General features: G+C 63.4%; 55 protein-coding genes, 1 tRNA gene and 1 pseudogene (1 of these 57 cut by a window edge). 38 read left to right on the forward strand and 19 right to left on the reverse strand.

What is annotated here, in order from left to right:
• A partial coding sequence (locus tag FB481_RS07220) for a transposase (RefSeq protein ID WP_147175684.1) occupies nt 1-149 on the reverse strand: 149 nt, incomplete at its 3' end.
• A 577-nt stretch (nt 150-726) separates the two neighbouring features.
• On the opposite strand from FB481_RS07220, the gene FB481_RS07225 reads away from it, so the two are divergent.
• The 5 genes from FB481_RS07225 to FB481_RS07245 all read left to right on the forward strand — a co-directional run bounded on the left by FB481_RS07225 (nt 727) and on the right by FB481_RS07245 (nt 2,614).
• Entirely contained in the window at nt 727-978 is a 252-nt protein-coding gene (locus FB481_RS07225) for a DUF1652 domain-containing protein (protein ID WP_093504581.1), read from the forward strand.
• Nucleotides 979-1,058: 80 nt separating this feature from the next.
• Nucleotides 1,059-1,310, forward strand: coding sequence for a hypothetical protein (locus FB481_RS07230; RefSeq protein WP_093504583.1), 252 nt, complete (start codon nt 1,059-1,061; stop codon nt 1,308-1,310).
• Between the two features lie 93 nt (nt 1,311-1,403).
• A complete protein-coding gene (locus FB481_RS07235) occupies nt 1,404-1,739 on the forward strand; it encodes a YqjD family protein (RefSeq protein WP_013791518.1) in 336 nt (111 codons plus the stop codon).
• 143 nt (nt 1,740-1,882) lie between these two features.
• Nucleotides 1,883-1,969: transfer RNA gene (locus FB481_RS07240), tRNA-Leu, on the forward strand.
• 75 nt (nt 1,970-2,044) lie between these two features.
• The gene (locus tag FB481_RS07245; RefSeq protein WP_147175686.1) at nt 2,045-2,614 is read left to right on the forward strand and encodes a GNAT family N-acetyltransferase; all 570 of its coding nucleotides are present in this window, start codon (nt 2,045-2,047) and stop codon (nt 2,612-2,614) included.
• 31 nt (nt 2,615-2,645) lie between these two features.
• On the opposite strand, the gene FB481_RS07250 is transcribed toward FB481_RS07245, so the two are convergent.
• On the reverse strand, nt 2,646-3,434 hold the full coding sequence (locus FB481_RS07250) for an outer membrane protein OmpK (RefSeq protein WP_147175688.1): 789 nt from the start codon (nt 3,432-3,434) through the stop codon (nt 2,646-2,648).
• A 247-nt stretch (nt 3,435-3,681) separates the two neighbouring features.
• Nucleotides 3,682-3,933 (reverse strand): hypothetical protein, encoded by a 252-nt coding sequence (locus tag FB481_RS07255; protein ID WP_147175690.1) that lies wholly within the window; start codon nt 3,931-3,933, stop codon nt 3,682-3,684.
• 147 nt (nt 3,934-4,080) lie between these two features.
• Between FB481_RS07255 and galU (FB481_RS07260) the strand changes: the two genes are divergently transcribed.
• Nucleotides 4,081-4,917, forward strand: coding sequence for a UTP--glucose-1-phosphate uridylyltransferase GalU (gene galU / locus FB481_RS07260; RefSeq protein ID WP_075930180.1), 837 nt, complete (start codon nt 4,081-4,083; stop codon nt 4,915-4,917).
• 76 nt (nt 4,918-4,993) lie between these two features.
• Here the strand turns inward: galU (FB481_RS07260) and FB481_RS07265 are convergent, their stop codons facing one another.
• Complete coding sequence (locus tag FB481_RS07265) at nt 4,994-5,416, reverse strand: VOC family protein (RefSeq protein WP_147175692.1); 423 nt, start codon at nt 5,414-5,416, stop codon at nt 4,994-4,996.
• Nucleotides 5,417-5,533: 117 nt separating this feature from the next.
• Here FB481_RS07265 and gorA point away from each other — a divergent pair, with 117 nt between their 5' ends.
• The 3 genes from gorA to FB481_RS07280 are packed head-to-tail and all read left to right on the forward strand — an operon-like array spanning nt 5,534 to nt 8,960.
• Entirely contained in the window at nt 5,534-6,889 is a 1,356-nt protein-coding gene (gene gorA / locus FB481_RS07270; protein ID WP_147175693.1) for a glutathione-disulfide reductase, read from the forward strand.
• 7 nt (nt 6,890-6,896) lie between these two features.
• A complete protein-coding gene (locus FB481_RS07275; protein WP_147175695.1) occupies nt 6,897-7,520 on the forward strand; it encodes a trimeric intracellular cation channel family protein in 624 nt (207 codons plus the stop codon).
• Between the two features lie 60 nt (nt 7,521-7,580).
• On the forward strand, nt 7,581-8,960 hold the full coding sequence (locus tag FB481_RS07280; RefSeq protein WP_093504599.1) for an FAD-binding protein: 1,380 nt from the start codon (nt 7,581-7,583) through the stop codon (nt 8,958-8,960).
• Here FB481_RS07280 and tcyN read toward each other — a convergent pair whose 3' ends face one another.
• The 4 genes from tcyN to FB481_RS07300 all read right to left on the reverse strand — a co-directional run bounded on the left by tcyN (nt 8,961) and on the right by FB481_RS07300 (nt 12,298).
• Nucleotides 8,961-9,722 carry an L-cystine ABC transporter ATP-binding protein TcyN gene (gene tcyN / locus FB481_RS07285; RefSeq protein ID WP_093505102.1) on the reverse strand — a complete coding sequence of 254 codons (762 nt, stop codon included), beginning with the start codon at nt 9,720-9,722 and terminating at the stop codon, nt 8,961-8,963.
• An 11-nt stretch (nt 9,723-9,733) separates the two neighbouring features.
• Entirely contained in the window at nt 9,734-10,402 is a 669-nt protein-coding gene (gene tcyL, locus FB481_RS07290; RefSeq protein WP_147175697.1) for a cystine ABC transporter permease, read from the reverse strand.
• The gene (gene tcyJ, locus FB481_RS07295) at nt 10,399-11,196 is read right to left on the reverse strand and encodes a cystine ABC transporter substrate-binding protein (RefSeq protein WP_147175699.1); all 798 of its coding nucleotides are present in this window, start codon (nt 11,194-11,196) and stop codon (nt 10,399-10,401) included. Before tcyJ ends, tcyL begins: the two co-directional genes overlap by 4 nt.
• Nucleotides 11,197-11,299: 103 nt before the next feature.
• A complete protein-coding gene (locus tag FB481_RS07300; protein WP_075933665.1) occupies nt 11,300-12,298 on the reverse strand; it encodes a D-cysteine desulfhydrase in 999 nt (332 codons plus the stop codon).
• A gap of 218 nt (nt 12,299-12,516) precedes the next feature.
• On the opposite strand from FB481_RS07300, the gene FB481_RS07305 reads away from it, so the two are divergent.
• The 6 genes from FB481_RS07305 (at nt 12,517) to FB481_RS07330 (ending at nt 18,587) form a co-directional block, all read left to right on the forward strand.
• Complete coding sequence (locus FB481_RS07305; RefSeq protein ID WP_147175701.1) at nt 12,517-13,296, forward strand: MetQ/NlpA family ABC transporter substrate-binding protein; 780 nt, start codon at nt 12,517-12,519, stop codon at nt 13,294-13,296.
• A 400-nt stretch (nt 13,297-13,696) separates the two neighbouring features.
• Nucleotides 13,697-14,590 carry a TauD/TfdA family dioxygenase gene (locus FB481_RS07310; RefSeq protein ID WP_093504609.1) on the forward strand — a complete coding sequence of 298 codons (894 nt, stop codon included), beginning with the start codon at nt 13,697-13,699 and terminating at the stop codon, nt 14,588-14,590.
• Nucleotides 14,591-14,641: 51 nt separating this feature from the next.
• Nucleotides 14,642-15,685: an ABC transporter substrate-binding protein gene (locus FB481_RS07315; protein WP_147175703.1), complete on the forward strand. Its 1,044-nt coding sequence runs from the start codon at nt 14,642-14,644 to the stop codon at nt 15,683-15,685.
• Nucleotides 15,686-15,691: 6 nt separating this feature from the next.
• Entirely contained in the window at nt 15,692-16,555 is an 864-nt protein-coding gene (locus FB481_RS07320; protein WP_093504613.1) for an ABC transporter ATP-binding protein, read from the forward strand.
• A 12-nt stretch (nt 16,556-16,567) separates the two neighbouring features.
• Entirely contained in the window at nt 16,568-17,434 is an 867-nt protein-coding gene (locus tag FB481_RS07325) for an ABC transporter permease (RefSeq protein WP_093504615.1), read from the forward strand.
• Nucleotides 17,435-17,570: 136 nt separating this feature from the next.
• Complete coding sequence (locus tag FB481_RS07330) at nt 17,571-18,587, forward strand: ABC transporter substrate-binding protein (RefSeq protein ID WP_147175705.1); 1,017 nt, start codon at nt 17,571-17,573, stop codon at nt 18,585-18,587.
• A gap of 42 nt (nt 18,588-18,629) precedes the next feature.
• On the opposite strand, the pseudogene FB481_RS07335 reads toward FB481_RS07330, so the two are convergent.
• Together FB481_RS07335 and FB481_RS07340 are read right to left on the reverse strand one after the other, a co-directional pair.
• Nucleotides 18,630-18,799, reverse strand: a pseudogene (locus FB481_RS07335) (XRE family transcriptional regulator); the annotation flags it as partial.
• A complete protein-coding gene (locus FB481_RS07340) occupies nt 18,800-19,696 on the reverse strand; it encodes a formate/nitrite transporter family protein (RefSeq protein ID WP_093504619.1) in 897 nt (298 codons plus the stop codon).
• 257 nt (nt 19,697-19,953) lie between these two features.
• Between FB481_RS07340 and cysP the strand changes: the two genes are divergently transcribed.
• The 3 genes from cysP (at nt 19,954) to cysW (ending at nt 22,914) form a co-directional block, all read left to right on the forward strand.
• Nucleotides 19,954-20,967 carry a thiosulfate ABC transporter substrate-binding protein CysP gene (cysP, locus tag FB481_RS07345; RefSeq protein WP_093504621.1) on the forward strand — a complete coding sequence of 338 codons (1,014 nt, stop codon included), beginning with the start codon at nt 19,954-19,956 and terminating at the stop codon, nt 20,965-20,967.
• A 271-nt stretch (nt 20,968-21,238) separates the two neighbouring features.
• On the forward strand, nt 21,239-22,087 hold the full coding sequence (gene cysT, locus FB481_RS07350; RefSeq protein ID WP_093504623.1) for a sulfate ABC transporter permease subunit CysT: 849 nt from the start codon (nt 21,239-21,241) through the stop codon (nt 22,085-22,087).
• Entirely contained in the window at nt 22,084-22,914 is an 831-nt protein-coding gene (gene cysW / locus FB481_RS07355; protein WP_147175707.1) for a sulfate ABC transporter permease subunit CysW, read from the forward strand. The genes cysT and cysW overlap by 4 nt, the downstream gene beginning before the upstream one ends.
• On the opposite strand, the gene ubiM is transcribed toward cysW, so the two are convergent.
• Together ubiM and FB481_RS07365 are read right to left on the reverse strand one after the other, a co-directional pair.
• Nucleotides 22,915-24,090, reverse strand: coding sequence for a 5-demethoxyubiquinol-8 5-hydroxylase UbiM (gene ubiM, locus FB481_RS07360; protein ID WP_147175709.1), 1,176 nt, complete (start codon nt 24,088-24,090; stop codon nt 22,915-22,917).
• Nucleotides 24,091-24,175: 85 nt separating this feature from the next.
• Nucleotides 24,176-24,613: a hypothetical protein gene (locus FB481_RS07365; protein WP_147175710.1), complete on the reverse strand. Its 438-nt coding sequence runs from the start codon at nt 24,611-24,613 to the stop codon at nt 24,176-24,178.
• A 163-nt stretch (nt 24,614-24,776) separates the two neighbouring features.
• Between FB481_RS07365 and FB481_RS07370 the strand changes: the two genes are divergently transcribed.
• The 3 genes from FB481_RS07370 (at nt 24,777) to FB481_RS07380 (ending at nt 26,955) form a co-directional block, all read left to right on the forward strand.
• Complete coding sequence (locus tag FB481_RS07370) at nt 24,777-25,277, forward strand: CinA family protein (RefSeq protein WP_013791494.1); 501 nt, start codon at nt 24,777-24,779, stop codon at nt 25,275-25,277.
• Nucleotides 25,278-25,326: 49 nt separating this feature from the next.
• Entirely contained in the window at nt 25,327-26,163 is an 837-nt protein-coding gene (gene galU, locus FB481_RS07375; protein WP_093504631.1) for a UTP--glucose-1-phosphate uridylyltransferase GalU, read from the forward strand.
• Between the two features lie 255 nt (nt 26,164-26,418).
• Complete coding sequence (locus FB481_RS07380; RefSeq protein ID WP_147175711.1) at nt 26,419-26,955, forward strand: sterol desaturase family protein; 537 nt, start codon at nt 26,419-26,421, stop codon at nt 26,953-26,955.
• Here the strand turns inward: FB481_RS07380 and crtB are convergent.
• From crtB to fni, 5 genes are read right to left on the reverse strand one after another with little or no spacing between them, the layout of a single operon-like run.
• A complete protein-coding gene (crtB, locus tag FB481_RS07385) occupies nt 26,837-27,835 on the reverse strand; it encodes a 15-cis-phytoene synthase CrtB (RefSeq protein WP_147175713.1) in 999 nt (332 codons plus the stop codon). The two genes, FB481_RS07380 and crtB, sit on opposite strands and share 119 nt — an antisense overlap.
• Nucleotides 27,832-29,322 carry a phytoene desaturase gene (locus tag FB481_RS07390; RefSeq protein ID WP_093504635.1) on the reverse strand — a complete coding sequence of 497 codons (1,491 nt, stop codon included), beginning with the start codon at nt 29,320-29,322 and terminating at the stop codon, nt 27,832-27,834. Before FB481_RS07390 ends, crtB begins: the two co-directional genes overlap by 4 nt.
• Complete coding sequence (gene crtY / locus FB481_RS07395; protein ID WP_147175715.1) at nt 29,319-30,485, reverse strand: lycopene beta-cyclase CrtY; 1,167 nt, start codon at nt 30,483-30,485, stop codon at nt 29,319-29,321. Before crtY ends, FB481_RS07390 begins: the two co-directional genes overlap by 4 nt.
• Complete coding sequence (locus FB481_RS07400; protein WP_147175716.1) at nt 30,482-31,753, reverse strand: glycosyltransferase; 1,272 nt, start codon at nt 31,751-31,753, stop codon at nt 30,482-30,484. The genes crtY and FB481_RS07400 overlap by 4 nt, the downstream gene beginning before the upstream one ends.
• A complete protein-coding gene (gene fni / locus FB481_RS07405) occupies nt 31,750-32,787 on the reverse strand; it encodes a type 2 isopentenyl-diphosphate Delta-isomerase (protein WP_147175718.1) in 1,038 nt (345 codons plus the stop codon). Before fni ends, FB481_RS07400 begins: the two co-directional genes overlap by 4 nt.
• 256 nt (nt 32,788-33,043) lie before the next feature.
• On the opposite strand from fni, the gene FB481_RS07410 reads away from it, so the two are divergent.
• Complete coding sequence (locus tag FB481_RS07410) at nt 33,044-33,931, forward strand: polyprenyl synthetase family protein (RefSeq protein ID WP_147175720.1); 888 nt, start codon at nt 33,044-33,046, stop codon at nt 33,929-33,931.
• Here FB481_RS07410 and FB481_RS07415 read toward each other — a convergent pair whose 3' ends face one another.
• Nucleotides 33,932-34,393: a hypothetical protein gene (locus tag FB481_RS07415; protein WP_093504645.1), complete on the reverse strand. Its 462-nt coding sequence runs from the start codon at nt 34,391-34,393 to the stop codon at nt 33,932-33,934.
• A 206-nt stretch (nt 34,394-34,599) separates the two neighbouring features.
• On the opposite strand from FB481_RS07415, the gene FB481_RS07420 reads away from it, so the two are divergent.
• The 16 genes from FB481_RS07420 to FB481_RS07495 all read left to right on the forward strand — a co-directional run bounded on the left by FB481_RS07420 (nt 34,600) and on the right by FB481_RS07495 (nt 54,230).
• A complete protein-coding gene (locus tag FB481_RS07420; RefSeq protein WP_147175722.1) occupies nt 34,600-35,112 on the forward strand; it encodes a sigma-70 family RNA polymerase sigma factor in 513 nt (170 codons plus the stop codon).
• Entirely contained in the window at nt 35,106-36,050 is a 945-nt protein-coding gene (locus tag FB481_RS07425; RefSeq protein WP_147175724.1) for a FecR domain-containing protein, read from the forward strand. Before FB481_RS07420 ends, FB481_RS07425 begins: the two co-directional genes overlap by 7 nt.
• Before the next feature lie 65 nt (nt 36,051-36,115).
• The gene (locus FB481_RS07430) at nt 36,116-38,560 is read left to right on the forward strand and encodes a TonB-dependent receptor (protein ID WP_147175726.1); all 2,445 of its coding nucleotides are present in this window, start codon (nt 36,116-36,118) and stop codon (nt 38,558-38,560) included.
• A 211-nt stretch (nt 38,561-38,771) separates the two neighbouring features.
• Nucleotides 38,772-40,157, forward strand: a complete 1,386-nt coding sequence (locus FB481_RS07435) for a diaminobutyrate--2-oxoglutarate transaminase (RefSeq protein WP_147175727.1) — start codon at nt 38,772-38,774, stop codon at nt 40,155-40,157.
• A gap of 85 nt (nt 40,158-40,242) precedes the next feature.
• The gene (locus FB481_RS07440) at nt 40,243-42,003 is read left to right on the forward strand and encodes an IucA/IucC family siderophore biosynthesis protein (protein WP_178109853.1); all 1,761 of its coding nucleotides are present in this window, start codon (nt 40,243-40,245) and stop codon (nt 42,001-42,003) included.
• Nucleotides 41,996-43,195 carry a type III PLP-dependent enzyme gene (locus FB481_RS07445; RefSeq protein ID WP_093504655.1) on the forward strand — a complete coding sequence of 400 codons (1,200 nt, stop codon included), beginning with the start codon at nt 41,996-41,998 and terminating at the stop codon, nt 43,193-43,195. Before FB481_RS07440 ends, FB481_RS07445 begins: the two co-directional genes overlap by 8 nt.
• Nucleotides 43,195-44,622: a DHA2 family efflux MFS transporter permease subunit gene (locus FB481_RS07450; RefSeq protein ID WP_093504657.1), complete on the forward strand. Its 1,428-nt coding sequence runs from the start codon at nt 43,195-43,197 to the stop codon at nt 44,620-44,622. The genes FB481_RS07445 and FB481_RS07450 overlap by 1 nt, the downstream gene beginning before the upstream one ends.
• An 11-nt stretch (nt 44,623-44,633) precedes the next feature.
• Nucleotides 44,634-46,499, forward strand: coding sequence for an IucA/IucC family siderophore biosynthesis protein (locus FB481_RS07455; RefSeq protein ID WP_093504659.1), 1,866 nt, complete (start codon nt 44,634-44,636; stop codon nt 46,497-46,499).
• Entirely contained in the window at nt 46,493-47,266 is a 774-nt protein-coding gene (locus FB481_RS07460; RefSeq protein WP_093504661.1) for an HpcH/HpaI aldolase/citrate lyase family protein, read from the forward strand. Before FB481_RS07455 ends, FB481_RS07460 begins: the two co-directional genes overlap by 7 nt.
• 4 nt (nt 47,267-47,270) lie before the next feature.
• Complete coding sequence (locus FB481_RS07465) at nt 47,271-49,142, forward strand: IucA/IucC family siderophore biosynthesis protein (protein WP_147175731.1); 1,872 nt, start codon at nt 47,271-47,273, stop codon at nt 49,140-49,142.
• Entirely contained in the window at nt 49,132-50,043 is a 912-nt protein-coding gene (locus FB481_RS07470; RefSeq protein ID WP_147175733.1) for an ABC transporter substrate-binding protein, read from the forward strand. Before FB481_RS07465 ends, FB481_RS07470 begins: the two co-directional genes overlap by 11 nt.
• The gene (locus tag FB481_RS07475) at nt 50,040-51,029 is read left to right on the forward strand and encodes an iron ABC transporter permease (protein WP_147175735.1); all 990 of its coding nucleotides are present in this window, start codon (nt 50,040-50,042) and stop codon (nt 51,027-51,029) included. The genes FB481_RS07470 and FB481_RS07475 overlap by 4 nt, the downstream gene beginning before the upstream one ends.
• The gene (locus FB481_RS07480; RefSeq protein WP_147175737.1) at nt 51,022-52,053 is read left to right on the forward strand and encodes an iron chelate uptake ABC transporter family permease subunit; all 1,032 of its coding nucleotides are present in this window, start codon (nt 51,022-51,024) and stop codon (nt 52,051-52,053) included. The genes FB481_RS07475 and FB481_RS07480 overlap by 8 nt, the downstream gene beginning before the upstream one ends.
• A gap of 10 nt (nt 52,054-52,063) precedes the next feature.
• Nucleotides 52,064-52,855, forward strand: a complete 792-nt coding sequence (locus tag FB481_RS07485; RefSeq protein WP_013791471.1) for an ABC transporter ATP-binding protein — start codon at nt 52,064-52,066, stop codon at nt 52,853-52,855.
• Nucleotides 52,852-53,622: an IucA/IucC family C-terminal-domain containing protein gene (locus FB481_RS07490; protein WP_093504671.1), complete on the forward strand. Its 771-nt coding sequence runs from the start codon at nt 52,852-52,854 to the stop codon at nt 53,620-53,622. Before FB481_RS07485 ends, FB481_RS07490 begins: the two co-directional genes overlap by 4 nt.
• Entirely contained in the window at nt 53,619-54,230 is a 612-nt protein-coding gene (locus tag FB481_RS07495; RefSeq protein WP_093504674.1) for an RraA family protein, read from the forward strand. The genes FB481_RS07490 and FB481_RS07495 overlap by 4 nt, the downstream gene beginning before the upstream one ends.
• A gap of 128 nt (nt 54,231-54,358) precedes the next feature.
• Here FB481_RS07495 and FB481_RS07500 read toward each other — a convergent pair whose 3' ends face one another.
• On the reverse strand, nt 54,359-55,372 hold the 3' portion of the coding sequence (locus FB481_RS07500; RefSeq protein WP_093504676.1) for an N-acetylmuramoyl-L-alanine amidase. The gene runs 195 nt beyond the window's last position; the window shows 1,014 of its 1,209 coding nt (coding positions 196-1,209); its start codon lies off the right edge, out of view; the stop codon is at nt 54,359-54,361.

Raw genomic sequence — 55,372 nt, forward strand, 5'->3', positions numbered from 1 at the left:
CGCCAGGCGGCACCGGAGCAGAGAATCCAGAAGATTCCGTTGAGCAACAGACGATCATCACTGCGCGGCCGGCCCATCTTCTGTTCCGGGGAAACGAGATCCTTGATCAACTCCCAGGCTGCATCGGGGAGTTCGTAGCGCTTTGCCATGCGGGCCTCCAGCCAATCATGGCGGCAATTCTACCCGCACCGACTTTTCGTACAGAACCTAGGGCGTTGTGCCCAAGGTACGATCGGGCCGCTGGCGGTAAAAAAGTTTCTCCTAGTGCACTTTCCACGTGGCGTTCCTCGTCCAGCGTTGGATTTCCGTGCGTGAGTGCGTCGCCTGATGTTCGGCTGGTGGTTAATTTGCAGGCGCCAGCTGAGATTGAGTTGGCAGTTCCCGGTCAGCCCGCGCTTGGTCAGCATGGCAGAGGAGTCGACCTTGAGTAGGCGACTACACAGCCTTGTCTGACGTCACTTGGCATTCCCATCGTTTCCATCACCAATTAGGGTATGCGTTCAGGGCCTGAGACCTTCTGTGCCATGGTTCATATCGTCGATTATCAGCAGCCCGGAATGGGCGCTGAACGGTGTGAGAGGGTGGCGCAGTGGGTTCACAGCAGCTCGCTACTGGTAATTCACGCTCAGCTATGGCCAACCGATGGACGGGACAACATGTCTCATGCTGGTTTTTGTGAGCCAGCTAGACTCCATTCGTCATCAATGTGAGGAAGGAGTATTCAGGATGATGTCCGTTCTCGAGCAGCGTCACATAGTCGAGTGTGCCTTTCTGCCGTTGGCATGCAGTTGCTACATCGATGGCAATGAGTCGGTGACCATTCAGATCAGGGACCCGGTCACCGCCCAGGTCTACCTCAATGTCACCGGCATTTCCCGCGCCGAGCTGTCCACGTCACGGCAGATTTCGCAATTGGTCATGCAGCTTCGACAGGATCTGCGCACGCTCAATTCCGGCACCGCCGAGCAGCGGGCCTGAGCAATTGGTCAAGACTGGTGGAACTGTCGACTCATCTGGGCGGCCTCAGTTAGCAACACCGAACTGAGGAGGGCGAGGATATGGACGGCGGAAAATTCGATGGCTACGATCTCGAGCGTTTCAATGCACTGCTGGCTCAGGAGCTCGGCCTGACGGAGGACGAGCTGCAGACCTGGATGCAGGAAGAACGCGAGCGGGTAGACGAAAATGGTCAGTTGATCGGGCATGCAGTCACCTTCCGGTCGGACATGCCCTTTGATCTGCGTGCACGGGTGCGCGGCATGGCAGGCGACTATGTGGCCCATACCGGTATTATTCCGCTCGATGCCTGAGTGCGTGAGCTGGATTAAGGGTAAAAAGCCTGAACTCTGCCGTTTGGCTGTGCCTCCTAGATAGTGTCAATCACTGTTATGGAGCACTTGCCAATGGCACGTAAAACTTCGCTTGAAAGCGGCCTGGATCAGTTTCAACAGGAAAGCGCCAAGGAACTGAAGAAACTTCTCGACCAAGCCAGCAAAGCACTGGGCGATGCCGAGTCGTTTTCCGGCGACAAGGCTCATGAGGCTCGTGAGAAAGTGATCGCGTTGCTGAACGAGGCCAAAGGCACCATCACTGACAAGGGGCGTGAGGCTGTAGAGCTGGGCCGTGAAACCATCGGCAATGCTCAGGACCGTATCGAAAGCAATCCTTGGACCTCGGTCGCCGTTGCCTCCGGTTTCGGTCTGCTGATTGGTCTGCTAGTGGGTCGCAGCAGCAAGTAACTGCTTGCACAGACCGTATCAAGCATCGGCAAGCTTGCCGTAAGAACCTCGTAGATCACTGATTTACGAGGTTTTTTATTGCATGCTTTAAAGTTGCGGCGCTGCGTGGGGGCGTATATAGTCCTGCCCTCGCATATTTCGCCGCCCCGATGGTGAAATTGGTAAACACAGCAGACTTAAAATCTGCCGGCCGCAAGGCCTTGCCGGTTCGATTCCGGCTCGGGGCACCATTTCAAGCGTCGGCTCATGCGAAGCCCACGCATCTTTATCTCCTCATACGCACTATGCGGTGCAAGCAGTGAAGCATGGATAGCTCGACTACCGCATTTCCCGAATTCTCGTTTGCTGGCTACAGATTGCGGCGCATTCTCCCGGGTGATATCGAGCAGGTTTACGCGGGTTTATCGCATCCGCAGGTCATCGCCCATTACGGTGTTTCCTATTCGAGCCTGGCCGCTGCTGGCGAGCAGATGCAGTGGTACGAGCAGTTGTTGGCAGACGAAGCGGGCATCTGGTGGGGGCTGGCGAATAATCGGAATGTGCTGATTGGCGCCTGTGGCTTCAATGATTGGAGTCATGAGCATCAGGGCATTGAGATGGGTTATTGGCTGCTGCCGGATCACTGGCAGCGTGGTCTTATGCAGCAGGCCTTGCCGCACATTCTTCGCCACGCTCTGGTGGTCATGAATGTGCACCGCATCCACCTTGATATCGAGCCGGAGAACGTGGCGAGCTGGCGACTGGCCGAGAAGCTGGGCTTCAGCTTTGAGGGCACATTGCGCGATGTCGAATATAAGGACGGTCGCTATTTGAGCCTTCATCAATACAGCCTACTGGCCACCGATCAGGCCGCTCGGGTATTGCTGGAAGGCTGACCGCCGCAACGGCGACGGCCAGCTCGGCGCATCAGAAGTGCGCCTTGACCAGCAGGCTGATGGCGCTCTGGTTGGTGCCACCGAGCACGTCATCACCGAGCGGGCTGTCGTTGTCGATGCCGTACTTATTTTTCCAGTAGTCGTATTCGACGCCTACGTAGAATTTCTGCCCCCAACCCATGGCCTTGGCCAGGTCATATTTGATCTGCGGGTTGATGTGCAGGTTGGCGTGGTAGCTGTCGTCGTTGTCCACCACCCAGTCGATGAAGCCGTCGATCACCAGGTCGGAGCGGCCGACCGGGATGGTATAGCTCCACACCGGAGTGATCTGCCACACGTTGCGGCCGTCGCGCTTGCCGTCCGGGCGGCGCAGGTAGGTGTTGAGCTGGAAGTAGTCGAAGCCGGGTATGGCCAGATCCACTGCCGGGCCCAGCAGGTAGGCGTCGACATCGTCCTCGCCGAATTCGTAGGTGGCGGACAGCAGCACATCCTTGACTGGCCCGAACGACAGGTCGGCACCGCTGAGTTTGCCGAATGACAAGCGCGGGCTGATTTCACCGTAGAAGGTGTGGCCGTCACCGGCACCGTTGGTGGCGTCGGTGTTGTACTTGATGCCGTCGACGAACAGGAACAGGTCACCGAAGCTCCAGCCGCTGGCGTGCTCGAAGGTCAGCGTCTGCTGGCGTGGCGGATCGATCTTGAAGTCGATGCCGTTGAGGTAGGTCAGGCTGTTGTCCTGCCACAGCAGGAGATCGGCCATGGCCTGAGCAGGCGCCAGCAGGCTGCCCGCCAGCAACAGGGAGGTTGCGGTGTGTTTCATCGAGAGGTGTTCCGGCAAGTGTTGAATAGTCGCTACGCAGCGCCGCTGCGCAAAGCCGCCCTGGCTATCCGAGGCATTGGCGCAGGCAGGCGAGGGCTCTGCAATGGCCATCCCGGCTGCGCGCGGCGCGGGAGTTTACAGGATTTGCCGGTATCCGATACGGCGCCTCTCGGTCTGGCCGCAGAAACAGCTGCGCCGCTGCCCCTTGAAGGGGAAGCGGCGCAGGTTGAATGGTATTCGGGGCGGATCAGACGTCGAGTTGCTTGGCCGTCTCGACACCCGATGAGCTGAGTTTGATGGGATAGTGGATGGACAGCTCGCCGTCCGTTTCGGAAAGGTTGCCATCGTGGATCAGGCCGCCTTTGTGAAGGTGCCTCAGCACGTCCACGACCGCGTACTCGCCGCGGAAATTGTCCAGTACCTCTTTGCCCAGGCCTGCCGGATGCGCGTGCAGCAGACGAGTGAGAACTTCTTTCTTCAGGTCATTGTCGATGGACATGCGAACCTCGCGTTGCGGTGGGTTTCACCTGTTGTGACTGCCCGCCGCCGCAAACGTTTGAGCTGTTTGCATTGCTCCCGTTGTAAGCCTTGCGCGTCCTGCTAGACTGCTGCGGCGTCGATAACCCTCTCTCATTCAGGGACTTCCATGATCAAAAAATGCTTGTTTCCTGCCGCTGGCTACGGCACTCGTTTTCTCCCGGCAACCAAGGCCATGCCCAAGGAAATGCTGCCAATCGTGAACAAGCCGTTGATCCAATACGGTGTGGAGGAAGCGCTGTCCGCCGGCCTTACCGAAATCGCCATGGTGACCGGTCGTGGCAAGCGTTCGCTGGAAGATCATTTCGACATCAGTTACGAGCTGGAAGAGCAGATCCGCAACACCGACAAGGAAAAGTACCTGGTCGGTATCCGTCGCCTGATCGACAACTGCACCTTTTCCTACACCCGCCAGGTGGAAATGAAAGGCCTGGGCCACGCCATTCTCAGCGGCCGTCCGTTGATCGGTGACGAGCCGTTCGCCGTTGTCCTGGCCGATGACCTGTGCCTGAACCTGGAAGGCGACAGCGTGCTGACCCAGATGGTCAAGCTGTACAACCAGTTCCGCTGCTCGATCGTGGCGGTGCAGGAGGTGCCGATGGACGAGATCCACAAGTACGGCGTGATTGCCGGCGAGATGATCCGCGACGACATCTTCCGCGTGAACAGCATGGTCGAGAAGCCCAAGGCCGAAGATGCGCCGTCCAACCTGGCGATCATCGGCCGCTACATCCTGACCCCGGACATCTTCGAGTTGATCGAGAAGACCGAGCCGGGCAAAGGTGGTGAGATCCAGATCACCGATGCGCTGATGAAGCAGGCCCAGGACGGTTGTGTGCTGGCGTACAAATTCAAGGGCCAGCGCTTCGATTGCGGTGGCGCCGAGGGTTACATCGAGGCGACCAACTTCTGCTTCGAGAATCTCTACAAGACCGGCAAAGGCTGAGCCTCGCCAGCCACGTGCTTGGAAAAACCGCCTTCGGGCGGTTTTTTTATGCCTGCGGTAGTTAACCAGGGCCAGTTCAGCTGGCGTTGATTGGCGTCGCACCGGGGCCAAGCGGCTGGCCATAGCTGAACTCGACCTGATGGCCTGCCGGATCGCGGACGCCGCAGTAATAGCCCACCGGGTAAGGCTGGTCGCGTTGCGCCCAGAGCAGGCATCCGGCGGCTTCGGCCTTGGCGACCACCGCGTCGACCTCATCACGGCTCTGCAGGGCAAAGCCGAAGTGGCTGTAATCGCCAGGCGCCAATCGGCGAGGCTCGCCACCGGGCATGATGACGAAGATGAATTCGCTCTCACGTCCCGGCTCGGCCATCCACACGATCTGCGAACCCTTGCCAGGGCGGCGGTGGATGACCCGCATGCCGCAGAAATCTTCGTAGAAGCTGATGCAGGCCTGCAGGTCCGGTACGTGCAGGGCAAGATGGGTGAGAATCGGGCGCATGGTCTGGTTCCTCCTCTCGGCTCTAGACCCAATGTGGCGGTGACAAGTTTGCCCCATGTGCCAGGCGGGCAGGGCGCTGCGTTTACGGTATGCTCTGCGTCTGTTCAGGAGGCTTCTATGACCTACGATTTCGATCTGTTTGTAATCGGTGCCGGCTCCGGCGGTGTACGTGCGGCACGCTTCGCGGCGGGCTACGGCGCCCGGGTGGCCGTGGCGGAAAGCCGTTACCTGGGCGGTACCTGCGTCAACGTTGGCTGCGTGCCTAAAAAGCTGCTGGTCTATGGGGCGCAATTCGCCGATGAGTTCGAACACGCCGAAGGTTTCGGCTGGACGCCCGGCCAGGCCAGCTTCAGCTGGCCGACGCTGATCGCCAACAAGAACCGCGAGATCGAACGCCTAAACGGCATCTACCGCAAACTGCTGGTGGGCAGTGGCGTCACCCTGGTCGAGGGCCATGCGCGCCTGCTCGACGAGCATCGGGTGGAAGTCGACGGCAAGATTTACAGCGCCGAGCGTATCCTCATCGCAACCGGCGGCTGGCCCCATGTTCCCGAGATCCCGGGCCATGAGCATGCGATCAACTCAAACCAGGCGTTTTTCCTGGAAGAGCTGCCCAGGCGCATCCTGGTGGTCGGCGGTGGCTACATCGCGGTGGAGTTCGCCTCGATCTTCAACGGTCTTGGCGCGCAGACTTCGCTCTTGTACCGCGGCGATTTGTTCCTGCGTGGCTTCGACAAATCCCTGCGTACCCACCTACATGAAGAGCTCGGCAAGCGCGGCCTGGACGTGCAGTTCAACACCGACATCGCACGCATCGACAAGCAGGCCGACGGCAGCCTCAAGGCGACGCTCAAGGATGGCCGTACGCTGGAAGCCGACTGCATCTTCTACGCCACCGGTCGCCGCCCAATGCTCGACAACCTGGGCCTGGAAAATACCTCGGTCAGCCTGGACGACAAGGGTTACATCGAGGTCGATGACGAGTACCAAACCCGCGCACCGTCGATTCTGGCCATCGGTGACGTGATCGGTCGCGTGCAGCTCACCCCCGTGGCGCTGGCCGAAGGCATGGCGGTGGCACGGCGCCTGTTCAAACCGGAGGAATACCGCAAGGTCGATTACCGGATGATCCCAACGGCGGTGTTCAGCCTGCCGAACATCGGCACCGTGGGCCTTTCTGAGGAGCAGGCGCGTGAAGCAGGGCACGAGGTGAAGATCTTCGAGAGCCGCTTCCGGCCGATGAAGCTGACCCTGACCGAGAGCGACGAGCGCACGCTGATGAAGCTGGTGGTCGACGCCAAGACCGATCGCGTGCTGGGCTGCCACATGGTCGGGCCCGATGCCGGCGAAATCGTCCAGGGCCTGGCGGTCGCGCTCAGGGCTGGGGCGACCAAGCAGGTATTCGATGAAACCATCGGTGTGCACCCCAGCGCGGCCGAAGAGTTCGTGACCTTGCGTACGCCGGTGAACTGACTTGTCGATGAACCAGCTGTTCTATTTCGCGGATCTGTTCGGGGTGGCGGTGTTCGCCATCACCGGCGCGCTGATGGCTGGACGCAAGTCCATGGACCTGTTCGGCGTGCTGGTCATCGCCATCATTACCGCCCTGGGCGGCGGCACCCTGCGCGACGTGATTTTGGGTAACCACCCGGTCAGCTGGATTCGCAACGACACCTACATCCTGGTGGCTACCCTTGCGGCGCTGGGCACGGTGATCTGGGTGCGCATGACCCGGCCGATCCATGAAAAGGGCTTGCTGATCGCTGACGCGTTCGGGCTGGCCGTGTTCACCGTGATCGGCACCGAGGTCGCGCTGCAGTACGCGATGCCCTCCAGCACGGCGGTGATCATGGGCATCATGACCGGCGTCGCCGGCGGTGTGATGCGCGACGTGATCTGCAACGAGATCCCGCTGATCTTCAAGAAGGAGATCTACGCCACCGCCTGCCTGGCCGGCGCGGTGACCTTCGTGCTGCTGCGCATGTTGCAAACCCCGCACTGGCTGGATACCGGCGTGGCCATGCTGGTGGTACTGGGCATTCGCCTGGCCGCGATCCGCTGGCGGTTTTCGCTGCCGCGATTCCACTTGCTGGACCGCGACTGAAACCTATCGCCTGAGCGTTGCTCGTTTTCGCAATCCACACTGCTCACCAAGGATGGTTCGATGCGCCGCTTGCTCCTGTGTCTTTGTCTGATCTGCTCCAACATCACCGCTCAGGAGGTGGTCAATGACGTGAGCGGTCTCAACCCTGTGGCGGTGGCACGAGTGGTCGTGCCGCGTAGCGAGCAGGATGTCATTGATGCGCTGCGCAGTCACGTGGGCCCCGTCAGCATTGGCGGCGGGCGTTACAGCATGGGAGGACAGACCGCTGCAGACGGCGCGCTGCAGCTGGACATGCGCGGTCTCGACCAGGTGCTGGCGTTCTCTGCCGAGCGCCGCGAGATTCGAGTACAGAGCGGGATCACCTGGCGCGCGATACTCGAATACATCGACCAATACGACCTGTCGCCGCAAGTCATGCAGTCCTACGCCAACTTCACGGTGGGCGGCTCGTTATCGGTCAACGTGCACGGCCGCTATGTGGGTGAGGGGGCCATCGCGGGTTCGGTAAAGGCCATCCGTGTGGTCCTTGCCGACGGCCACGTTGTGGATGCCACCCCGAGCAAGAATGCTGCGCTGTTTCATGGCGTGATCGGTGGCTACGGCGGTCTGGGGGTCATAGTCGAGGCCACGCTGGGTCTGGTCGAGAACACCCGAATTGCCCGGGAAAGTCAGGTCATGGCGCTGCAGGACTATCAGCCGTGGTTCTACCGCGAGATAGCTTCCCAGCCCGATCTGGTGATGCACAACGGCATTCTCTATCCCGATGATTTTTCCACAGTACGCGCGGTTTCCTATCGGCGTACAGAAGCTGCGCTGACCGAACCAGACCGACTTAGCCCACGACAGCAGGGCAGCCATCTGCAGCGCGCGGGGATTCGCCTGAGCAGCTCGCCATCGGGCATCAAACTGCGCGAGGCGGCGCTCGATCCGTTGCTGTTTCGCAGCCCTAAGGTGCAATGGCGCAACCACGAGGCCAGTCTTGACGTCAGCGAGCTGGAGCCGATATCCGGGACGAATTTCAGCTATGTGCTGCAGGAGTATTTCGTGCCGCCAGCACAGCTGGAACGCTTTATCGGCGAGTTGGCGCGTCTGACTCATAAGCATCAGGCGACGCTAATCAACGTCTCCATTCGCCACGCCAAGGCCGATACGGATACCTTGCTGAGTTGGGCGCCCGAGGAAGTTTTCGCGTTGGTACTCTATTACCGGCAAGGCACATCTGACACAGATCGGCAGAGAGCAGCGGCCTGGACGCAGGAGTTGATTGCCGCCGCCTTACGCTGTGGAGGGCGGCATTACTTGCCTTATCAGATCCATGCTAGTCGCGAACAATTTCTCCAGGCTTATCCCAAAGCGCCCCAGTACTTTGCACTCAAGCGCGAGTTGGATCCTACCTACCGGTTTCGCAACCGTTTATGGGATGCCTACTACCGACCTTGATCAGCGACGTGCGGGCTCGTTACCGAGAAACTTGCTGAGAAACTGCTGGGTGCGAGCCTGCTTGGGTGCGCTGAACAGTTCGCGGGCGTCGCCCTGTTCGACGATCACGCCGCCGTCGATAAAGATGGCTCGGTTGGCCACGTCACGGGCGAAGCTCATCTCGTGGGTGACGATCACCAGGGTGCGATTCTCTTCGGCCAGTGCGCGGATGGTCGCCAGTACTTCGCCGACCAGCTCCGGGTCCAGCGCCGAGGTGGGTTCGTCGAACAGGATCACGTCCGGCTCCATCGCCAACGCCCGGGCGATGGCCACGCGCTGTTGCTGGCCGCCGGACAGGCGCTTGGGGTAGGCGTCTTCCTTGCCGGCCAGGCCGACCTTGGCCAGCAGTTGCCGACCAAGGCCGGCGGCCTTGTCGCGCGGCTGCTTCCTGACCACCACCGGGCCTTCGATTACGTTCTCCAGGGCGCTGCGGTGAGGAAACAGGTTGAAGTTCTGGAACACGAAACCCACGTGTTGGCGCAGCTTGCGGATCAGCCCCTGTTGCTGGCCGATCGGCTTGCCAGCATCGATTTCGATGTCGCCGACGCGGATGCTGCCGCCATCGGGCGTTTCCAGCAGGTTGAGGCAGCGCAGCAGGGTGGTCTTGCCCGAGCCGCTGGGGCCGATGATGGCGACGACCTCGCCGGGAGCGATATCCAGGTCGATACCCTTGAGTACGCTCTGGCCCTTGAAGGATTTGCTCAGGTTGCGAACGGTGATCATGCTCGAAGCCATCAGTTGTCCGCCTCGTGACGGTTGACACGTGCTTCCAGGCGGTTCTGCAGGTGGGCGAGCAGGCTGGAGAGCATCCAGTAGATCACCGTTGCCGCCAGGTACATGGCGAATACCTCATAAGTGCGCGCGGTGATCAACTGGGCCTGCCGGAACAACTCCGGCACCTGAATGGTGGCCGCCAGGGCGGTGTCCTTGACCAGCGAGATGAAGCTGTTGCCCAGCGGCGGCAGGGCCGTACGCATCGCTTGCGGCAGGATGGCGCGCAGCATCGTCTGGCTCTTGCTCATGCCGATGCTGGCAGCTGCTTCCCACTGACCACGGTCGATGGAGGCGATGGCCGCCCGCATGATCTCGGCGACATAGGCCGCCATGTTCAGGGAGAAGCCGATCAGCGCTGCGGTCAGGGGCTCGAGCTGCAGCCCCAGTTCAGGCAGGCCGAAGTAGATGACGAACAGCTGTACCAGCAGTGGCGTACCGCGGAAGAACGAAATGTAGACCCTGGCCAGCCAGCCCAGTGGGGCTATGGCGTAGAGCCTGACGAGGGCAAGGCCGAAGCCCAGCAGCATGCCGAAGAACATGCCGCCAAAGCTCAGAACGATGGTCCAAATCGCGCCCTTGAGAAGAAAGGGCAGGGAGTCCAGCACCAGCTGGAAGGTGTCCGGCATCATTGAGTGACGTCAGCCTTGAACCACTTCTCGGAGAGCTGCTTCAGGGTGCCGTCGCTGCGCAGCTTGGCAAGGGCCTTGTCGATGGCTGCGAGCAGTTCCGGGTTGCCTTTGCGCATCGCGATCCCCGACTCCTGACGGGAGAACGCGTCACCGGCAACGGCCATGCGCTCACCGGTCTTGGCAACCATCTCGAACGCGGCCAGGCGGTCGACCAGTACGACGTCGATGCGGCCCACGTTGAGGTCCTGGAACTTGGTCGGATCATCGTCGTAGGTACGGATGTCGGCCTGGGGCACGTTCTCCTTCAGCCACTGCTCGTAGTTGGTGCCCAATCCCACACCGACTTTCTTGCCGCCCAGGTCCGCGGCGGTTTTCACGCTGTCCGCTTCGCTCTTGCGGGTCAGGGCCTGGATGCCCGAGACGGTGTAGGGCGTGGAAAAATCGTACTTTTTCTTGCGCTCGTCGGAGATGGTGACCTGGTTGATCACCACATCGATGCGGCCAGATTCAAGGGAGGCAAGAATGCCATCCCACTTGGTGGGCTGGAAGCTGGCGGTCACGCCCAGTTCCTTGGCCAGGGCATTGGCCAGGTCCACTTCGAAGCCGGCGAGCTTGCCGCTTTCGTCCTGGAAGTTGAAAGGCGGATAAGTGCCTTCCAGGCCTACCTTGATGCTGCCGCTGTCCTTGATCTTCTGTAGGTCATCAGCCGCGTAAGCCTGGCCACCGAAGCCGGCGAACAGCGCCAGACCGAGGCTGCCAATAAGGAAATGTCGACGCAGGGTGGCGATTATCATGATCGAGCCTCGAGGGTTTGTTTTTTAGGTGCGGTTGGGACGCGGCACTCTACGGTTGCCTGGGTAGTCGAGAAAATAATAAAAAATTATTTGTATATGCCGTTCAGAGAGTCAAGGACTGATACGCGAACAGCGCCGGCGCGCCGCCGGTATGCAGGAACACGATCGGCTTGCCTTCCTCGAACGCACCTTTCTGCACCCCGTCGAGCAAGCCTGCGAACGCCTTGCCGGTATAGACCGGGTCGAGCAGCAGGCCCTGGCTGCTCGCCAGCAGACGGATGGCATCAAGCGTGCCGGTGTTCGGCTCGCCATAACGCGGCCCGTAGTACTCGTCCCACAGCTCGATGGTCAGCGCTTGCGGCACGTTGACGCCCAGTAGCTCTGCGGTGCGTTGCACCAGGCCCATTACCTTGGGGCGTTGCAGATCGGCAGGGCGCGATACGGTGATGCCAAGCACGCGCCATTCGGGCAGCACGTGGGCCAGGGCCAGCGCCAAACCCGCATGGGTCGCTCCGCTTCCCGAGGCCAGCACCAGGGTGCCGCTGTCGAGGCCCTTGGCGGCGACCTGCTCGGCGAACTCCAGCCCGGCCTTGACGTAGCCCAGGGTACCCAGTGCATTCGAGCCGCCGATCGGAATCACGTAAGGGTTCTTGCCGGTGGCACGCAGGCGGTCGGCCTTGGCCATCAGCATCAGATCCGGCTCCTCGAGGTTATCGACGTGCTCGACGCGTGTGCCGAACAGGTCCAGTAGCAGGCGGTTGCCATTGTGCAGGTAGTTCTGCTCCTGCGTATCGATAGGGTTTTCCAGCAGGGCCACGCAGGCCAGGCCCAGCTTGGCGGCCAGCGCGGCGGTCTGGCGCACGTGATTGGATTGGATGGCGCCCGCCGTGATCAGCGTATCGGCCTGTTGGGCCAGCGCGTCGGATCCCAGGTATTCCAGTTTGCGGGCCTTGTTGCCGCCCAGGGCGAACAGGGTCAGGTCATCGCGTTTGACATAGATATCGCGGCCCACATGGTGCGACAGGCGCAGCAGGTGTTGCAGCGGGGTGGCATGGGGAACCAGTTCCAGGCGCTCGAAACGGTTCAGGGCTTCGCTGATCATGTTCGTCAATCCGCAATGGGGGTGTCTTCACTTTAGAAGTGACCGCCCGAAACACAACAAGTGCGCCGGCCCTGCTTATTCTGATAAGAAATATGAGAATGAATTAAAAGTATTTTCCACGTATAACTGAGGGCCGTATTGTCAGCGCGCCGACCCTATCCGGCCCGGCCAATCATCCCATGCCGCTGTCGATCCACCGGCAACTACCGAGAATAAACATGAAAAAAACGCTTCTGTTGGCTGCATTGGCCTCTGTCCTGACTACCCAGGCATTCGCCGCGGAGAAACTCACTGTGGCGGCGACGCCGGTTCCTCACGCTGAAATCCTCGAGCTGATTAAGCCGAAGCTGGCGGAGCAGGGCGTCGACCTCGAGATCAAGGTGTTCACCGATTACGTGCAGCCCAACCTGCAGGTCGAGCAGAAGCAACTCGATGCCAACTACTTCCAGACCAAGCCTTATCTGGACAGCTTCAACGAAAGCCGTGGCACTCACCTGGTGATCGTCAAGGGCGTGCATGTCGAGCCGTTCGGCGGCTACTCGCGCAAGTACAAGAGCCTCGACGAGCTGCCGGACGGCGCCACCATCGCCATCCCCAACGAGGCGAGCAACAGCGGTCGCGCCCTGCAGCTACTGCAACATGCCGGCCTGCTGACCCTGAAGGATCCGGCCAACATCCAGGCCAGCCCGAAGGATCTGGCCACCAACCCGCACAACTTCAAGTTCAAGCAGCTCGAAGCGGCCATGCTGCCGCGTGTGCTGGACCAGGTCGACCTGGCGCTGATCAACACCAACTACGCGCTGGAAGCCAAGCTCAATCCGAACAAGGATGCGCTGGTACTGGAGAACAAGGATTCGCCGTACGTCAACTACCTGGTTGCCCGCCCGGATAACCAGAACAGCGAAACCATCAATAAGCTCGCCGATGCGCTGACCAGCCCGGACGTGAAAGCCTTCATCGAGAAGAAGTACTCGGGCGCCGTGTTGCCTGCGTTCTAAGGACCTGTCCACGATCTTTTTCGGCGACATGAAAAGGCGGCGACAAGGCAAGAGCGGCCGGTCGCCGACCCATCGTGGGAGCGCCTCACGGCCACTCTCGCGGCGTTGCAGTCGAAGCGCTGAAGTGGAGCCGTAAGATCGTGAGCGAGCTATTAAGCTCACAGCTGCTGTACCAAACGCCGACAGGGCGGAACCCTGTCGGCGTTTTCTTTTGTTCAGGCGAATGCGGATCGCCATAAGCAAATGCTAAAAAGGTATTTAAATTAATCTTTTTATATCGATATAGTTCGCCCATGCGTACCCGCTGGCTAACCGGCGCGCCGCACGACTGAATACAGGTGCCAGACACCTGCTTCTGAGACGCGCCTCGTTGGCGCCCTTACCGTGTGGAGTTGCGCAAATGCCCGCCGTATCGTTGAGTTCTGCCAATCACCAGCCAACGCAGAATTTTGAAATACGCCCGTTTTCCGCTGCAGTCGGTGCCGAAATCGTCGGTCTCGACCTCGGCCGCCCGCTGAACGACGCCGATTTCGCCCGCATTCACCAAGCGCACCTCGACTACAACGTCGTGGTGTTCCGCGATCAACGCATCACGCCGCAGCAACAGATCGATTTCAGCCGCCGCTTCGGCGTATTGCAGATCCACGTGCTCAAGCAGTTCTTGCTGGCCAACCACCCGGAAATCTTCATCATCTCCAACATCAAGGAGAACGGGCAGCCGATCGGCCTGGGCGATGCCGGCAAGTTCTGGCACTCGGATCTCTCCTACAAGGAGTTTCCCAGCCTGGGCTCCATGCTTTACGCCCAGGAACTGCCGGAAGAGGGCGGCGATACCCTGTTCGCCAGCCAGCAGCTGGCCTTCGATACGCTACCGGCCGAACTGCGCCAGGCCATCGATGGCAAGCGCGCTGCCCATTCCTATACCGCTCGTTACGCCGATGAGGTGTTCGCCGGCATTCGCCGTCCGACGCTTACCGAAGCGCAGCTGGCCGAGGTCAAGGCCGTGGTTCATCCGGTGGTGCGCACCCACCCGGAAACCGGCCGCCGGGGCCTGTTCGTCAACGAGAACTTCACCACCCACATTCTCGATGTGCCCGAGGACGAAAGCCGGCAGATCCTCGCCGAGCTATATGCCCACAGCGCCAAACCGGAATTCATCTACCGCCACCAGTGGCAGGACGGCGACATGGTGTTCTGGGACAACCGCGCACTGATCCACCTGGCCACGGGCTGCCCGAGTCATCTGCGGCGGCGTATGCACAGAACCACCATCCAGGGCGACGTACCGTTCTAACGGCCTATCCCGCAGCAACCCCATTTCTGCAACTTTGACTGGAGCCTCGACATGTCGGCAGGTACGCGCTTTCCCTTCGTTCCCCGTTTTGGCCGCCTCGCCGCTGGCATCGCCCTGAGCGCGAGCATTCTCATTGGCAGCCTGGCGGCGCCTCAGTCCGCTCACGCCGAGGGGCAGATTCGCATCGCCGAGCAGTTCGGCATCGTCTATTTGCAGCTCAATGTGGTGCGCGACCAACAGCTGATCGAGAAGCACGGCAAGGCCGAGGGCCTGGATATCAAGGTCGACTGGCAGCAGCTTTCCGGTGGTTCGGCGGTCAACGATGCGCTGCTGTCCGGCGCCATCGACATTGCCGGTGCCGGCATTGGCCCACTGCTGACCGTGTGGGATCGCACCCAGGGCAGGCAGAACGTCAAGGGTGTCGCTTCGCTGGGCAACTTCCCGTACTACCTGCTGAGCAACAATCCCAAGGTCAAGACCATCGCCGATTTCACCGAGAAGGATCGTATCGCCGTGCCTGCCGTGGGCGTGTCGGTGCAGTCGCGCTTCCTGCAATACGCCGCGGCCAAACAGTGGGGCGACAAGGCATTCGACCGCCTCGACAAGTACACGGTGGCGTTGCCGCACCCGGATGCCACGGCGTCCCTGAAAGCCGGCGGCACCGAGCTGACCGGTCATTTCTCGAACCCGCCGTTCCAGAATCAGGCCCTGGAAAACCCTGACGTGCACGTGGTGCTCGACACCTACGAGCTGCTCGGCCCGAACTCGCCGACGGTGCTGTACGCCACCGAGAAATTCCGTCGCGACAATCCCAAGACCTACAAGGCCTTCGTCGGCGCCCTGGCCGAAGCGGCGGATTTCGCCCAGAAGGACAAAGGCGCCGCGGCGGATACCTACATTCGCGTCACCGGCGCCAAGATCAGTCGCGAAGAACTGCTGAAGATCATCGACAACGAGCAGTTCCAGTTCACCGTCACCCCCACCAACACCTACCCGCTGGCCGATTTCCTGCACCGCGTCGGCGCCATCAAACACAAACCGGCCAGCTGGCAGGACTACTTCTTCGAAGACGCCGCCATCGGTCAGGGAAGCTGATAACCCATGAATGCCCCTCTGCAAGGCCACACGGCCAGCACGCTGAATCCTGGCGCCTTCGACACCGTTCTCCAGGTGGACAAGGTCAGCCTCGAATACCGCACCCCGCAGCGCGTGGTGCGCGCCACCCACGAAGTCAGCTTTGCCGTGGACCGTGCCGATCGCTTCGTGCTGCTCGGCCCTTCGGGTTGCGGTAAATCCACCTTGCTCAAGGCGGTGGCCGGTTTCATCGAACCGGTCGCCGGCAGCATCCGCCTCGACGGCGCCGAGGTGCATGAGCCGGGGCCGGATCGCATCGTGGTGTTCCAGGAGTTCGACCAGTTGCCGCCGTGGAAGACGGTCAAGCAGAACGTCATGTTCCCGCTGCTGGCCTCGCGCACGCTGGGCCGTAAAGAGGCCGAGGAGCGCGCCCTGCATTACCTGGAGAAGGTCGGCCTGGCTGCCTTCGCCGATGCCTACCCGCACACCCTGTCCGGCGGCATGAAGGCGAGGGTGGCGATTGCCCGTGCGCTGGCCATGCAGCCGAAGATCCTGCTGATGGACGAGCCGTTCGCCGCCCTCGACGCGCTGACCCGCCGCAAGATGCAGGAAGAGCTGCTGGAGCTTTGGGAGGAGGTGCGCTTCACCCTGCTGTTCGTCACTCACTCCATCGAAGAGGCGCTGATCGTCGGCAATCGCATCCTGCTGCTGTCGCCACACCCCGGCCGCGTGCGGGCGGAAATCAACAGCCACCAGTTCGACCTGCACAGCCTCGGTGGTGTGGGTTTCCAGCACACCGCGCAGCGGATTCACCGCCTGCTGTTCGACGAAGACGTCGACGGCGGTTCGGCCGCCGAACTGGGTTTTCAGGACATCCGCATCGCCTACTGAGGAGCATCGATCATGAGTCTTTCCCCCGCACGGCGTGAGGAATACGAAATACCCCTGCAGCCGCTGCCTGGCATCAAACTGGAGCGCGATCTGTCGCTCGGCCAGCGCCTGTGGCAACAGGGCTGGCTGCGCAAATCGCTGATCTTGCTGGCGCTGGCGCTGATCTGGGAGGCGGCGGCCCGCTACCAGGCCAACGACCTGCTGCTGCCCAGTTTCCTGCAGACGGCCAAGGCATTCGTAGAGGGCATCAGCAGCGGTGAGTTGTTGGAAAAGGTGGCGATCTCGCTGTCTGTGTTGGTCAAGGGGTACCTGATCGGCATCGTTCTGGCCTTTCTGCTGACCAGCCTTGCGGTCTCGACCCAGCTCGGCCGCGACCTGCTGTCGACGCTGACCTCGATGTTCAACCCGCTGCCGGCCATCGCGCTGCTGCCACTGTCGCTGCTGTGGTTCGGGCTGGGCGAGAACAGCCTGATCTTCGTGCTGGTGCACTCGGTGCTCTGGGCACTGGCGCTGAATACCTATGCCGGCTTTCTCGGCGTTTCCGAGACCCAGCGCATGGCTGGGCGCAACTACGGCCTCAAGGGCCTGCGCTTCGTGCTGTTCATCCTGATCCCGGCGGCGCTGCCATCGATCCTCTCGGGGCTGAAGATCGGCTGGGCCTTTGCCTGGCGCACGCTGATCGCCGCCGAGCTGGTGTTCGGCGCCTCCAGCGGCAAGGGCGGCCTGGGCTGGTACATCTTCCAGAACCGTAACGAGCTGTACACCGACAAGGTGTTCGCCGGGCTGGTGGCGGTGATCCTGATCGGCCTGCTGGTGGAGAACCTGATATTCGCCAGCATCGAGCGGGTGACCGTCAAGCGCTGGGGGATGCAGCGCTGATACGAAACCGTAGCCTGGTGTTGAGCGAAGCGATACCCAGGAGAACTGTTCCCGGGTATCGCTTCGCTCAACCCGGGCTACGTAAAACAGCATGCTGCTTGGCAACTCTGTCGGGCACACATAACGAGAAACGACCATGACCAACACGTTCAAACTTGGCCGCCTGGCCACCGCACTGGGTTTGCTCGGCGCCCTGGCGATTCCACTGGCCGTCCAGGCCGAAAGCAAGATCAGCATCGCCCAGCAGTTCGGCATCGGTTATCTGGTGCTGCACGTGGTCAAGGACCAGCAACTGATCGAGAAGCACGCCAAGGCCCAGGGCCTGGACAAGATCGACGTCGAGTGGCGCACCATTTCCGGCGCCACCGCGATGAACGAGGCGCTGCTGGCCGGTGCCATCGACGTGGTTTCGGCTGGCGTGCCGCCGATGCTCACCGTGTGGGACCGCACCCACGGCCGGCAGAACGTCAAGGCCGTGGCCTCGCTGGGCTCGCTGCCCAATTACCTGCTGAGTAATCGCGATGAAGTGAAGACCCTCGACGATCTCGGTGAGAAAGACCGGATCGCGGTACCGGCCGCCGGCGTCGGCTTCCAGTCGCGCACCCTGCAGATCGAAACCGCCAAGCGTTACGGCAATGCCGACTTCCAGCGTTTCGACAAGATTTCCGTCAGCCTGCCGCACCCGGATGCCACCGCGGCACTGACCAAGGGCGGCTCGGAAATCACCGCGCATTTCTCCAGCCCGCCGTTCCAGTACCAGGCGCTGGAAAATCCCAAGGTGCACAAGCTGATCAGCAGCTACGACATCCTCGGCGGCCAGGCCACCTTCAACGTGCTCTACGCCACCGAGAAATTCCACGACGCCAATCCGAAGACCTACAAGGCCTTCTACGATGCGCTGGTCGAGGCCTCGCAGATCATCAAGGCCGACAAGGCCGCTGCGGCCGAGACCTACATTCGCGTAGAGAACTCCAAGTTGCCGCTGGAGTTCGTGAAGAAAATCATCGAGGACCCGGAAAACGACTTCACCGTGTCGCCACAGCGCACCTTCATCTATGCCGAAAAACTGCATGAGCTGGGTGTGCTGAAGAACAAGGCCAGCTCCTGGAAGGATTACTTCTTCGAGGAAGCCTACGCCAACCCGGGTAGCTGATCGGCGATGAACTGGATAGCGCCCGCTACTGGGCGCTTGACTCCTGGCAGCGTAGCGACTCGATTGACGCGTGATATCGAATGGGAACAGCGCTCTGCTGAAGAACGCGCCACTGACGTTGACCAGGCGTTGCTGGTGTGCGCCGGCATCGGTGCGACGCCTTCGAGAAAGGCGGCCACCGAGGCCTTGAGGCCTTTGGCGATCTTGTACAGTCAGTCCTTGCGACTGCGGCGCAACTCCTCCAGCAACTTGTGCTTGTCGCGCTCGCGCTTGGCAATCACGTCACGCTCGCTGCGGATCTGGGCATGACTGAGCAGGGCAAAGATAAAGCTGCCGCCGATGATATTGCCGGCCAGGGTCGGCCCCGCAAACACCAGCCAGAAATCACCCCAGCTCACTTCACCGGCATACACCAGATAAGACACCTCTACCGAGCCGACCACGATATGGGTGAAGTCACCCAGCGCCATCAGGTAAGTGATCAGCACGATAATGGCGATCTTGGCGCTTTCCATCGAGGCGATCATCCACACCATGGTGGCGATCATCCAGCCCGAGATGATGCCTTTGGCAAGCATCTTGGACACGTCGTTTTCCATCACCTTGCGGCCGATTTCCAGAAACGCCAGGTCGGTCTGGGTATCGAAAATCGGCAGGCGCAGCATTACCCAAGCCACCAGAAGGGTGCCGGCCAGGTTTCCGCATAGCACCACGCCCCAGAGACGCAATAGTCGCCCGACATTGTTCAGGGTCAGCTTGGTCATCACCGGCAGCACGGCGGTCAGGGTGTTTTCCGTAAACAGTTGCTGACGGGCGAGGATTACCGCCAGAAAGCCTGCCGAATAACCGAGGCTGGCGATCACATGACTTTCATCGCTGGGGCCCAACCGAGAGCGGAACAAACCCATGGCCATCAGCGACAGGCCCATTGTCAGCCCGGCGGCCAGCGCCGACCACCATAATGCTGCGATGCTGCGTTCCAGCTCATGGTCGCCCTGGATCCTGATGGTTTCATGCAACACCGCCGCTCGCGGCGGCAGCTTCTCGTCGATCTCGCGCTCTTCTTCGGCTGACAGGCCGGGAGTCTTGCCGTCTGCTTGCTCTTGCATACCGGTTACCTTCATGGGGGGAACAGCGGAGGCCCGTCTGTCTGAGGATTCAGACCTGCAGCGCCCGGCGTTGTTCTGCCGTGATGAAGGCGTTCCTTACCTACCTGCAAAATGGGCTATGGCGCAGCCATGCGTGAAACGTCAACAGCCCCTAGTGCGTAGTGGAATATAGTTATGATAAAAAGGTTCTTTTAAGGCATAAGGCCATCAGGCAGGCTACCGGCCTTATCTGCACCCTCGTAAGGAAACCCTGGATCATGCTGAAAAAACTCCTGCTGGCGACTGCCGTCACCACATCGCTGCTCGGTAGCGCTGCAGCGCTGGCTGCGGACAAGCCGATTCTCAACGCCTCCTATGACGTTGCCCGCGAGCTGTTCGCCGAGATCAATCCCAAGTTCCAGGCACATTGGAAGGCCGAGACCGGCAAGGATCTGAAGATCGACCAGTCGTTCGCCGGCACGTCGCGCCAGGCTCAGGACATCATCCAGGGCAAGAAGGTCGACACCGTGACCTTCAACCAGGTCACCGACGTGGACATCCTCGCCAAGCGCGGCCTGGTGCGTAAGGACTGGGCCGAGCAGTTCCCCAACCACAGCTCGCCGTACTACAGCACCACCGCATTCCTGGTGCGCAAGGGCAATCCCAAGGGGATCAAGAACTGGGACGACCTGGCCCGTTCCGACGTGAAGCTGGTGTTCCCCAACCCGAAAACCTCCGGCAACGCCCGCTACAGCTACCTGGGCGCGTGGCTGTACGCCAACGAAGCGTTCAAGGGTGATGAAGCGAAGATCAAGGAATTCGTCGGCAAGGTGCTGCGAAATGTCGAGAACTTCCCCACCGGCGGCCGCGGCGCCACCGTAGCCTTCGCCCAGAACGGGCAGGGCGACGTGCTGCTGAGCTTCGAATCGGAAGTGGTGAATATCGCCAAGGGCGAGGAGTTCAAGTCCGGCGAGTTCGAGGTGATCGTGCCGCCGGTGAGCGTGCTGGCCGAATTCCCGGTCGCCATCGTCGACAAGGTGGTGGACGAGAAGGGCACCCGCGACGTGGCCAGGGCCTATTTGGACTTCCAGTACAGCAAGGACATCCAGAAGCTGCTGACCACCTACCACTATCGCGTGCAGGACAAGGAAGTGGCCGCCGAAACCGCCGGCCAGTTCCAGGAACTGCGCCTGCTCAACCCGACCGATGTGCTGGGCACCTGGGACGAGATCACTGCCAAGCATTTCGACGGCAATGGTATTCTTGACCAGCTTCTAGCCGAAGGCCGGTAACTTGACCCTCGCAACGATCTGCTGCGCGTCGGCCCTGCGGCGTTAAAAACAGACTCGGCAAGCCGCTTGCGGCTAACGTGCTTTAGCACGGCCCGTAGGGTGAGCGGAGCGAGTAATGCTCATGTACAAAAGTACACTCCGCTTCCTCGCCTCTTTTTGCCTTGCATGGCTCTAGCTCGCTAGATCTCGATCGCAATTAAGCGTCGGAGCAGAATCGATGTACTCCACAAACCGCCGACCTTCGGCGGTTTGTGCATTCAAGGATTTCCGAGTGAGCAAGTCCCCCGTTTTCTTTCTGCAGAATCCGTTGCTGCCGGGTTTTGGCCTGAGCTTCGGTTTCAGTGTCTTCTACCTGTCGCTGGTCATTCTGTTTCCGCTGTCCGCCCTGTTGCTGTACGTCAGCGACATGAGCTGGGCGCAGTACTGGCAGGCGATCAGCGATCCGCGCGTGGTGCAGAGTTACAAGGTGACCATCAGCGGCGCCTTCTACTCGACCGTGATCGTGCTTCTGATCGGTTTGCTGATCGCCTGGATCATCACCCGTTACGACTTTCCGGGCCGCCGCCTGGTCGATGCCCTGGTGGACCTGCCGTTCGCGCTGCCGACCTCGGTAGCCGGCTTGACCCTGGCGACCTTGCTGGTGCCCGGCGGTTGGCTCGGCCAGTACTTCGAGGCCGCAGGCATCAAGATCGCCTATGCCTACCCGGGTCTGCTGATCGCCATGGTGTTCACCAGCCTGCCATTCGTGGTGCGTACCGTGCAGCCGGTGCTGCAGAGCCTGGGCAGCGAGTACGAGGAAGCCGCGCGCACCCTGGGCGCCAGGAAATGGCAGAGCTTTGCCTACGTGGTGCTGCCGAGCTTGCTGCCTGCGCTGATCACCGGTGCGTCGCAAGCCTTCGTGCGCAGCCTGGGTGAGTTCGGCGCGGTGATCATGATCGCCGGCAACATTCCCTATAAGACCGAAGTGTCGTCGCTGATGATTTTCGTGCGCTTGCAGGAATTCAACTACCCGGCCGCCGCGGCGATCGCCTCGGTGATTCTGCTGGCGTCGCTGTTCCTGTTGTTCACCTTGCAGGTGGTGCAAGGCCGACTGTTCAAATGGCAGAGGCAAGGTCGATGAAAAAGCCTCAATACTGGCACCAATGGCTGCTCATCGGCCTGGGCCTCGGCGCGGTCGCGCTGATGCTGCTGGTGCCCCTGGCGCTGATTTTCACCCGGGCGCTCAGCGGTGGCTGGGCGATGCTGGTCGACAACCTGTCCCAAGATTACATGCAGCACGCCATCGGCCTGACCCTGCTGGTCGCCGCACTCACCGTGCCGCTGAACCTGTGCTTCGGCATCCTGCTGGCCTGGTGCGTGACCCACTACGATTTCCGCGGCCGCAAGCTGCTCACCACCCTGGTGGACATTCCCTATGCGGTGTCGCCGGTGGTCGCCGGCCTCTGCTATCTGGTCGTCTACGGGCTGGAAAGCGCCCTGGGCCAGTGGTTCTACGATAACGACATGCAACTGATGTTCGCCTGGCCGGGCATCGTCATGGTCACGGTGTTCGTCACCGCTCCGTACGTGGCGCGTATCCTGATTCCGGTGATGCAGTCCCAGGGCAATGACGAGGAGACCTCGGCGCTGTGCCTGGGCGCCAATGGCTGGCAGATCTTCCGTCACATCACGCTGCCGAACATCAAGTGGGCGCTGCTGTACGGCGTGGTGGTCACCAATGCACGAGCGGTCGGCGAGTTCGGTGCGGTGTCGGTGGTCTCCGGCACCATTCTCAACCAGACCCTGACGCTGCCGTTGCTGGTCGACCAGCTCAACAACGACTACAAGCCAGTCGCCGCCTTCACCGCGGCAGCGCTGCTGGCCTGCATGGCGCTGATCACCCTGTTGCTGAAGACCTACATGGAATGGCGGCAGCGGGTAAATATGCAGCGCGCCGCCGACAGCTGACTAGCGCGCAATCTGGGTCAGGTGCCGGGCCAATGCGGCTTTGAAGGGCGGCAGGTTCTGCGCCACGCGCAGGCCGGCATTGCGCAGCAGGCGGGTAGGGCCGCGATCATCGGTGTACAGCCGCACCAGCAGGCTGGTGGCCTGGTAGAGCGGCCAGCTGGTTCGCTGCTGGGCACCGGCGTAGCGCTGCAGAACGCCTGGCTCACCGATGTCCCGGCCCTGGCGCAATGCGCCGAGCAGGGTGTCGGCCAGGCGCTTCTGGCTTTGCAGGCCGAAGTTGAAACCGTGGGCCGTGACCGGGTGCATGCCCACCGCAGCGTCGCCCACCAAGGCACTGCGCAACCCGGCGAAGCGTTCCGCATACACGCCCACCAGCGGATAGGTGATGCGCTCGCCCAGTAGCTCCATACGCCCCAGGCGGCGGTCGAAGCGCCGCTCCATCTCGCGGGCGAAGGCTTGGTCATCGAGGCTCATCACCCGATTCATTTCTGTGGGCGTTAGAGTCAGCACCGCCGAGGCGCAGTTGCCGTTCAAGGGCAGCAGGGCGAGGGTCTGCCCGTAGCCGAACCACTCCCAGGCCACTTGCTCATGGCTGCGCTCGTGGGCCATGCGGCATACCAGCATGGTCTTGCCGAAGTCTTCCATGCGTGAGCCGATTCCGAGGCGCCTGCGGGTTTCGGAAAAGCGGCTGTCGGCCGCGACGATCAACCCGGACTCGAGTGTTTGGCCGTTGCTCAGGCGCATCGATACACCGCCAGCCGAGCAGCTCAGCTCCGTAATTGTCCGCTCGTAAAGCACTTTGATATCCGCACACTCGCTGGCAGCGCCATAGGCGGCCCGGCGAATAGCCTGGTTGGGCACCAGGCAGCCGAGACGTTCCTTGCCGGCCGCAGCAGCGGCAATGCGCAAAGCATAAGGAGACGGACCGTTAAGGACATGGGCGTCACGCAGTGGCGAGATTTCGTCAGGGGTGAACTGCTGCCAGATACCCAGTTTTTCGAGAATCTGCTGGGAGGCATGGGTCAGCGCGATCTCACGGCCATCGAATGGCGGTGCAGCCAGTTCCGCCTCGGGCTGACGCTCGATGATGCGGATCGAAAGGCCATGGCCCGATAACGACCGCGCCAGACACAACCCGGCAGGCCCGGCGCCCACGATGACGACATCGGCTTTCATGGCCGTTTCTCCTGTCAAAGACCAGCCGGCAGTCTAGTTAGATACGTGCCGGCAAGCCTTGCTCAGGATCAGTCAATCCGGAGGGTTACCAGAAACCGATGGGGTGCCGCTCGTTGATGTAATCCAGGGGCAGGGCGAAGCCCTTGCGAAAGAAGTTGGCCAGGCGCGTATCGATGACCTTTTCATTGACCGAGGCCAGCGGCGACTGCTGGCGATGGATATCGCCGCTGTCGGCGTAGAACTCTTCATGCAACATGCGCTGCGCCGCCAGGTTGGCGACCAGGCTGTAGCTGCTCACGGCGTCTTCGTCAGGCCGGCTGACGGCCAGGATCAGCCGCGGACTGTCGTGCTCCAGTACCAGGTCGACCACCACGTCCAGATCATGATTGCGCGCGTAACTGGCTGCTTCCTCGAACAAGGGGCGGGCCTTTTCGCTGAGCGCCTGGACGAACGCCTGGCGGCGCGAGTCATTGCCGACGTCATTAAGCTCATGGCTATCTTGCAGTTTGCGCAGAGTATTCATCTGTCGTTCCCCTCGATTTTCGGCTCTCGCAAATGGGAAAACCGGCTTGGCCGTTGAGTTCAGCCGTCAGGATCAGCGGTCTGCGGTAAATGCTTCGGAACTTGTAGGCCTCGGCCACTGCCATAGGCACACGGTAACGATCGAGTAGGAGACATTCGCGGGCATGCAAAACATCGAGCAGGCGGTTCATTTCCTGGAAAAGTACAACCTGGTGCTGAGCACCGCGGAGTCGGCCACGGCCGGTCTGCTGGCCGCTACGGTGGCTGCCGTGCCGGGTTGCGATGGCGTGCTCGAAGGCGGTTTCGTGGTCTATTCCAAGCGCGCCATGCAGGCTTCTCTGGGCGTGAAACCGGAGACCATCGAAACCTACGGCATGAACAGTGAAGAAGTCGCCCGCGAAATGGCCCTGGGTGTGCTGATGACCAGCAGCGCCGACATCATTCTGGCCATTACTGGCGCTCCGACCGCCGACGACAAGCGTGGTCAGGAAGTCTACGACGGCGCCATGTGCTTTGCCTGCGCTACGCGCCTGGCCGAGCACCAGGGCGTGACCAGCGAGACGGTGACCTTTCCCGGAGACAACAACGAACGGCGTGCGGCAGCCGCACGCCATGCTTTGCTACGCCTGCCTTACTACTACGAGCGCCTGCGCCAGACTTCCTGACGCGGGTGTATCAGCGACTTGAGCAACATTGACCATTCAAGGAAACCACATGATCAAGAAATGCCTGTTCCCTGCCGCCGGTTACGGCACTCGCTTCCTCCCGGCGACCAAGGCCATGCCCAAGGAAATGCTGCCTGTGGTCAACACGCCGCTGATCCAGTACGGCGTTGAAGAGGCGCTCGATGCGGGCCTGAACGAGATCGCCATGGTCACCGGCCGCGGCAAGCGCTCGCTGGAAGACCACTTCGACATCAGCTACGAGCTCGAGCACCAGATTCGCAACACCGACAAGGAAAAGTACCTGGTCGGTATCCGTCGCCTGATCGATAACTGCACGTTCTCCTACACCCGCCAGGTGGAAATGAAGGGCCTGGGCCACGCCATTCTCAGCGGCCGTCCGCTGATCGGCGACGAGCCGTTCGCCGTGGTATTGGCCGATGACCTGTGCCTGAACGTCGGCGGTGACGGCGTACTGACCCAGATGGTCAAGTTGTACAACCAGTTCCGTTGCTCGATCGTGGCGGTGCAGGAAGTGCCGATGGACGAGATCCACAAGTACGGTGTGATTGCAGGCGAAACCATCCGCGACGACATCTTCCGCGTTAGCCACATGGTCGAGAAACCCAAGGCCGAAGACGCGCCGTCGAACCTGGCCATCATCGGTCGCTACATCCTGACCCCGGACATCTTCGACCTGATCGCGAACACCGAGCCGGGCAAAGGCGGTGAAATCCAGATCACCGACGCGCTGATGAAGCAGGCGCAGGACGGTTGTGTGCTGGCTTACAAGTTCAAGGGGCAGCGTTTCGACTGCGGTGGCGCCGAGGGTTATATCCAGGCAACCAACTTCTGCTTCGAGCACCTGTACCGCGAAGGCCGCGGCTGATACGCGACACTGATCGAGAAAACCGGGCCAGGCGCCCGGTTTTTTATTGCCTGCGCTTTGTTGACCTGGGCCATACGGCGATCATCCTCTGCGGCTACAATTGCCGCAGTACTGGCAGTTCCAAACAGATGGATTGGATGGCTTGGCCTGGGGTCCGATAGCAGAGCCGTATGCGCGGCGATCTTGCTTGGTCATTGCCCTGCAAGTTGGCAAACTGCTTCTTTACCTTTTCAGCGCTCTTGCGCCGGTTACCCGATGATCATCAACGCTCTGGTTTTTCTCGCCACCCTGACCACCATGGAGGGTGTTGCTTATTACGCTCACAAATACGTGATGCACGGCTGGGGCTGGGGCTGGCATCGCTCGCACCACGAGCCGCGCGAAGGCTGGTTCGAGAAGAACGACCTGTACGCCGTGGTCTTCGCCGGGGTGGCCATCGTGCTGATCGCCCTGGGCACCCAGGGTTGGCACCCGCTGGAGTGGATCGGCGCCGGCATGACCGCTTACGGTTTTCTGTATTTCGTCGTTCACGATGGCCTGGTGCATCACCGCTGGCCGTTTCGATTCGTGCCGCGCAGCGGCTACCTCAAGCGTCTGTACCAGGCGCATCTGATGCACCACGCTGTGGAAGGCAAGGAGCGCTGCGTGTCGTTCGGCTTTCTCTACGCGCCGACTACGGCGCGTCTGAAGGCCCAGCTGCGGGCGATGCATGATGGTCCGCTGCGCAAGACGGATGGGGACGCTGCCACAGCTCAGCGGAGCGAGCCGGCCAGCGTGCGAAACGACTCGTGATTGCCTGCCACAGGCCGATCAGCACCGCACCGATCTTCTCCGCCTTGGAGGTGGAAATACGCTCGTCCCAGGCGTGATCGCCAGCGTCCAGCACTTTCATGCCGATCTGCCGATACACCACCGCCGCCGTCGCCACCGCCCAGGCCGAACGCCAGGGCAGGGCACTCAGGCCTGCCTGGGCGCTGGCATAGTAGGGCTCGGCCAGCTCGACCAGGCGTTGGCCGAGCACGGCGACCGCCGGGCGATGCAGGATATCGGCGACCCGATCTCGAGGGATGGCGTGCTCTTCCAGCCACTGCTCGGGCAGGTAGCAGCGTCCTACAGCGGCGTCATCGATGATGTCGCGGGCGATATTGGTCAGCTGGAACGCCAGGCCCAGGTCGCAGGCGCGATCCAGAGTGGCCTCGTCGCGGGCACCCATCACCCTGGCCATCATCAGGCCCACCACGCCGGCAACGTGGTAGCAATATTCGAGGGTGTCATCGATGCTCAGGTAGCGGCGCTCCAGCACATCCATCTCGAAACCAGCCAGGTGCTCGAGGGCATGCTGCCGCGGGATGTCATGGGCCAGCACCACCTGGCGAAAGGCGGCGAATGCCGGGTCGTCCAATTCGACGCCGCTGTAGGCCGCGTGGGTCTGCGCCTTGAGGTGCGACAGGCGACGTTCGGCTTCCTCGCGGCTGATGGATACGGCGTCGTGGCCAGCTTCCTGGCCGTCGATCACGTCGTCACAGTGGCGGCACCAGGCATAGAGCATCACAGCGCCGCGGCGGGTTCGTTCGTCGAACAGTTTAGAAGCCGCCGCGAAGCTCTTCGAGCCCACGGCGATGCTCTGGTTGGCGTGCTCGATCAGCGCATCGTCCTGCACCGCACCAGTCATGCCTGCAGATCCTCGATCATCAGACTGGCGGTGGCCTTGGCCGAGCCGATCACGCCGGGCACCCCCGCGCCTGGGTGCGTGCCGGCGCCGACGAGATAGACATTACTCAACTGAGCATCGCGGTTGTGCGGGCGGAACCAGGCACTCTGCTGCAGCACCGGCTCAAGCGAGAACGCCGAGCCCTGATACGCGTAAAGCTCGTCACGGAAATCATCCGGGGTGAAGATCCGGCAGGTCACCAGATCCTCACGCAGCCCCGGCATGTAGTGTTCTTCGAGATAAGCAAGAATACGGTCGCGGTAGCGCGGGCCTTCCACGCTCCAGTCGATGGGTGCATTGCCCAGATGCGGCACCGGGGACAGCACGTAATGGCTGGAGTAGCCTTCAGGCGCGAGGCTCGGGTCGGTCACGCAAGGCGCATGCAGATAGAGCGAGAAATCCTCGGCCAGGGTCTGGCCCTTGAAGATCTCCTCGATCAGTTCGCGGTAGCGCGGTCCGAAACACACCGTGTGGTGCTGCAACTGCGGCTGCGGACGCTTGAGCCCGAAATGAATCACGAACAGTGAGTTACTGAAGCGCTTGCCCTTCAGGCGCTTGCCTTCCTGGCGACCGCGAGAATGGCCGGCCAGCAGCTTGTCGTAGGTGTGCACCACGTCGCCATTGGAGGCCACGCTGTCGGCTTTGAAGTGCCGGCCATCCTGCAGGCGCACGCCGGTGGCGCGGTTGCCTTGGGTGTCGATGGCCACCACGTCGGCATTGAGTTCCAGCTTGCCGCCAAGGTCCTCGAACAGCCTGACCATGCCTTGCACCAGCGCGCCGGTACCGCCTTTGGGAAACCACACGCCCCATTCGCGCTCCAGGGCGTGAATCAGTGTATAGATCGACGAAGTGGCGAACGGATTGCCGCCCACCAGCAGCGAGTGAAAGGAGAACGCCTGGCGCAGTTTGTCGTGCTCGACGAAGCTCGACACCATCGAATAAACGCTGCGCCACGCCTGCAGGCGAGCCAGCTGCGGGCCGACCTTGAGCATGTCGCCAACCGACAGGAACGGCACCGCGCCAAGCTTCAGATAGCCTTCCTTGAACACGGCCTTGGAGTAGGCGAGGAAACGCTGGTAGCCGGCCACGTCCGCCGGGTTCAAGGCGGCGATCTGGCGGTCTAGCTCGGCCTGATCGTTGGCATAGTCGAACTGCGTGCCGTCTTCCCAGCACAGCCGGTAAAACGGTGTGACCGGCAGCATCTCGACGTAATCGGCGAGTTTGCGGCCGCTCAGGGCGTACAGCTCCTCGATGGCGCTCGGGTCGGTGATCACCGTGGGGCCGGCATCAAAGGTGAAGCCCTGGTCGCGATAGACGTAGGCGCGGCCGCCGGGCAGGTCACGCTTTTCCAGCAGCGTGGTCTGGATACCTGCGCTCTGCAGGCGGATGGCCAGAGCCAGCCCGCCGAAACCCGCGCCGATGACGATGGCTGTTTTCGCTTGGTTCATGAACGCGTCTCGAAATGCCGAGGCGAGTGGCGCAAGGCCGCCCGCATGGCTTGATCAACGGGGACCGGCGGTTTGCCGATGAGAATTCGTGCGCGGTCGTACCAGGGGTTGCTGGCGGCATAGAAACGCTCGATCAACCCGGCTGGCAGGCCGTAGAAACGTTGCATCACCTGCCAGCGATCCTGCGGCCGACCGGCCAGGAACAGCATGCGGTTGAGCAGGCGATAGAAGCCCTGGTTACGCCATTCGCCACGGGCGTGTTCGCGCAGATCACGTGCCAGGGTGGCGGCATCACGCAACTGATAGCTCACCAGCCAGTCGGCCAGGCGCACGGCATGGGGCAGGGAATAGCCGGTGGTGCAATGGAACAGCCCGGCGCGCAGGCCCGATTGCGGCTGGCCGGCGGCCTCGTCCCAAAAAGCCTCGAAATCACCGGCCAGGGTGATTGGCAGCACCCCCTGTTCCTCGCGCAGGCACTCGGCCACCTGCCAGCCATGCTGCCTCGCATAGGCAGCGATATGCTCGCGAAGCTGCTCGGTGGTGGCGCGATGGTTGTCGACGTAATGGGTGTCTTCGATCAGCAACGTGTCCGCCGAGAAGGGCAGCACGTAGACGAAACGATAGCCTTCGCCCTGGGGCACCCGAGCGTCCATGATGATCGGCGCGGTCAGGCCGTGGGGCTGATCCAGACGCAGGAGCTGGCCGACGAACGCCTGCTGGCCAAGCACCAGATGATCGCTTTGCCGAGCACCGCGGCCGTCGATTACAGCGCGAGCCTCGAGGCGCTCGCCGCTGCCCAACAGCACGTGGGTAGGGCTGATTTCGCTGATGGCGCTGTTCAAACGCAGCATCGAGCCCAACGCCGGAGTCAGCACCTCGGCGAAGCGTTCGCCGGTGATGCTCGCGTAACCGCTGTTCAACGAGCGCGACAAATAGGGGAACTGCACCTGGTAGCTGGCCCAGCGCTTTACCACCAGCGGTTCCAGCCAACGATGCTGAGCCTCGCTCAGGTCGCCGTCATGGAACGACCAGGTGTGGTTGCCGCCCAGCCTTGCCTGTTCCTCGATGCACAGCACCTTGAGATCCGGGCGTTGCTGGTGCAGGCGCCAGGCGATCAGGCCGTTGGCGAGGCCACCTCCGGCAAGAATCAAATCGTAGGTCATAAGGTGTGCGCCTGTGCGGTGGCGTGGCTGACCACGGCGGCCTCGACGATATCAGCTGCGCGCTTTACGCCGCCGGCCTGCTGCAGTTCCTCGATCAGTGGATCGAAACCTGGCAAGGGTTTGGCGAGCAGTTCGCGCAGCGCCGCCTCGATACGTGCGGCGCTGGCCCGCCGGCTGAGCTGGCTGCCGACGTTGCGGTAGGCGACTCGTGCGGCAACGCCCGGCTGATCGAAAGCAATTGGCATCACCAGCATCGGCGTACGCGCGACGATGGCATCCATCACCGTGTTCAGGCCGCCGTGGGTGATCACCGCATCGGCCTTTTCCAGCGCCCACTGTTGCGGCGCGAAGTCGGTGACCCAGGTGGCGCCGCAATCGATCAGCCGGCGTTCCTGGACAGCATCGAGCTTGCCGCAATGGGCGATCAGCAACTGACCATCGAGACGCTTGCAGGCTTTGGCGATGCGCTCGAACAGCTTGAGACGGTCGCCCTGCAAGGTGCCCAGGCTGGCGAAAAAGAATGGGCGCGACTCGTCAATTGGCCACTGGCCTTGCTGCGGTGTGGAGGGGTTGCGCAGTGGGCCGACCGCATGAAAATGCGCCGGCAACAGGCTGCGTGGGAAATCGAAGCCAGCCAGGGTCTGGCTGATCTGCGCCAGCGGCGATAGACATTCATGCAGCGCGCTGCGCGGCGCCACGCCAAGGCGCAGGGCGGCGGCTTGAATTACCTTGCCAAGGGGCTTCATCAGCCAGTCGTAGACCTGGGTGCTGCCGCGGTACATGTGCTGGCTGCGCTCGTCAGTGCCGTAGGCAAAAGGCATCACCGGCAGCGGCAGGCCCGGTTCGCGGTTGACTGGTAGCGCGCAGGCTACCGATACGAACGGCAGATTCAGGCTTTCGGCGACCAGGCCGCCAGCCGGCTCCATCTGGTCGCAGAGCAGGGCGTCGATCTCGTTGTCAGCGAGCGCCTGGGGCAACTCGTTGCAGAGCATCGCGGTGGTGGCGCCCATCTGTTTGATGATGCGCCGCAGTCCCCAGGGTGTATCCGGGTGCGCGGCCTGGTGCAGGGTACGCTCCAGGCTGCCAGGCGGGTGACTGCCGACGCCCACCGCGCGGAAGGTTACCCGAGGATCGCTGAGCCAGTGAGCGGCGTCGGACTGGTGAAAGAAAGTCACCCGGTGGCCACGTTCGATCAATTCGCCGGCGAGGGCCTGCAGAGCCTGGAAATGGCTGTAGTAGGGCGGTGCGATAACCGCGAAGTGGGTCATGCCTGGCTCGCCAGCAAGGGCGCGTGACGCAGTGCAGCCAGGTTGGCCGAGCCGGTGCAGAAGCAGGCAGTGCGCAGTTGGCGGATGACGGTCTGAAAATGCTCGATCACCGCTTCGGTCGACAGCGTCGCGCCAGGCAGTGCGCCGGCCGCCTGGCCGACGATATCGGCGCCCAGGCGAATGGCTTTAGCGGCATCCACGCCGTCGCGCACGCCACCGGAAGCGATCAATGCAACATCCGGTAACGCATTGCGAATCGCCTGCACGGCGCTGGCGGTGGGAATACCCCAGTCGGCAAATGCCATGGCCACGGCGCGGTCCGCTGCATTGGCCGCGCGCTCGCCTTCCACAGCCGCCCAGCTGGTGCCGCCAGCGCCGGCGACGTCGATGACCTGCACGCCGGCTTCGACCAGCGAACGAGCCACGCTGGCGGACAAACCGGCGCCGACCTCCTTGACGACTACCGGCACTTCAAGACGTTCGACCACCCGGGCGATCTGCGTCAGCACACCGCGCCAGTTGCGGTCGCCCTCGGCCTGCACCGCTTCCTGCAGGGGATTGAGGTGAATGATCAGGCCATTGGCCTGCAGGGCATCGACGGCGCGGCGCGCCAGTTCGAGGCCGCCTTTTTCCAGCAGTTGGGCGGCGCCGATATTCGAGAGCAGCACGATATCCGGCGCGAGGCGGCGCAGCTCGCGGGTCAGGCCTTGGTCATTGCCGGTCTGCAGGCTGACACGCTGGGAACCGACACCCATGGCAATGCCCAGCTCCTGCGCTGCTTCGGCCAGATGTCGATTGATGGCCTCGGAGCGGTTGGCACCGCCGGTCATGGAGCTGATCAGCAGCGGCGCCTGCAATTCGACGCCAAGCAGGGTGGCGCGCAGGTCGATGGCTCCGTGGTCCAGTTCAGGCAGTGCGCAATGTTCGAACTGCAACTGTGCCCAGCCGGCACTGATCCGCGACGTTGCCTTGTGCCGATCCAGAACGATATCCAGATGATCGTCCTTACGCCGACTAAGGTCGCTATTCTTCATGCAGGCTCCATTTCCATTGCGCCGGAATCATTTTGGGGGGCACGCGGTCTTTCCAGAACGGAATATTCGAATAGCATGTATATATCCGCCTGGCCCTTTCGGGCAGCTTATCAGGCAACCGTAGGCACTGGACGTTCCAACATTACGAATCGGCTTTGGTTACGCTCATTTCGGTGTCAGTATCGTACCGCGTCGTGACCCTCAGTACGTATCTCGTGCTCACGTACTGCAGGCATATAGAAGAAGAGAGTGAACGATGACAGCCTATGCGACCGCAGCGATCGACAGCGGATTTACCGAACACCTGATGCAGTTGCGCGCCGCCATCGATGGCCGGCTCGACGAGCTGCTGCCAGCGGCCAGCAACGAGCGCGACCTGGTCGCCGCGGCGATTCGCGATGGCGCCTTGGCGCCGGGCAAACGCATGCGCCCGCTGCTGCTGCTGCTGGCTGCCGACGGCCTGAATGCTGATCAGTGCCAGGCACTGGATTTGGCCTGCGCCATCGAGATGGTGCATGCCGCGTCGCTGATTCTCGACGACATGCCCTGCATGGATAATGCCCAGCTGCGCCGCGGCAAGCCCACCGTACACCTGACCTTTGGTGAAGATATCGCCATCCTTGCCGCCGTGGCACTGCTGTCGCGCGCCTTTGGCGTGGTGGCGTCAATCGACGGGCTGCGCCCGCTGGTGCGCACGCAACTGGTGGAAGTACTCGCCAATACCATCGGCTCCCAAGGGCTGGTGAAGGGGCAGCTGCAAGACTTGCGCGACGGCAAGTATGCCCGTAGCGAAGAGGAAATCGCCGCGACCAACAACCTCAAGACCGGGGTGCTGTTCAGCGCGATCATGGACATGGCGTATCTGCTCAGCGATGCACCCAAACCGGTGCGCGGCGTGCTGCAGCGTTTTGCCGTGGAGCTGGGGCATGCGGTGCAGCTCTTCGACGACCTGCAGGACATCAACCCCAACAGCGACAAGGATCAGGGCAAGGACGACGGCAAGTCGACGCTCCTGGCCCTGTGTGGCGAACAGAAGGTTCGCGAACGCCTCGACGGGCACCTGGCCCGTGCGCAGATCTGCCTGGACGAGGCCTACCGCGGCGATGTCTACATCGGCCGCTTTCTGCGCATGCTGTTTGGCTGATTACTGGGGCAGGGCTTCCAGCGCGGCCTGCAGGGCCGCGGCGTCGTTAAAGCGCTGTTCACGCACCACCTTGCCATCCTCGACTTCCAGCCACTGCACGGTTTCCCGATCCCCGTCGTAGCGGTTGGCCACCCGGCCAGTCTGGTCGAGCATGATGCGGTACTTTGCCGAGCGCATGGCTGGCACTGCGACCAGCTTGGCGAACGACGGCATCTTTTCGATATCCGCCACGTAAACCACGTGGCGAGCATCCAGATAACCCTCTGGTTTCTCTTCCAATGCGCCGTTCACTAGCCGGGCCGTGGACATGCTACGCGCCACCAATACCACCCGGGCGGCGTCGTCCAGGGTGTAGGCCTTCTCGAACTGATCCAGCAGCGTCCAGCGAGTTGGAGCCGGGGCATCCGTCGCCCAGGCAGTGGAACAGACAACACTGAACAACAGGATGCAGAGTCGTTTCATGGCAAGCCGCTCGGTCGAAAAATTGGCAGCACAATAGAGCGCCGCGGCCACGCTTGCCAAATATTTTGCATCGCACCGTGGGCAAGGGTGCCTGGCAGTGCCGAAGGGTTTGAGGGTTGCCAGGCAAATCAGAAGGCAAGGCTACCTTTCTGCTTAATTGTTAATTAGAATCGATCTCGTTATTGATCTTCATAACGGGTGCTTGCATGGGTGGTCTGGCCGTATCCAGTGAACGGGCGTTCAACGATCTGTACCGGGAACATCGCAGCTGGCTCGAGCAGTGGCTCAGCCGCCGCATGGGCAATGGTTGGGACGCCGCCGACCTCAGCCAGGACGCCTTCATGCGTGTGCTGGCCGGCTCCCAGGCGATCAGCGAGCTGCAGGAACCCCGGGCCTACCTGAAAGCCATTGGCAAGCGCCTGCTGATCAACCTCTATAAGCGCCGCAGCCTGGAGCAGGCTTATATCGATGCGCTCGCACAACTGCCCGAAAGCTGCGCGCCGTCGCCGGAAGAACGTTGGCTGGTGCTGGAAACTCTGCAGGCACTGGACGAACTACTCGACGGGCTGCCCCATGTGGTGCGCCGTGCCTTTTTGCTAAGTCAGCTCGAAGGCCTGGGTTACCGGGATATCGCCGAACGCTTGGATGTCTCCGAACGCAGCGTCAAACGCTATATGGTGCAGGCCTACGAGCATTGCCTGCTGGTCGAGCTGTGCTGAAGCGCGAGATCAGTGACGACACCCGCCGTATCGCCCACTCGGCCGCGCGCTGGCTGACGCTGATCGAATCCGGCGAGGCCCGCGAAAGCGATCACGCGGCCCTGCAGCGCTGGCGTGACGCCCATACCAGCCATGAACACGCCTGGCAGAAGATCCAGGCCCTGCGCTCGCGCTTTGGCGGTGTGCCGCCCGAGCTGGCGATGGCCAGTCTGGATCGGCCCGATCAAAAGCGCCGGCGCCTGCTCAAGGGGCTATTGGGCGTCGCCACCCTGGCGCCGGCCGCCTGGCTGGTCAGTCATGAATTGCCTATCTGGCGCGCCGACCTGGCGACCCGGGTTGGCGAGCAGCGCCGGCTAACCTTGGTCGACGGCAGCGTGCTGGATATCAATACCGATAGCGCATTGAACCTCGACGTCGCTCAGCGTCGGCTGATCCTGCTGCGTGGCGAAGTCGCGTTAAGGCTCGCGGCGGGCTCGCCCTTCGTCATTGAAACCGATCAGGGCAAAGCGACGCTAAGCACGGGCGAAATCTGCGTGCGACAACAGGGTGACAGTTGCCAGTTTTCGATGTTCACGGGCGTCGGGCAGTTGCAGCCAAATGCCTACGACACCCTGGCGCTGCAGGCAGGGCAGCGGCTGACGCTGCGCGGCGGTCGCGTGGACTCCACGAAGGCCTTCGATATGCGGCAGCTGGGCTGGCGTGACGGTGTATTGATGGCCAACAACCAGCCCCTCGGTGATTTTCTGCGCGAGCTGGAGCGCTATCGTCCCGGCGTACTGCGCTGGTCGCCGACCTTGGAAAGGTTGCGGGTGACTGGCAGTTTCCGACTGGCCGACACCGATCAGGTTCTCGATCTGCTGGCTGCCAGCCTGCCGCTGAGCGTGCAGAAACGCACGCGTTACTGGGTCACTTTGGTGCCCCGCGAAAAAATTGCCTGAAGGCTGTCCCTTTTTTTCTGCTCGCCTGTCATGGGAAGTAGTGAATTAAAAAGAGAGCGTCTGCCATGCCATCACTGACACGTCATCGGCCTCGTCTGGTGTCTTCGATTTCCTACTCCACCTTTTGCCTGAGCCTGATGCTTGGTCTGGGTAGCATCGCGCCACTGACCGCCGAGGCACAAACTGCCGAGCGCAGCTACAGCGTACCGAGCAGCAGCCTTGGCGAGGCCCTGAGCCGTTTCGCCAGCCAGGCCGGAGTGAGCCTGTCGGTAGATCCGGCGCTGGTCGCCGGGCGCAACAGCCCGGGGCTGTCCGGCACCTACAGCGTCGATGAAGGGTTTACTCGCCTGTTGCAGGGCAGCGGTCTGCGTCTGCAGCCGGTAGGTGACTCGGCCTATACCATCGCGCCTGCTGCCGACAGCGCCGATACCCTGGAAATCGCCCCCACTGCGATTACCGGCGTGACCATCCCGTCGGAAAGTCTGGAAGGCGAGCGCTACGCCGGCGGCCAGGTCGCCCGTCGCAGCTCCCAGGGGCTGCTGGGCTCGCGGGACTTCATGGAATCGCCGCTGAGCATGACCACCTACACCAGCGAGGCGGTGAAGAACACGCAATCGCGCACCCTGGCCGACCTGACCGCCAGCGACCCGGCGGTACGTTCCACCAACCCGGCGGGCGGGCGCTTCGAGCAGTTCACCATTCGCGGTTTCAGCCTGTTCAACAGCGACGTGTCCTACGGTGGGCTGTACGGCATCATGCCGACGTACTCCATCGACATGGAAATGGCCGACCGCGTCGACATCCTTCGCGGCCCGACCCAACTGGTCAACGGCATCTCCCCGCGCGGTAGCGTCGGCGGCGGTATCAACGTGGTGCCCAAGCGCGCCACCGACAAGCCGATCACCGAGTTCACCGGCACCTACGCCTCGGACAGCCAGGTCGGCGGCGCGGTGGACGTAGGTCGCCGCTTCGGCGAGGACAACCGCTTCGGCATCCGCTTCAACGGCGTCAAGCAATCCGGCGATACCGAGTGGGATCACCAGAAGGTCAACCGCGAGATGGCCGTGGTGGGCCTCGACTTCCGCGACGAGCGCCTGCGCCTGTCGATGGATGTGGGGCATACCGAGCGCGATACCGATGCGCCGCAGGAGCGGGTGCTGGTTGGCGCCAATGCCCCGGTACCGAGGGCCGACGACGTGCGCCACAATTACGCTCAAGCCTGGACCAAGGCCGAGACCAGCGACACCTTCGGTGCGCTGCGTGGTGAATACGATATCGACGACTCGTTGATGGTTTACGGCGCCGTAGGTGCGCGCAAAAGCAATCACGATTTCCTGCGTCACAACGTGTCGATCACCAATGCCGCTGGCGATTTCACCATCCAACCCCGGGACTTCACCCGCGACGAAGACGTACGTACGGTCAACGCTGGTGTGCGTAAGTGGTTCCAGACCGGCCCGGTGAGCCATGAGGTCAATCTGGCCGCAGACTACTTCTCGATGGACTTCGAGAACGGCGGTGGGCGTTACGCCAACCGCCTTGGCAATCTTTACAACCCGGTCACTACGCCGGAGCCGACCGTGCGGACTCGGGATGACGCGAAGATCTACACCGAAAACCGCTTCAGCGGCGTCGCCTTGTCCGACACCATGGGCTTTTTCGAAGACCGGATGCTGCTGACCCTCGGTGCGCGCTGGCAGCGAGTGAAGGTCGACGACTGGGAAAATGGCATCAAGGGCGAAACGTCCTACGACGAGGAAAAATTCTCTCCGTCGGTTGGCGTGTTGTTCAAGGCTACCGATCAACTGTCGCTGTATGCCAACTACATGGAAGGCTTGAGCCAGGGCAAGATCGCGCCGTCGACTTCCAACAACGAGGACGAAATCTTTGCGCCTTTCATCAGTCGCCAGCTTGAAGCCGGTGCCAAGTATGACATGGGCAAGTTCGCGCTGACCGCTGCAGTATTTCGCATCAAACAGCCTGCCTACGAAACCGCGGCGCCACAGCCTGGTCAGACGTTGGGCACCTTCGGCCCAAGCGGCAAGCGGGTGAACGACGGTATCGAGCTGAACGTGTTCGGCGAGCCCATCGACGGGTTCCGTCTGCTCGGCGGTGTGATGTACATCGACAGCAACCTGGAAGACACCAACAACGGCGGTGCCACCGACGGTAACCGCGCGCCGGCGACGCCCAAGTACAACGCCAACCTCGGCGCCGAATGGGACGTGCCGACGGTCAAGGGCCTGACCCTGACCGCGCGTAGCATGTACAGCAGTTCCCAGTACCTGGATCAGGCCAATACCAAGGAAATCGATTCCTGGACGCGCTACGACGTGGGCGCACGTTATGCCTTCAAGGTCGATGAAACCGATGTCACCTTGCGCGGCACCGTCGAGAACGTGGCCAATTCCCGGGACTGGATCTCCGCTGGCGCCTCCGACGACAGCGAGCCAGGCCTTACGCTCTCGACCCCACGCACCTTCGTGCTGTCGGCCACCCTCGGCTTCTGATTTTTCCGTTGCACCTCCACAGCGAACGCCTGGTAACGGGCGTTCGCTGAATACAATAAAACCAACCATTCAGGGATGAAGCGGGACGCCTCGAAGAAGGCAGCCCCGCATTCGGCATGACCTGCCGTTACTGACCGCCTTACTGATGAGTGCAGTGCTGACGACTTTCAACGGCTCCGCCCGGAGCCTCGAACAGATAGAGGCGAGCACCATGTTGAGTGAACGTACCCTGCCGCTGGAGCGATCCGATCGCCAGGCGGTACAAAGCAACAATGCGGATTACCTGGCACGCCAGGACCGCTTCGAATCCAATGTGCGCAGCTACCCGCGCAAGCTGCCCCTGGCCATCGCCAAGGCACAGGGCGTGTGGGTGACCGATGTCGAGGGGCGCCGCTACCTCGATTGCCTGGCCGGGGCCGGAACCCTGGCACTGGGCCACAACCATCCGGCCATCGTCGACAGTTTGTCGAGCTTCCTGGCCTCCGGGCTGCCGATGCATACCCTGGACCTGACCACACCATTGAAGGATGCCTTCAGCGAAACCCTGCTGGGCGTGCTGCCGGCCAAGGGCTATTGCCTGCAGTTCTGCGGGCCGTCCGGCGCCGATGCGGTGGAGGCCGCGCTCAAGTTGGCCAAGACGGTGACCCGGCGCAGCAATGTGATCGCCTTTTCCGGCGGCTACCACGGCATGACCCATGGCGCCTTGGCGGTGACCGGTAATACCGGTCCGAAGGATGCCGTGGCCTCGCTGATGCCCGGCGTGCAATTCATGCCGTACCCCCATGAATATCGTTGCCCGCTGGGCATCGGTGGCGAGGCGGGCGTGCAGGCGCTGGCCCATTACTTCAGCCAGTTCATCGAGGACGTCGAAAGCGGCGTCAGCCTGCCGGCGGCGGTGATCGTCGAGGCAGTGCAGGGCGAGGGCGGTGCCAACCCGGCGCCCGATGCCTGGCTGCGCACCTTGCGCGAGGTGACCCAACGCCACGGCATCCTCTTGATCGTCGATGAAGTGCAGGCCGGTTTCGGCCGCACCGGGCGGATGTTCGCCTTCGAACACGCTGGTATCGAGCCGGACATCATCGTCATGTCCAAGGCGGTCGGTGGTGGCCTGCCACTGGCGGTGCTGGCCATCAAGCGCGAGTTCGACGCCTGGCAGCCAGGCGCGCACACCGGCACCTTCCGCGGCAACCAGATGGCCATGGCCAGTGGCATGACCACCCTGCAGATCATCCAGCGCGACCAATTGGCCGAGCAGGCCCATGTACGCGGTGACTGGTTGAAGGCACGCCTGAACGGTTTGCGCGAGCGTTATCCGGCGATAGGCCAGGTGCGTGGCCGCGGGCTGATGCTGGGCCTGGAAATCGTCGACGAGCGCCAGAACCCTGACGCCCAGGGCGCCCACCCCATGGACGCCGCGCTGTCGGCGGCCATTCAGAGCGAGTGCTTCAAACAGGGCCTGCTGCTCGAGCGCGGCGGGCGACATGGCAGCGTGATTCGCCTGCTGCCGCCGCTGATCATCGACGAGGCGCAGTGCGCCGAGGTGGTCGCCCGTTTCGAGCGCGCCCTGGGTGCGGCGCTGGGAGGTGCCCGTGGCTGAGCAAACCGCACGCGCCACGCGTGCCTACCCGACCGCCTTCGAGGAAGCGGCCAGCGTCACCCGCATCGATTCGGTGCGCGGCAGCATGGCCCGGGTGATCAGCGAAATGGCCGCCACCCATGCCTTGCTCAATTGCCTGATCAAGGAATTCGCGCTGCCGGAAAACCGTGCCCGCTATGCCTGGCCATCCCATGTGCGCGGCATCGCGCCGGCCAATTACCTGCGCGCGATGCAGGGCAAGGGCCTGCCGCTGCTGATCGACCTGCCGGATAACTGCCAGTTTCTGGTGCTGGTGGATCGTCGCGACCCGCTCGGCAGCCAGCGTTACCTCAGCGATCTTTATAAGCGCGAGGGGGATGGCGACTGGTATTGCCCGCCCTTCGCCGAGTTCGCCGCGCACCTGCTCGAGGCCTGCCAGCAGCTGACCGGCTCGCGCAATGACGAGTTGCTCGAACAGGTGATGCAGAGCCAGGGCGTAACAGCCGCCATCGTCGATCACGCCCTGCAGAGCGAGGGCAACGACCCGCTGCGTGACTACCTGGCCAGCGAGCAGGGCCTGTGGTTTGGCCACCCCAACCACCCGGCGCCCAAGGCCCGATTGTGGCCCGAGCACCTGGGACAGCAGACCTACGCGCCGGAGTTCCGCGCACGGGTACCGCTGCATGTGCTCGAGGTCCCACGTGACGGCTTGCAGCTGCACGGCAATGGCCTGAGCGCCGAGCAGGTGCTGGCTGGTTTCGCCGACCAGCGCCTGGCCCGCAGCGGGCGTGCGGTGATCGGCCTGCACCCGGTACAGGCCGAGCTGTTCCTGGCCGATCCGCGGGTCAAGGCGCTGGTCGCCAGCGGCGAGATCGTCGACCTCGGCCAGAAAGGCCCGCTAGCCAGCCCGACCGCGTCGATGCGGACCTGGTACGGCGAAGGCCGCGGTTACTTCCTCAAGGGTTCGCTGAATGTGCGCATCACCAATTGCGTTCGCAAGAACGCCTGGTACGAGCTGGACAGCGCGCTGTTCATCGACCGCCTGTTCAGCCGCCTGCAACGTGAGCATCAGGCGACCATCGGTGGCGCCACCCTGGTCAGTGAACCGGGAGCGTTGAGCTGGGCGCCGGCAGGCAGCAACGCCGAGGACGCGCACTGGTTCCGCGAGCAGACCGGCGCCATCCTGCGCGAGAACTTCTGCTGCCACGCCGCGCCGCAGTCCTGTCTGATGGCCGGTACGCTGTTCGCCCGCAACCTGCAGCTACGCCCGCTGATCCAGGGCTTTGTGCAACAACCGGGGGCGCGCAAACCGAGCGACGATTACCTGTTGGACTGGTTCGAGGCCTACCAGGCGCTGTTGCTGCGCCCGGTGCTGGCGCTGTTCTTCAACCATGGCGTGGTGCTCGAGCCGCACCTGCAGAACGCCGTGCTGGTGCACGACAACGGCTGGCCGGCGCAATTGCTGCTGCGCGACTTCGAAGGGGTGAAGCTCACCGACGACCTCGGTGTGAATCATCTGGAAGCAGGCGTTGCCGAGCGCGTTCGCCAGTCGCTGACCTACACCCGCGAGCAGGGCTGGAAGCGCATCAGCTACTGCCTGTTCGTCAACAACCTGTCCGAGGCCATCCTGGCGCTGAGCTGGGAGCGGCCGCACCTGGCCGTCGCCATGTGGCAGCGGGTCGAGCGGCAGTTGCAGGCGCTGCGCAGCGAGCTGGTGCGCCCGGCGCCGGAGCTGGACGCCTTGCTGGCCGGCGAGCCGATCGCCTGCAAGACCAATCTCAAGGTACGTCTGTCGGCCCAGGCCGACCGGCACGCCGGTTACGTCAGGCTGGCGTGCCCGTGGGCGGAGGAGGTGAGCCATGGATAAGCTGCCCGCCAGCGTACTGGCTGCCATCGAGCAGGCCCGCAGCCGCGCGGCCGATCCCCTGGCGGTGTTCGTCTACGACCTCGACGCCCTGGCGCAGCACGTGCGCGAGGTGATGGCCGCGCTGCCGGCCGGTGTCGAGCTGCTCTACGCGATCAAGGCCAACAGCGAAGCGCCTATCCTGCGCACTTTGGCGCCGTTGGTGGATGGCTTCGAGATCTCGTCCGGTGGCGAGATCGAACGGCTGCAGGCGGCGTCCAGCGACCGGCCCTTCGTGTTTTCCGGGCCGGGCAAGCTGGACTCCGACTTGCGCGCCGCGCTGAGCCAGGGCGTGGCGGCCATTCACGTCGAGAGCCTGGGCGAAATCGAGCGCCTGCAACGCATCGCCGTCGAGCTGGGTCGGGTGCAGGCGGTGTTCATCCGCATCAACCCGGAGTTGCCGGCCACGCTATCCAGTCGCCTGGCCATGGCCGGTACAGCGACGCCGTTCGGTCTGGACGAAGCCGAGGTGGCAGAGGCGGTCAAGCGGGTGGAGGCCAGCAGCCACCTGCGCCTGCAGGGTTTCCATGTGCATGCGATGTCCCACCAGCAGCAAGTCGAGCGCCATGAACAGCTGCTCGACCTTTACCTGGAACGCTGGGCGCAGTGGAAGGCCCTGGCCAATCGGCCCGAGACCGTGACCCACTTGAACGTCGGCGGCGGCATTGGCGTCGATTACCTGAGCGGCGAGCGTTTCGACTGGCCACGGCTGTGTCGCCATCTGGAGCGCCGGCTCGGTGCGTTGGCGGATGCGCCGGTGGTGCGTTTCGAGCCAGGGCGCTTCATCAGTGCGTACTGCGGCTATTACGCCATCGAGGTGCTGGACAGCAAATCCAGCCACGGCCAGCACTTCCTGGTCTGCCGCGGCGGTACCCACCAGTTCCGCCTGCCGGTCGCCCAGGGCCACGATCACCCGGTGATCCATCTGCCGGCGGCAGGGCGTGAACCGAGCGGCGTGTCGCGGCCCTTCAGTGTGGTCGGCCAGCTGTGTACGCCCAAGGACGTGCTCAGCCGTGGTCGCCAACTGGTCGATCCGGCCGTTGGCGACCTGCTGGTGCTGCCCATGGCCGGCGCGTACGGCTACAACATCTCCCACGCCGACTTCCTCTGCCATCCGCGCCCGGAGCAGGTGTTCGTCGGTCGAGGTGATGGCTGATGCTGGCGTCACGTCGCCTGGTGGTCGTGGCGGTGATTCTCGGCACCACCACCGTGAGCCTCAACAACACCTCGTTGAACCCGGCATTGCCGGCCTTCATCGAGGCGTTCGCGCTGGGCCCGGTGATGGCCACGTGGATCGTCGCGGCGTTCATGGTGAGCATGGGCATGACCATGCCGCTGACCAGTTACCTGGCCCAGCGTGCAGGCCGCAAGCCACTGTATCTCGCTGGCCTGGGGCTGTTCATCGGTGGCTCGTTGCTGGGCGCCATGGCCGGCTCCATCGCCTGGGTGATCGCTGCCCGGGTGGTGCAGGGCGTCGCCAGCGGGCTGATGATTCCGCTGTCGCTGGCGATCATCTTTTCGGTTTACCCGAAAGGTGAGCGCGGTGCGGTGACCGGCTTGTGGGGCGCCGCCGTGATGCTCGCCCCGGCGGTCGGGCCGTTGTGCGGCAGCCTGGTGCTGCAGTGGTACGACTGGCGCGCGCTGTTCCTGGTCAACGTGCCTATCGGCTTGTTGGCCCTGGGCCTGGGCGTCAACGTGCTGCCGAAAAGCGAGGCGGGCGCCGCCAAGGCGTTCGACCTGACCGGCTACCTGCTGGTCGCGATCGGTATCGGCGTGCTGATGATCAACGTGGGGCGGTTGCACGACCTGCAAGCGTTGCAGGATCCGTTCAACCTGCTCGGCCTGCTGCTGGCGGCGTTCTGCCTGGTGGCGTTCGTGCGGCACCAGTTGCGCCACCCGACGCCCTTGCTGGAGCTGCGCATCTTCGCGCTGAAGGGCTACCGGTCCAGCGTGGTGATCGCCGTGGTGCAGTCCATCGGCATGTTCGAGTGCCTGGTGCTGGTGCCGCTGCTGGTGCAGATGGTGATGGGACACAGCGCCATCTGGACCGGTATCGCGCTGCTCTGTACCGCCTTGTCGGCCAGCCTGTTCGGCCACTTCGGCGGCCAGTTGCTGGATCGCCACGGGCCGCGCGGCATCGTCTCTACCGGTTTGCTGTTGACCGGCCTGGCGACCTTCGCTCTGGGCACCATCGATCACGATGTCGGCATGCTCGCCATCTGCCTGCTGATGGTGGTGCGCGGCGCCGGCCTGGGGCTTTCGTACATGCCGGTGACCACCGCCGGGCTGGACGTGCTGCCCGAGGCGCTGATCACCCAGGGCGCGGCGATGAACAACATCTCCCGGCGCCTGCTGTCGTCCCTGGCCATCGTGCTGGCGTCGCTGTGGCTGCAGGTTCGCCTGGGCGATGACTGGGGGGCAGCCCATGCTGGCGCGGCCCACGCCGGTACCGCCAGCGCCGTCGGCGAAGTGTTTATCGCCACCGCCGTGCTGATCCTTCTCGCCCTGCCGTTCGCCTGGCGTTTTCCTCTTTCCAGTGACGGCGCCGAGCCCGGCTCGGCGCTGTCCGAACACCGTTCATGAGGTGTCTATCAATGTCTTCGTTTTCTCCCCTTCGTATGCCCGAACTGATCGCCCATGCCCACGCATGGCTGACCCCGGCCAACCCGCAACGCTACCGCCAGGTGTCGCAACGGGTGGTCGGGCAACTGTTGCAAACCCTGCTTTACGAGGACGTGCTGAGCTATCGCCAGGAGCCCCTGGGCGATGGTCGCCAACGCTTTATCGTCGCCGGCACTAACGAGCAGGGCGCAGCGGTCGAGTACCGCTGCGATGGCTTGCTCAGCGACAGCTTCGCCATCATCCGCCTCGACTCGGCCAGCCTGCAGCGTATCGACGCCCAGGGCCAGGCCACTCAGCCGGATCTGCACCAGGCCATCGCCGAGCTGCTCGGCGACCTGGCCGACGGCCCGCACATGCCGCGCTTCATCCAGGAACTTGAGCAGACGCTGCTCAAGGATCTGCAGTCGCGCAGCCAGGACTACCGGCCCGCTGCAGCGCCACACACCCTGGATGCCGACAGCCTGGAGCGGCACTTCATGGATGCCCACAGCTACCACCCGTGCTACAAGTCGCGAATCGGCTTTTCCCTGGACGACAACCGTCGTTATGGCCCGGAGTTCGGCCAGCCGCTGGCGGTGGTCTGGCTGGGCATCGCCCGCAGGCTGGGTTCGGTGAACCAGTCGCAAGGCATCGACCTGCAGCGCTTTCTCGAGGATGAATTCGGCGCCGGGCGCTGGGCCGAGATCGACCGTGCGCTGGCCGAGCAGGGCCGCGCGCTCGCCGACTACTGGCCGATTCCCGTGCACCCCTGGCAGTGGGAGCAGGTCATCGTGCCGAACTTCCAGGCCGAGCTGGCCCGCTGCGAGCTCCTGTACCTGGGCACGTCCGGCCCGGATTATCGCCCCCAGCAGTCGATCCGCACCCTGGCCAACGTCGAGCAGCCCGACCGGCCGTACGTGAAGCTCGCCCTGAGCATGACCAACACCTCAAGCACGCGCATCCTGGCGCGGCACACGGTGCTCAACGGGCCGATCATCAATGACTGGCTGCAACGACTGATCGCCAGTGACGCCACCGCCCAGAAGCTCGGTTTCGTGGTTCTCGGCGAAGTGGCTGGGGTCAGTTTCGACTACGCCCAGTTGCCCGCCATCCGTCAGAGCCAGGCCTACGGCACCCTCGGCGCGATCTGGCGGGAAAACCTCAGCCGCTACCTGAAGCCGGGCGAGCAGGGCGTGCCGTTCAACGGCCTCAGTCATGTCGAGAACCGCTATGGCGAGGGCGAGCAGCGCCCGTTCATCGATGCCTGGATCGCCGGATACGGCCTGCACGCCTGGGTGCGGCAGCTGCTGCGCGTCAGCGTGGCGCCCATCGTGCACATGCTGTATGCCGAGGGCATCGGCATGGAATCCCACGGCCAGAACATCGTGCTGATCCACCGTGACGGCTGGCCCGAGCGTATCGCGCTGAAGGACTTCCACGACGGCGTGCGGTACTCGCCGGCGCACCTGGCTCGCCCTGAACTGGCGCCAGAGCTGGTGCCGCTGCCAGCGAGCCACGCCAAGCTGAACCGCAACTCGTTCATCCTCACCGATGACCTGAACGCGGTGCGCGACTTCTCCTGCGACGCCTTCTTCTTCATCTGCCTGGCCGAGATGGCGATCTTCCTGCGACAGCACTATGGCCTGGACGAAGGCGAGTTCTGGCGGATGACCGCAGACGTGGTGCTCGACTATCAGCGCGAGCACCCACAGCACGCCGCGCGCTTTGCAGCCTTCGACGTGTTCGCCGCCGAATACGAGGTGGAGGAACTGACCAAGCGCCGGCTGCTGGGCGACGGCGAGCGGCGCTTCAAGCACGTACCCAATCCCATGCACCGCCACGGACCACGTCCATGCTGAGAACCAACCGACTCAAACAGCAACTGGCTGCCGGCGAGGCGGTGCGCGGGTTGATCGCCTCGATTCCATCGGCGGCGTCCATCGAGCTGATCGCCGAAGCCGGCTACGACTTCGTGATCATCGACATGGAGCACGTGCTGATCAACCCGGAAACCGTCGAGCACATGATCCGCACGGCCGAGAGCTATGCGCTCACGCCCCTGGTGCGGGTACCGGACTTTGCGCCCAAGCGCATGCTGCGCCTGCTCGATGGCGGCGCCCAGGGTATCGTCCTGCCGCAGGTCGAGCGCCCCGAGGAGCTGAGTGCGGCGATCCGTGCCTGCAAGTATCACCCGCTGGGTGAGCGCAGCCTGAATGCCGGTCGCCCCGGCGCCTTCGGCAAGGCCAGCCTGGCCGAGTACGTCACCCTGGCCAACGCGCAGATCATGGTCGTGGCCATGGTCGAAAGCGTCGAGGGCGTGCGCCGTGCCGCCGAGCTGGCCGCCGTGCCGGGGCTGGACATGATCCTCGAAGGCGCTGCCGACCTGTCCCAGTCGTTCGGCAAGCCCTGGCGGATCGATGGGCCTGTGGTGCAGCAAGCGCTGCTCGACACCTGGCGCGCCGCCCAGGCAGCCGGCATCCCGTACTGCGCCATTCCACGCCAGCCCGACGACCACTTGCGGTGGCTCGAACGCGGCGTCAACACTTTCGTGCTGGGTGACGAACGCGGCATCGCGTTTCGCGCCCTCCAGGCCAAGCTGGCCGCCACCTCGACGCGAGGAAACTGATCCCATGATTCATACCAACCACTCGATTGCCGCTGACCTGGTGATGCAGGACCTGGTCGACTGCCTGCTGGCCGAAGATTTCTTCGGCGCCCTCGACGCCCATCTGGTCGAGCCCACCGCCTGGCGCGCCGCCCATCCGGATGCAGCGTTCGCCGATCTGCAGGCGCCGCACAAAATCTGGCACTGGCACTACGACGCCTCCGAACAACGCGGTCTGGCGGTCGCCCTGCGCGCGGGCATCACCCAGGCCTGGGAAAAGGTGCCCGGCACCCCGGTGCTGGACGTGCAGGGGCAGAGCACGCGGCAACTCACCCCGGATGCCTTCATGGCCCTGGCCCTGAAAGGCGTGAAAGCCGATGCGGTCGACAACGACAAGGGCATCGAGCTGTTCATGGACGTGCTGCGCACCAGCGTCGGGCAGACCGCGCTGTCCCTCGACCACCAGGTGCCGACCGAAGACCTGCTGGAAAAGGACGGCGCCGCGTTCTTCCTGGCCATGGAGCAGTGGGGCTCGCTGCGCGACCGGCCGTTCCATCCCCTGGCCAAGGCCAAGCAGGGCCTGGATGACGAGCAGTACCGCCAGTACCAGGCCGAGTTCGACCAGCCCCTGGCCCTCAACTGGGTCGCGGTGGCCAAAAGCTGCCTGACCTTCGGTGCCGGTATCGAGGCGCTGGCGCGCTGCCAGCCGGCCCAGTTCATTCTCGAGCCTGAGCAGCACGCGAAGCTCGACGCCGAGATGCGCACCCTGGGCATTGCCGATAGCCACGTCGCCCTGCCTGTGCACCCCTGGCAACTGGAGCAGGTGTTGCCTGCGCAGCTCGGCGCGGCTTTCGAGCGTGGTGAGTGCCGGCGCCTGAGCTTCCAGGAAGGCCGTTTCCATCCCACCTCGTCGCTGCGTTCGCTGGCCTGCGCCGCGGCGCCGGCCGATCACATAAAGCTGCCGATGGCGGTGTATTCCCTCGGCGCCTCCCGCTACCTGCCGGCGGTGAAGATGATCAACGGCGGGCTGAGCGAGGCGCTGCTGCGCCAGGGCCGCGAGCGCGACGAGGTGCTGCGCGAGACGCTGCACATCTGCGACGAGAGCAAATGGTGGGGCTACATGCCCGACGGCGGCACCTTGTTCGACGAGGCGCCGCGGCATCTCTCGGCCATGGTCCGTGGCTACCCGCCAGCGCTGCTCGCAGACCCTGCCAAGCGCCTGCTGCCCATGGCCGCGCTGGGGACGCCATTGCCCGACAGCGACCGGCATTTCTTCGACGACTGCATCCGCCAGCGCGGTCTGCCTGTCGGCCCGGCGTCTGTGCTGCAGCTGTTCGGCGAACTGTGCACCTTGTTCTTCGACGTCAATCTGCGCATGTTCCGCCTCGGCATGCTCGGCGAAGTGCACGGCCAGAACGCCGTGCTGGTGTACGACGCCGGCACGGTCAGTGGGCTGCTGCTGCGTGATCACGACTCGCTGCGCCTGTACGTGCCCTGGCTGGAGCGCAACGGCATGCTCGATCCGCAGTACCGAATCAAGAAAGGTCATGCCCAGACGCTGTACCATGAGCGCCCCGAAGACTTGCTGTTCTGGCTGCAGACCCTGGGCATCCAGGTCAACCTGCGCGGTATCATCGATACCCTGGAGCGCGTTTACGACGTACCGGCCGTGCAGGCCTGGCGGGTGTTGCGTCATGCCCTGAGCGAGCGGATCGCCGCTGTGCCGTTCGACGAAGACGCGCGCGCCGTGCTGCGTGGCCAGTTGTTCGAGTCCGACACCTGGCCGCAGAAACTCCTGCTGCGCCCGATGATCGAACGGGCCGGTGGGCCGGGCAGCATGCCGTTCGGCAAGGGGTTAGTCGTCAATCCATTACAAAGGATCGAGTTTGCAACCTAGTGGATCGTTGTCGAGGCGCACGTTGATGCGCCTTTCCCTGGGCGTTATCGCTGCCGGTGCAATGCCCCTGGCCAAGGCCGGGCCTGCACCACAGCGCGTCATCACCTTGTTTCAAGGCGCCACCGACACCGCGGTGGCGCTTGGCATTCGGCCGGCCGGCGTGGTCGATTCGTGGAGCGAGAAGCCCATGTATCGCTACCTGCGCCCGGCGCTGGAAGGCGTGCCCCATGTCGGCCTGGAAACCCAGCCGAGCCTGGAGGACATCGCCTTGCTCACCCCGGACCTGATCGTCGCCTCGCGCTTTCGCCACGAGCGGATCAAGGGGCTGCTCGAACAGCTGTGCCCGGTGGTGATGCTCGACGAGGTATTCGAATTCCGCCACACCCTGCGCGTGATGGGCGCCGCCACGGCGCGCGACGTCGAAGCGCAGGCTTTGCAAGCACGCTGGGATGCACGCATCAGCGCCTTGCGCACGCGCTTGGCCAGCAAGTTCGGCGCGCGCTGGCCGCTCAGCGTATCGGTGCTGGACGTGCGTGAAGACCACGTGCGCAGCTACCTGCCCGACAGCTTCGCCGGCAGCGTGCTGGCCGAACTGGGCTTCGTGTGGAACCGCCAGAGCCGCGATGCCACCGGGGTGTCCATCAAGCTGCGCAGCCGCGAAAGCCTGCCGGTGGCCGACGCCGACGTATTCTTCGTGTTCGGCCGTGCCGACAGCCCGGCGGTGCAGCGCCATTACCAGGCGATTACCCATCACCCGCTGTGGCAGCGCATGAGCGCGCCCAAAGCCGGGCAGGTGTGGTGGGTGGATGGTGTGGCCTGGATATTTTCCGGCGGCATCCTTGGCGCCAATCGCGTTCTCGACGATATCGAACGCACCCTGCTGCAGGACGCCACGGCATGACGGCGTGGAGCAAACTGATCATCGCTTCGCTCGTGCTGCTGGCTTGCTGCGTGCTGAGCCTGTCCACCGGCCCCAGCTGGATCGCCCCGCACACCGTGTTCAACGCCTTGCTGCATGCTGACCCGCTGAACGTCGATCACCTGCTGGTCAACACCACCCGGCTGCCGCGCACGCTGATGGCGGTGGTGGTCGGTGCCAGCCTGGCGGTGGCCGGCGCGCTGATGCAGGCCATGACCCGCAACCCGCTGGCCTCGCCGGGGTTGTTCGGCATCAACGCCGGGGCGACCTTCGCGCTGATCGTTAGCCTGTCGCTGTTCTCCCTGAATGCGCCTGAGCAATGGTTGTGGAGCGCCTTCTGCGGCGCCGCCGTGGCCGGCGCGTTGGTCTGGACGGTGGGCAACAGCGGGCAGGGCGCGCTCAACCCGTTGCGCATGGTGCTTGCCGGGGCGGCGATTACCGCGCTGTTCACGGCGTTCAGCCAGGCGCTGCTGGTGATCGACCAACAAGGTTTGGATACCGTGTTGTTCTGGCTGGCCGGTTCGCTCAGCGAGCGCAGCCTGGCCACCGCCGTGCCGCTGCTGATCTGTGCACTGGTGGCGCTGCTGGTGGCCTGCCTGCTCGGCGCTCAGGTCAACGTGCTTAATGCCGGCGTGCAGATCGCCATCGGCCTGGGCCAGCGTACCGGTCTGATCCGCCTGCAACTCGGCGTGTTGGTGGTGATGCTGGCCGGCAGCGCGGTGGCCCTGGCGGGCAGCATCGGTTTCATCGGTCTGATCGTGCCGCACATGGTGCGTCGTCTGGTCGGCATCGACCACCGGGTGATGTTGCCTGGCTGCGCGCTGCTCGGCGCCACGCTGCTGCTGGTCGCCGACATGCTCGCCCGGGTGGTGATCCTGCCCCAGGAAGTGCCGGTCGGGGTGATGACCGCGCTGTTCGGCGCGCCGTTTTTCATTGCACTAGCACGCCGTGGAGGTCGCAATGCCTAGACCTCACAGCCTGCGCTGGCGCAGTTTCTCGCGGCGTATCGAAGGCACCGGGGCGCTGCGCCTGCTGCTGGCCGTGCTGTTCAGCCTTTTCGTGCTGGTTCTCGGCCTGTGTCTGGGCAAAGTCATGCTCTCGCCGCAGCGAGTCGCTGCCGTACTGATGGGCGAGGGCGGGGCCGGGCTGAGCTTTATCGTCGAGCAGCTGCGCCTGCCGCGCCTGCTGCTCGGCGGGCTGATCGGTGGCGCCCTGGCGGTGTCCGGGTTGATCCTGCAGGCCATCGTGCGCAACCCCCTGGCCTCACCGGATCTGCTCGGCCTGTCCAGCGGCGCCAGTGCGGCGGCGGTGCTGTACCTGTCGGCCTTCGCGGCGACCTGGGGCATGGGCGGCTTGCCGCTGGCGGCGATGCTCGGTGCCGGCAGTGCCGCGCTGGCGGTCTACGGCCTGGCCTGGAAGCAAGGCACGTCACCGCTGCGGCTGGTGCTGATCGGCGTCGGTGTATCGGCCATGCTGGCTGCGGCCACGACTTTCATGCTGGTGTTCAGCCCGCTGAGCACCACCTTGTCGGCCTATGTGTGGCTGACTGGCAGCGTGTACGGCGCGGGCTGGCGAGAGGTCAAGGCGCTGGCGAGCGTGCTGCTGTGTCTGCTGCCGGTCCTGGCGCTGCTATCGCGCCACGTGGTGGTGCAGCAACTGGACGAGGGCCTGGCCCGCGGCATCGGCGTGCGCGTGCAGTGGCTGCGCGCCGCGCTGCTGGCGGTCAGCGTGGCCCTGGCCGGCTCGGCGATCGCCTGGGGCGGCGCCATGGCCTTCGTCGGCTTGATCGCCCCGCATATCGCTCGCCAGCTGATCCCCATCGGTTTCGCCGCCCAGGCCTGCATGGCAGCGCTGGTCGGTGCCAACCTGGTAATGCTCGCCGACCTCGCCGGGCGCACCCTGTTCCTGCCGCTGGACCTGCCCGCCGGCATCTTCGTCGCCGTGTTCGGCACCCCGTATTTTCTGTACCTGCTGATCAAGCAGCGGCAGTGAGGACCCTGACATGACCGCCATCGCCAGCCGTAACCTGACCCTGGCCTACCAGCGCCAGCCGATCATCGACAACCTCGACCTGGCGTTGCCGCGCGGCCAGGTGACGGTGCTGATCGGCAGCAACGGCTGTGGCAAGAGCACGCTACTGAAATCCTTCGCGCGACTGCTCAAGCCGCAGGCCGGCACGGTGATTCTCAACGGTGCCGACATCCAGCGCAAACCGACCGCCGCCGTGGCGCGGGAGCTGGCGATCCTGCCGCAGATGCCGGTGGCGCCCGAGGGCATCAGCGTGCGTCAGTTGGTCGCCCTGGGGCGCTACCCGTACCAGAGCTGGATGCAGCAGTGGTCGGCCGAGGACGAAGCCGTGGTGGCCCGCGCACTGACCCGCACCGGCCTCGATGAGCTGGCCGAGCGGCCGGTCGATGCGCTGTCCGGCGGTCAGCGGCAGCGCGCCTGGATCGCCATGACCCTGGCCCAGGAAACCGAGCTGGTGCTGCTCGACGAGCCGACCACCTTTCTCGACCTGGCCCATCAGATCGAGGTGCTTGATCTGCTGCGCGAGCTCAATCGTCAGGAGGGCAAGACCATCGTCATGGTGCTGCACGACCTCAATCTGGCCTGTCGCTACGCCGACCACATGGTCGCCGTGCACCAGCGCACCGCCTACGCCCAGGGCAAGCCGGCGGACATCCTCAGCGAAGAACTGGTCAAGACGGTGTTCGACCTGGATTGCCGGATCATCCCCGACCCGTTCTTCCACACGCCGCTGTGCATTCCCTTCGGTCGGGACATTCCACGATGAGCTTCAGCGACGCCGAGTGGGCCAGCCTGTGCGGCGCGCTGCGCCTGCGCCGTGAAAGCGAGCGCGACCTCGCGCGCAGCCTGCCGGCCAGGGAATTGCTCGACGAAGCCACCTGCACGGCGCTGTTGGACAGGCTCGGCCCGGTGATTCTCTCGCCGTCGCGGCGCATCACCGCCTCGCTGCTGGGCAAGCGCCAGTCGTTCCTGCTTACCGGTGCCTGCCTGTACGCCATGTCCGCCTACGACAAGGGGCTGGAGCTGTCGCTGGACAACACCTTCATTGAGTACGGCCACGACGACGGCCTGTGGACCTCGTCGCTGCCGCTGCGCAGCCTGGCCGTCTCGCGGCCCGAACCTAGCGCGCGCGATGCCTGGCGCGAGGCGGTGGCCGGCCAGCTGTTCGCCGGCTTGCTCCAGCCGTTATGGGAGAGTTTTTACCGGCTCACCGGCGTGTCGCGGCGCATCCTCTGGGAGAACACCGCAGTGCGCGTCTACTCGCTGTACGAGCGACGCCTGGCCAAGCTCGAATGCGCCGCGACGCGACAGCGCTGCGCCGAAGACTTTCGCTGGCTGACCGAGCAGGCTCCCGGCAGCCTGTTCGGCCTCGATTACAACCCGCTGCAGCATTTCAACCGACCGCTGACCCTGCTCGATGACGGCGCGCGCGCCGTACGGTTCCGCCGCACCTGCTGCTTCTACTACCAGGCCAGCGACCCGGTGGAATATTGCTCCACCTGCCCACTGATCCGACCCAAGGCCCCGCGATGACTACCGAATCCGTTCCCGCTGCATTGATCGACGCCTATCGCGGCATCGCCGCGTCGACCATCGGCCACGTGCTGCAGGAAGGACACATCCACGGCCTGCCGCCGCTGGTGGCCGATGTGCACATCGTCGGCCGCGTTACCACCGCGCAGATCCACGCGCCGGATGGCAGCGTGCTACGCGATGCGCTGATCGCCAGCCAACCGGGCAACGTGCTGGTGGTCGCCAACAGCGGCGAGGCGAACTGCGCCTGCTGGGGCGAGCTGCGCACCCTCGCGGCGCGCATCAAGGGCCTGGCCGGGGTGGTGATCGACGGCCCGGTGACCGACGTGCGCGTGCTGCGAACGCTCGGCCTGCCGATCTTCTGCAGCGGCGTCAGCGCCTATACCACGCGCCCGCTTGGCGAGCAGGGCACGGTTAACGTTCCGGTGACGATACGCGGCGTGCGGGTGCAGCCTGGTGATCTGCTGGTGGGCGATGACGATGGGATTTATGTGCTGTCACCTGAGCAGGCGGGTGAGTTGCTGGAGCGTCTGCAGAACAAGGAGGCGGCCGATGCGGCACGACGTGTTGAGTTGCAGGCGCGGTTGGGCCAGTTGGTGGGCAGCTAGCGCCCACCCGAACCGATCAATGAGACCGCGCGGCGGTCCTGATGAAAGATTACGAATGTGGGAGCGCGCCATGCGCGCGAAAAAATCGTGGGCATGGCTCGCTCCCACACTATTGAATTGCTGGTTCCTCAGCTAATCGCTTCAGCCCTGCGACTCGCCAGATAACTACCCGGCGGCGGGCTCGCCACGAAGTGCGTCTGCAACCCATCGAAAATCGCCTGAGCCACGCGTTTTTGGTGCAGCGGGTCGCACAGCTTGCGGCAGTCGCCGGAGTTCGAGATAAAGCCGGTCTCCACCAGAATCGACGGGATATCCGGAGACTTGAGCACCGCAAAGCCCGCCTGCTCGACGCGCTTCTGATGCACACCAGCCACCTTGCCGACGTTGTCGAGCACCGTCTTGCCCAGCCCCAGGCTGGTTGTGATGGTGGAATTCAGCGACATGTCCAGCAGCACGCCAGCGAGCATCGGGTCCTTGTTCTTGAGCGACAGCAATTCACGGGCGCCGAGGATATCGGCGCTGTTTTCCCGCTCCGCCATCCAGCGGGCGGTGGTCGAGGTGGCGCCGCTTTCCGAGAGGGCGAACACCGAAGCGCCCGAGGCGTTGCTCCGCGGCGCGGCGTCGGCATGCACAGAGATGAACAGGTCGGCGTTGTAGCGGCGGGCGACTTCCACGCGTTTGCGCAGCGGTATGAAAACGTCCTGATTGCGTACCAGCTGCGCCTTGAAGCCACGCTGGCGATTGAGCTTGTCGGCCAGCAGTCGGGCGATGGCCAGGGCCACGATCTTCTCCTGCTCGCCGTTGCCACCCACCGCCCCCGGGTCCTTGCCGCCGTGCCCGGCATCGATCACCACGACCACATCACGCTGCCCGGCTGTCTTGTTGCTAGCGGCAGCAACGGCCGCTGCTGGCGGCGCCTTGGCAATCGGCGCCACCATTGCCGCACTGTGCAGGTCGACCACCAGGCGATGGCCCTCACTGCCGGAGGGGCCAAGCAGGAAGCTTTCCACCCGAGCCGGCTGCTTCAGGTCGAGCACGATACGTGTACCGCCAGCCTGAGGGCCGCTGCGTACGGCGCCGAGCAGGCGGTTGCCAGCCGGAATTTCATTGAGGCCGGCAAAGGCGCTGGTGCCTGCCAAGTC

It is taken from the genome of Pseudomonas sp. AG1028 (assembly GCF_007993955.1).
Taxonomy (GTDB): domain Bacteria; phylum Pseudomonadota; class Gammaproteobacteria; order Pseudomonadales; family Pseudomonadaceae; genus Aquipseudomonas; species Aquipseudomonas straminea.

Excerpts from the sequence above, each read along its gene's own strand:
- FB481_RS07225 (WP_093504581.1), top strand. The coding sequence starts at position 727 with ATGATGTCCGTTCTCGAGCAGCGTCACATAGTCGAGTGTGCCTTTCTG.
- FB481_RS07230 (WP_093504583.1), top strand. The coding sequence starts at position 1,059 with ATGGACGGCGGAAAATTCGATGGCTACGATCTCGAGCGTTTCAATGCA.
- FB481_RS07235 (WP_013791518.1), top strand. The coding sequence starts at position 1,404 with ATGGCACGTAAAACTTCGCTTGAAAGCGGCCTGGATCAGTTTCAACAG.
- FB481_RS07245 (WP_147175686.1), top strand. The coding sequence starts at position 2,045 with ATGGATAGCTCGACTACCGCATTTCCCGAATTCTCGTTTGCTGGCTAC.
- FB481_RS07250 (WP_147175688.1), bottom strand. The coding sequence starts at position 3,434 with ATGAAACACACCGCAACCTCCCTGTTGCTGGCGGGCAGCCTGCTGGCG.
- FB481_RS07255 (WP_147175690.1), bottom strand. The coding sequence starts at position 3,933 with ATGTCCATCGACAATGACCTGAAGAAAGAAGTTCTCACTCGTCTGCTG.
- galU (WP_075930180.1), top strand. The coding sequence starts at position 4,081 with ATGATCAAAAAATGCTTGTTTCCTGCCGCTGGCTACGGCACTCGTTTT.
- FB481_RS07265 (WP_147175692.1), bottom strand. The coding sequence starts at position 5,416 with ATGCGCCCGATTCTCACCCATCTTGCCCTGCACGTACCGGACCTGCAG.
- gorA (WP_147175693.1), top strand. The coding sequence starts at position 5,534 with ATGACCTACGATTTCGATCTGTTTGTAATCGGTGCCGGCTCCGGCGGT.
- FB481_RS07275 (WP_147175695.1), top strand. The coding sequence starts at position 6,897 with ATGAACCAGCTGTTCTATTTCGCGGATCTGTTCGGGGTGGCGGTGTTC.
- FB481_RS07280 (WP_093504599.1), top strand. The coding sequence starts at position 7,581 with ATGCGCCGCTTGCTCCTGTGTCTTTGTCTGATCTGCTCCAACATCACC.
- tcyN (WP_093505102.1), bottom strand. The coding sequence starts at position 9,722 with ATGATCACCGTTCGCAACCTGAGCAAATCCTTCAAGGGCCAGAGCGTA.
- tcyL (WP_147175697.1), bottom strand. The coding sequence starts at position 10,402 with ATGATGCCGGACACCTTCCAGCTGGTGCTGGACTCCCTGCCCTTTCTT.
- tcyJ (WP_147175699.1), bottom strand. The coding sequence starts at position 11,196 with ATGATAATCGCCACCCTGCGTCGACATTTCCTTATTGGCAGCCTCGGT.
- FB481_RS07300 (WP_075933665.1), bottom strand. The coding sequence starts at position 12,298 with ATGATCAGCGAAGCCCTGAACCGTTTCGAGCGCCTGGAACTGGTTCCC.
- FB481_RS07305 (WP_147175701.1), top strand. The coding sequence starts at position 12,517 with ATGAAAAAAACGCTTCTGTTGGCTGCATTGGCCTCTGTCCTGACTACC.
- FB481_RS07310 (WP_093504609.1), top strand. The coding sequence starts at position 13,697 with ATGCCCGCCGTATCGTTGAGTTCTGCCAATCACCAGCCAACGCAGAAT.
- FB481_RS07315 (WP_147175703.1), top strand. The coding sequence starts at position 14,642 with ATGTCGGCAGGTACGCGCTTTCCCTTCGTTCCCCGTTTTGGCCGCCTC.
- FB481_RS07320 (WP_093504613.1), top strand. The coding sequence starts at position 15,692 with ATGAATGCCCCTCTGCAAGGCCACACGGCCAGCACGCTGAATCCTGGC.
- FB481_RS07325 (WP_093504615.1), top strand. The coding sequence starts at position 16,568 with ATGAGTCTTTCCCCCGCACGGCGTGAGGAATACGAAATACCCCTGCAG.
- FB481_RS07330 (WP_147175705.1), top strand. The coding sequence starts at position 17,571 with ATGACCAACACGTTCAAACTTGGCCGCCTGGCCACCGCACTGGGTTTG.
- FB481_RS07340 (WP_093504619.1), bottom strand. The coding sequence starts at position 19,696 with ATGCAAGAGCAAGCAGACGGCAAGACTCCCGGCCTGTCAGCCGAAGAA.
- cysP (WP_093504621.1), top strand. The coding sequence starts at position 19,954 with ATGCTGAAAAAACTCCTGCTGGCGACTGCCGTCACCACATCGCTGCTC.
- cysW (WP_147175707.1), top strand. The coding sequence starts at position 22,084 with ATGAAAAAGCCTCAATACTGGCACCAATGGCTGCTCATCGGCCTGGGC.
- ubiM (WP_147175709.1), bottom strand. The coding sequence starts at position 24,090 with ATGAAAGCCGATGTCGTCATCGTGGGCGCCGGGCCTGCCGGGTTGTGT.
- FB481_RS07365 (WP_147175710.1), bottom strand. The coding sequence starts at position 24,613 with ATGAATACTCTGCGCAAACTGCAAGATAGCCATGAGCTTAATGACGTC.
- FB481_RS07370 (WP_013791494.1), top strand. The coding sequence starts at position 24,777 with ATGCAAAACATCGAGCAGGCGGTTCATTTCCTGGAAAAGTACAACCTG.
- galU (WP_093504631.1), top strand. The coding sequence starts at position 25,327 with ATGATCAAGAAATGCCTGTTCCCTGCCGCCGGTTACGGCACTCGCTTC.
- FB481_RS07380 (WP_147175711.1), top strand. The coding sequence starts at position 26,419 with ATGATCATCAACGCTCTGGTTTTTCTCGCCACCCTGACCACCATGGAG.
- crtB (WP_147175713.1), bottom strand. The coding sequence starts at position 27,835 with ATGACTGGTGCGGTGCAGGACGATGCGCTGATCGAGCACGCCAACCAG.
- FB481_RS07390 (WP_093504635.1), bottom strand. The coding sequence starts at position 29,322 with ATGAACCAAGCGAAAACAGCCATCGTCATCGGCGCGGGTTTCGGCGGG.
- crtY (WP_147175715.1), bottom strand. The coding sequence starts at position 30,485 with ATGACCTACGATTTGATTCTTGCCGGAGGTGGCCTCGCCAACGGCCTG.
- FB481_RS07400 (WP_147175716.1), bottom strand. The coding sequence starts at position 31,753 with ATGACCCACTTCGCGGTTATCGCACCGCCCTACTACAGCCATTTCCAG.
- fni (WP_147175718.1), bottom strand. The coding sequence starts at position 32,787 with ATGAAGAATAGCGACCTTAGTCGGCGTAAGGACGATCATCTGGATATC.
- FB481_RS07410 (WP_147175720.1), top strand. The coding sequence starts at position 33,044 with ATGACAGCCTATGCGACCGCAGCGATCGACAGCGGATTTACCGAACAC.
- FB481_RS07415 (WP_093504645.1), bottom strand. The coding sequence starts at position 34,393 with ATGAAACGACTCTGCATCCTGTTGTTCAGTGTTGTCTGTTCCACTGCC.
- FB481_RS07420 (WP_147175722.1), top strand. The coding sequence starts at position 34,600 with ATGGGTGGTCTGGCCGTATCCAGTGAACGGGCGTTCAACGATCTGTAC.
- FB481_RS07430 (WP_147175726.1), top strand. The coding sequence starts at position 36,116 with ATGCCATCACTGACACGTCATCGGCCTCGTCTGGTGTCTTCGATTTCC.
- FB481_RS07435 (WP_147175727.1), top strand. The coding sequence starts at position 38,772 with ATGTTGAGTGAACGTACCCTGCCGCTGGAGCGATCCGATCGCCAGGCG.
- FB481_RS07440 (WP_178109853.1), top strand. The coding sequence starts at position 40,243 with ATGGCCCGGGTGATCAGCGAAATGGCCGCCACCCATGCCTTGCTCAAT.
- FB481_RS07445 (WP_093504655.1), top strand. The coding sequence starts at position 41,996 with ATGGATAAGCTGCCCGCCAGCGTACTGGCTGCCATCGAGCAGGCCCGC.
- FB481_RS07450 (WP_093504657.1), top strand. The coding sequence starts at position 43,195 with ATGCTGGCGTCACGTCGCCTGGTGGTCGTGGCGGTGATTCTCGGCACC.
- FB481_RS07455 (WP_093504659.1), top strand. The coding sequence starts at position 44,634 with ATGTCTTCGTTTTCTCCCCTTCGTATGCCCGAACTGATCGCCCATGCC.
- FB481_RS07460 (WP_093504661.1), top strand. The coding sequence starts at position 46,493 with ATGCTGAGAACCAACCGACTCAAACAGCAACTGGCTGCCGGCGAGGCG.
- FB481_RS07465 (WP_147175731.1), top strand. The coding sequence starts at position 47,271 with ATGATTCATACCAACCACTCGATTGCCGCTGACCTGGTGATGCAGGAC.
- FB481_RS07475 (WP_147175735.1), top strand. The coding sequence starts at position 50,040 with ATGACGGCGTGGAGCAAACTGATCATCGCTTCGCTCGTGCTGCTGGCT.
- FB481_RS07480 (WP_147175737.1), top strand. The coding sequence starts at position 51,022 with ATGCCTAGACCTCACAGCCTGCGCTGGCGCAGTTTCTCGCGGCGTATC.
- FB481_RS07485 (WP_013791471.1), top strand. The coding sequence starts at position 52,064 with ATGACCGCCATCGCCAGCCGTAACCTGACCCTGGCCTACCAGCGCCAG.
- FB481_RS07490 (WP_093504671.1), top strand. The coding sequence starts at position 52,852 with ATGAGCTTCAGCGACGCCGAGTGGGCCAGCCTGTGCGGCGCGCTGCGC.
- FB481_RS07495 (WP_093504674.1), top strand. The coding sequence starts at position 53,619 with ATGACTACCGAATCCGTTCCCGCTGCATTGATCGACGCCTATCGCGGC.